At 68.8% G+C, this 55,485-nt stretch carries 56 protein-coding genes (1 of these 56 only partly in view); 38 read left to right on the forward strand and 18 right to left on the reverse strand.

Annotated elements, in window-relative coordinates:
* From AC07OH_RS26205 to AC07OH_RS26225, 5 genes are all read left to right on the forward strand, one after another.
* Positions 1-3,949, forward strand: a 3,949-nt coding sequence (locus AC07OH_RS26205; RefSeq protein WP_495302660.1) for a beta strand repeat-containing protein, incomplete at its 5' end; no start/stop codon positions are given.
* 95 nt (positions 3,950-4,044) lie between these two features.
* Positions 4,045-5,196: a DUF2827 domain-containing protein gene (locus AC07OH_RS26210; protein ID WP_492680929.1), complete on the forward strand. Its 1,152-nt coding sequence runs from the start codon at positions 4,045-4,047 to the stop codon at positions 5,194-5,196.
* The gene (locus AC07OH_RS26215) at positions 5,193-6,359 is read left to right on the forward strand and encodes a DUF2827 domain-containing protein (protein WP_495302661.1); all 1,167 of its coding nucleotides are present in this window, start codon (positions 5,193-5,195) and stop codon (positions 6,357-6,359) included. Before AC07OH_RS26210 ends, AC07OH_RS26215 begins: the two co-directional genes overlap by 4 nt.
* Positions 6,360-6,370: 11 nt before the next feature.
* A complete protein-coding gene (locus AC07OH_RS26220; RefSeq protein ID WP_495302662.1) occupies positions 6,371-6,961 on the forward strand; it encodes a hypothetical protein in 591 nt (196 codons plus the stop codon).
* 131 nt (positions 6,962-7,092) lie between these two features.
* Positions 7,093-9,339, forward strand: a complete 2,247-nt coding sequence (locus AC07OH_RS26225; RefSeq protein ID WP_495302663.1) for an acyl-CoA dehydrogenase — start codon at positions 7,093-7,095, stop codon at positions 9,337-9,339.
* Here AC07OH_RS26225 and AC07OH_RS26230 read toward each other — a convergent pair.
* Complete coding sequence (locus tag AC07OH_RS26230; RefSeq protein WP_062477152.1) at positions 9,245-10,099, reverse strand: helix-turn-helix domain-containing protein; 855 nt, start codon at positions 10,097-10,099, stop codon at positions 9,245-9,247. The genes AC07OH_RS26225 and AC07OH_RS26230 overlap by 95 nt on opposite strands.
* 132 nt (positions 10,100-10,231) lie before the next feature.
* Between AC07OH_RS26230 and AC07OH_RS26235 the strand changes: the two genes are divergently transcribed.
* The 11 genes from AC07OH_RS26235 to AC07OH_RS26285 all read left to right on the forward strand — a co-directional run bounded on the left by AC07OH_RS26235 (position 10,232) and on the right by AC07OH_RS26285 (position 22,360).
* Complete coding sequence (locus AC07OH_RS26235; protein ID WP_495302664.1) at positions 10,232-10,645, forward strand: hypothetical protein; 414 nt, start codon at positions 10,232-10,234, stop codon at positions 10,643-10,645.
* A 166-nt stretch (positions 10,646-10,811) separates the two neighbouring features.
* On the forward strand, positions 10,812-13,679 hold the full coding sequence (locus AC07OH_RS26240) for an aconitate hydratase (protein ID WP_495302665.1): 2,868 nt from the start codon (positions 10,812-10,814) through the stop codon (positions 13,677-13,679).
* 4 nt (positions 13,680-13,683) lie between these two features.
* Positions 13,684-14,145 (forward strand): metallophosphoesterase family protein, encoded by a 462-nt coding sequence (locus AC07OH_RS26245; protein WP_495266680.1) that lies wholly within the window; start codon positions 13,684-13,686, stop codon positions 14,143-14,145.
* A 121-nt stretch (positions 14,146-14,266) separates the two neighbouring features.
* A complete protein-coding gene (efeU, locus tag AC07OH_RS26250) occupies positions 14,267-15,103 on the forward strand; it encodes an iron uptake transporter permease EfeU (protein ID WP_495302666.1) in 837 nt (278 codons plus the stop codon).
* Between the two features lie 13 nt (positions 15,104-15,116).
* Positions 15,117-16,295, forward strand: coding sequence for an iron uptake system protein EfeO (efeO, locus tag AC07OH_RS26255; RefSeq protein WP_495302667.1), 1,179 nt, complete (start codon positions 15,117-15,119; stop codon positions 16,293-16,295).
* Positions 16,296-16,317: 22 nt separating this feature from the next.
* Positions 16,318-17,628 carry an iron uptake transporter deferrochelatase/peroxidase subunit gene (gene efeB / locus AC07OH_RS26260; RefSeq protein ID WP_495302668.1) on the forward strand — a complete coding sequence of 437 codons (1,311 nt, stop codon included), beginning with the start codon at positions 16,318-16,320 and terminating at the stop codon, positions 17,626-17,628.
* A 48-nt stretch (positions 17,629-17,676) separates the two neighbouring features.
* Positions 17,677-18,513, forward strand: a complete 837-nt coding sequence (efeO, locus tag AC07OH_RS26265) for an iron uptake system protein EfeO (protein ID WP_082818180.1) — start codon at positions 17,677-17,679, stop codon at positions 18,511-18,513.
* Positions 18,514-18,652: 139 nt separating this feature from the next.
* Entirely contained in the window at positions 18,653-18,952 is a 300-nt protein-coding gene (locus AC07OH_RS26270) for a FeoA family protein (RefSeq protein WP_070062301.1), read from the forward strand.
* Positions 18,945-20,840: a ferrous iron transporter B gene (feoB, locus tag AC07OH_RS26275; protein WP_495302669.1), complete on the forward strand. Its 1,896-nt coding sequence runs from the start codon at positions 18,945-18,947 to the stop codon at positions 20,838-20,840. The genes AC07OH_RS26270 and feoB overlap by 8 nt, the downstream gene beginning before the upstream one ends.
* 27 nt (positions 20,841-20,867) lie before the next feature.
* The gene (locus AC07OH_RS26280; protein WP_062477175.1) at positions 20,868-21,170 is read left to right on the forward strand and encodes a DUF6587 family protein; all 303 of its coding nucleotides are present in this window, start codon (positions 20,868-20,870) and stop codon (positions 21,168-21,170) included.
* Between the two features lie 5 nt (positions 21,171-21,175).
* Positions 21,176-22,360 (forward strand): FAD-dependent monooxygenase, encoded by a 1,185-nt coding sequence (locus AC07OH_RS26285; protein ID WP_495302670.1) that lies wholly within the window; start codon positions 21,176-21,178, stop codon positions 22,358-22,360.
* Positions 22,361-22,625: 265 nt separating this feature from the next.
* Here AC07OH_RS26285 and AC07OH_RS26290 read toward each other — a convergent pair whose 3' ends face one another.
* The 4 genes from AC07OH_RS26290 to kynB form a co-directional block, all read right to left on the reverse strand.
* Positions 22,626-23,879 carry an SMI1/KNR4 family protein gene (locus tag AC07OH_RS26290; RefSeq protein WP_495302671.1) on the reverse strand — a complete coding sequence of 418 codons (1,254 nt, stop codon included), beginning with the start codon at positions 23,877-23,879 and terminating at the stop codon, positions 22,626-22,628.
* Positions 23,880-23,973: 94 nt separating this feature from the next.
* Complete coding sequence (kynA, locus tag AC07OH_RS26295) at positions 23,974-24,834, reverse strand: tryptophan 2,3-dioxygenase (RefSeq protein WP_495302672.1); 861 nt, start codon at positions 24,832-24,834, stop codon at positions 23,974-23,976.
* Positions 24,831-26,111 carry a kynureninase gene (kynU, locus tag AC07OH_RS26300; protein WP_495302673.1) on the reverse strand — a complete coding sequence of 427 codons (1,281 nt, stop codon included), beginning with the start codon at positions 26,109-26,111 and terminating at the stop codon, positions 24,831-24,833. Before kynU ends, kynA begins: the two co-directional genes overlap by 4 nt.
* Positions 26,112-26,124: 13 nt before the next feature.
* Complete coding sequence (gene kynB, locus AC07OH_RS26305; protein ID WP_159273237.1) at positions 26,125-26,769, reverse strand: arylformamidase; 645 nt, start codon at positions 26,767-26,769, stop codon at positions 26,125-26,127.
* A 175-nt stretch (positions 26,770-26,944) separates the two neighbouring features.
* On the opposite strand from kynB, the gene AC07OH_RS26310 reads away from it, so the two are divergent.
* Positions 26,945-27,421: an Lrp/AsnC family transcriptional regulator gene (locus AC07OH_RS26310; protein WP_062477192.1), complete on the forward strand. Its 477-nt coding sequence runs from the start codon at positions 26,945-26,947 to the stop codon at positions 27,419-27,421.
* A 4-nt stretch (positions 27,422-27,425) separates the two neighbouring features.
* Here AC07OH_RS26310 and AC07OH_RS26315 read toward each other — a convergent pair whose 3' ends face one another.
* From AC07OH_RS26315 to AC07OH_RS26330, 4 genes are read right to left on the reverse strand one after another with little or no spacing between them, the layout of a single operon-like run.
* The gene (locus AC07OH_RS26315) at positions 27,426-27,743 is read right to left on the reverse strand and encodes a YkgJ family cysteine cluster protein (protein WP_369646123.1); all 318 of its coding nucleotides are present in this window, start codon (positions 27,741-27,743) and stop codon (positions 27,426-27,428) included.
* On the reverse strand, positions 27,740-28,300 hold the full coding sequence (locus AC07OH_RS26320; RefSeq protein WP_307586751.1) for a hypothetical protein: 561 nt from the start codon (positions 28,298-28,300) through the stop codon (positions 27,740-27,742). The genes AC07OH_RS26315 and AC07OH_RS26320 overlap by 4 nt, the downstream gene beginning before the upstream one ends.
* Before the next feature lie 30 nt (positions 28,301-28,330).
* Positions 28,331-29,266: an ornithine carbamoyltransferase gene (argF, locus tag AC07OH_RS26325; RefSeq protein ID WP_095746427.1), complete on the reverse strand. Its 936-nt coding sequence runs from the start codon at positions 29,264-29,266 to the stop codon at positions 28,331-28,333.
* Positions 29,263-30,474 (reverse strand): aspartate aminotransferase family protein, encoded by a 1,212-nt coding sequence (locus AC07OH_RS26330; protein WP_495302674.1) that lies wholly within the window; start codon positions 30,472-30,474, stop codon positions 29,263-29,265. Before AC07OH_RS26330 ends, argF begins: the two co-directional genes overlap by 4 nt.
* 160 nt (positions 30,475-30,634) lie before the next feature.
* On the opposite strand from AC07OH_RS26330, the gene AC07OH_RS26335 reads away from it, so the two are divergent.
* A complete protein-coding gene (locus AC07OH_RS26335) occupies positions 30,635-30,973 on the forward strand; it encodes a DUF3579 domain-containing protein (protein WP_119558463.1) in 339 nt (112 codons plus the stop codon).
* Between the two features lie 163 nt (positions 30,974-31,136).
* Here the strand turns inward: AC07OH_RS26335 and rpsT are convergent, their stop codons facing one another.
* The gene (gene rpsT / locus AC07OH_RS26340) at positions 31,137-31,451 is read right to left on the reverse strand and encodes a 30S ribosomal protein S20 (RefSeq protein WP_056571937.1); all 315 of its coding nucleotides are present in this window, start codon (positions 31,449-31,451) and stop codon (positions 31,137-31,139) included.
* A 118-nt stretch (positions 31,452-31,569) separates the two neighbouring features.
* Here rpsT and murJ point away from each other — a divergent pair, with 118 nt between their 5' ends.
* From murJ to AC07OH_RS26365, 5 genes are all read left to right on the forward strand, one after another.
* A complete protein-coding gene (gene murJ / locus AC07OH_RS26345; protein ID WP_095950565.1) occupies positions 31,570-33,123 on the forward strand; it encodes a murein biosynthesis integral membrane protein MurJ in 1,554 nt (517 codons plus the stop codon).
* Positions 33,124-33,187: 64 nt separating this feature from the next.
* A complete protein-coding gene (locus AC07OH_RS26350; RefSeq protein ID WP_489058011.1) occupies positions 33,188-34,039 on the forward strand; it encodes a SirB1 family protein in 852 nt (283 codons plus the stop codon).
* A gap of 24 nt (positions 34,040-34,063) precedes the next feature.
* The gene (locus AC07OH_RS26355; RefSeq protein WP_495302675.1) at positions 34,064-34,492 is read left to right on the forward strand and encodes a bleomycin resistance protein; all 429 of its coding nucleotides are present in this window, start codon (positions 34,064-34,066) and stop codon (positions 34,490-34,492) included.
* A gap of 123 nt (positions 34,493-34,615) precedes the next feature.
* Positions 34,616-35,038, forward strand: coding sequence for a YciI family protein (locus AC07OH_RS26360; protein ID WP_495302676.1), 423 nt, complete (start codon positions 34,616-34,618; stop codon positions 35,036-35,038).
* 31 nt (positions 35,039-35,069) lie between these two features.
* Entirely contained in the window at positions 35,070-35,489 is a 420-nt protein-coding gene (locus AC07OH_RS26365; protein WP_095950563.1) for a YciI family protein, read from the forward strand.
* A 12-nt stretch (positions 35,490-35,501) separates the two neighbouring features.
* On the opposite strand, the gene AC07OH_RS26370 is transcribed toward AC07OH_RS26365, so the two are convergent.
* A complete protein-coding gene (locus AC07OH_RS26370; RefSeq protein ID WP_495302677.1) occupies positions 35,502-36,497 on the reverse strand; it encodes a formylglycine-generating enzyme family protein in 996 nt (331 codons plus the stop codon).
* Positions 36,498-36,535: 38 nt separating this feature from the next.
* On the opposite strand from AC07OH_RS26370, the gene AC07OH_RS26375 reads away from it, so the two are divergent.
* Positions 36,536-37,828, forward strand: coding sequence for an RNA polymerase sigma factor (locus AC07OH_RS26375; RefSeq protein ID WP_495302678.1), 1,293 nt, complete (start codon positions 36,536-36,538; stop codon positions 37,826-37,828).
* A 46-nt stretch (positions 37,829-37,874) separates the two neighbouring features.
* Positions 37,875-39,482 carry a M14 family metallopeptidase gene (locus tag AC07OH_RS26380; protein ID WP_495302679.1) on the forward strand — a complete coding sequence of 536 codons (1,608 nt, stop codon included), beginning with the start codon at positions 37,875-37,877 and terminating at the stop codon, positions 39,480-39,482.
* Here the strand turns inward: AC07OH_RS26380 and AC07OH_RS26385 are convergent.
* The 5 genes from AC07OH_RS26385 to purM all read right to left on the reverse strand — a co-directional run bounded on the left by AC07OH_RS26385 (position 39,476) and on the right by purM (position 43,915).
* A complete protein-coding gene (locus AC07OH_RS26385; RefSeq protein ID WP_495302680.1) occupies positions 39,476-40,474 on the reverse strand; it encodes a GlxA family transcriptional regulator in 999 nt (332 codons plus the stop codon). The two genes, AC07OH_RS26380 and AC07OH_RS26385, sit on opposite strands and share 7 nt — an antisense overlap.
* A complete protein-coding gene (locus AC07OH_RS26390; protein ID WP_495302681.1) occupies positions 40,444-41,073 on the reverse strand; it encodes a DJ-1/PfpI family protein in 630 nt (209 codons plus the stop codon). The genes AC07OH_RS26385 and AC07OH_RS26390 overlap by 31 nt, the downstream gene beginning before the upstream one ends.
* The gene (locus AC07OH_RS26395; protein WP_495302682.1) at positions 41,070-41,642 is read right to left on the reverse strand and encodes an isochorismatase family protein; all 573 of its coding nucleotides are present in this window, start codon (positions 41,640-41,642) and stop codon (positions 41,070-41,072) included. The genes AC07OH_RS26390 and AC07OH_RS26395 overlap by 4 nt, the downstream gene beginning before the upstream one ends.
* 112 nt (positions 41,643-41,754) lie before the next feature.
* Positions 41,755-42,825, reverse strand: coding sequence for an AI-2E family transporter (locus AC07OH_RS26400; protein WP_495302683.1), 1,071 nt, complete (start codon positions 42,823-42,825; stop codon positions 41,755-41,757).
* Between the two features lie 49 nt (positions 42,826-42,874).
* Entirely contained in the window at positions 42,875-43,915 is a 1,041-nt protein-coding gene (gene purM / locus AC07OH_RS26405; protein ID WP_062475090.1) for a phosphoribosylformylglycinamidine cyclo-ligase, read from the reverse strand.
* A 152-nt stretch (positions 43,916-44,067) separates the two neighbouring features.
* Between purM and hda the strand changes: the two genes are divergently transcribed.
* From hda to AC07OH_RS26435, 6 genes are all read left to right on the forward strand, one after another.
* Positions 44,068-44,757: a DnaA regulatory inactivator Hda gene (hda, locus tag AC07OH_RS26410; protein ID WP_056571899.1), complete on the forward strand. Its 690-nt coding sequence runs from the start codon at positions 44,068-44,070 to the stop codon at positions 44,755-44,757.
* Positions 44,758-44,795: 38 nt separating this feature from the next.
* A complete protein-coding gene (gene pcnB, locus AC07OH_RS26415; protein ID WP_495302684.1) occupies positions 44,796-46,433 on the forward strand; it encodes a polynucleotide adenylyltransferase PcnB in 1,638 nt (545 codons plus the stop codon).
* Positions 46,430-47,101, forward strand: coding sequence for a 2-amino-4-hydroxy-6-hydroxymethyldihydropteridine diphosphokinase (gene folK / locus AC07OH_RS26420; protein WP_495302685.1), 672 nt, complete (start codon positions 46,430-46,432; stop codon positions 47,099-47,101). The genes pcnB and folK overlap by 4 nt, the downstream gene beginning before the upstream one ends.
* Positions 47,102-47,106: 5 nt before the next feature.
* Positions 47,107-47,718: a trimeric intracellular cation channel family protein gene (locus tag AC07OH_RS26425; RefSeq protein ID WP_495302686.1), complete on the forward strand. Its 612-nt coding sequence runs from the start codon at positions 47,107-47,109 to the stop codon at positions 47,716-47,718.
* Positions 47,719-47,843: 125 nt separating this feature from the next.
* Positions 47,844-48,488 (forward strand): DUF47 domain-containing protein, encoded by a 645-nt coding sequence (locus AC07OH_RS26430; protein WP_056571891.1) that lies wholly within the window; start codon positions 47,844-47,846, stop codon positions 48,486-48,488.
* 16 nt (positions 48,489-48,504) lie between these two features.
* Positions 48,505-49,515, forward strand: a complete 1,011-nt coding sequence (locus tag AC07OH_RS26435) for an inorganic phosphate transporter (RefSeq protein WP_153282544.1) — start codon at positions 48,505-48,507, stop codon at positions 49,513-49,515.
* A gap of 137 nt (positions 49,516-49,652) precedes the next feature.
* Here the strand turns inward: AC07OH_RS26435 and AC07OH_RS26440 are convergent, their stop codons facing one another.
* A complete protein-coding gene (locus AC07OH_RS26440; RefSeq protein WP_495302774.1) occupies positions 49,653-50,099 on the reverse strand; it encodes a TM2 domain-containing protein in 447 nt (148 codons plus the stop codon).
* Positions 50,100-50,112: 13 nt separating this feature from the next.
* On the reverse strand, positions 50,113-50,637 hold the full coding sequence (locus AC07OH_RS26445) for a GNAT family N-acetyltransferase (RefSeq protein ID WP_495302687.1): 525 nt from the start codon (positions 50,635-50,637) through the stop codon (positions 50,113-50,115).
* 179 nt (positions 50,638-50,816) lie between these two features.
* Here AC07OH_RS26445 and rpsP point away from each other — a divergent pair, with 179 nt between their 5' ends.
* The 7 genes from rpsP to hisC all read left to right on the forward strand — a co-directional run.
* Positions 50,817-51,080: a 30S ribosomal protein S16 gene (rpsP, locus tag AC07OH_RS26450; protein WP_070062321.1), complete on the forward strand. Its 264-nt coding sequence runs from the start codon at positions 50,817-50,819 to the stop codon at positions 51,078-51,080.
* A gap of 15 nt (positions 51,081-51,095) precedes the next feature.
* Positions 51,096-51,650 carry a ribosome maturation factor RimM gene (gene rimM / locus AC07OH_RS26455; RefSeq protein WP_159275690.1) on the forward strand — a complete coding sequence of 185 codons (555 nt, stop codon included), beginning with the start codon at positions 51,096-51,098 and terminating at the stop codon, positions 51,648-51,650.
* 16 nt (positions 51,651-51,666) lie between these two features.
* Complete coding sequence (gene trmD, locus AC07OH_RS26460; protein ID WP_495302688.1) at positions 51,667-52,413, forward strand: tRNA (guanosine(37)-N1)-methyltransferase TrmD; 747 nt, start codon at positions 51,667-51,669, stop codon at positions 52,411-52,413.
* Positions 52,414-52,522: 109 nt separating this feature from the next.
* Positions 52,523-52,906, forward strand: a complete 384-nt coding sequence (gene rplS / locus AC07OH_RS26465; protein WP_056572437.1) for a 50S ribosomal protein L19 — start codon at positions 52,523-52,525, stop codon at positions 52,904-52,906.
* 128 nt (positions 52,907-53,034) lie between these two features.
* Positions 53,035-53,778, forward strand: coding sequence for a CoA pyrophosphatase (locus AC07OH_RS26470; protein ID WP_495302689.1), 744 nt, complete (start codon positions 53,035-53,037; stop codon positions 53,776-53,778).
* Positions 53,779-53,836: 58 nt separating this feature from the next.
* Entirely contained in the window at positions 53,837-54,838 is a 1,002-nt protein-coding gene (locus tag AC07OH_RS26475) for a CobD/CbiB family protein (protein WP_062475069.1), read from the forward strand.
* 4 nt (positions 54,839-54,842) lie between these two features.
* On the forward strand, positions 54,843-55,485 hold the 5' portion of the coding sequence (hisC, locus tag AC07OH_RS26480) for a histidinol-phosphate transaminase (RefSeq protein WP_495302690.1). The gene runs 434 nt beyond the window's last position; only the first 643 of its 1,077 coding nucleotides appear in the window; its start codon is at positions 54,843-54,845; its stop codon lies off the right edge, out of view.

Here is a 55,485-nt window from a genome sequence, read left to right on the forward strand (position 1 = left end):
CAGCCTGTCTACCGGACTGAGCACGACGAACAGCAATGTGAGCAGCCTGTCGACCTCGACGTCGTCGGGTCTGAGCACGGCGACCAGTGGTATCTCCAGCCTGTCTACCGGACTGAGCACGACGAACAGCAATGTGAGCAGCCTGTCGACCTCGACGTCGTCGGGTCTGAGCACAGCGACCAGTGGCATCTCCAGCCTGTCCACGGGCCTGAGCACGACGAACAGCAACCTGGACAGCCTCTCGACCTCCACGTCGAGCGGTTTGAGCACAGCGACCAGCGGCATCTCCAGCCTGTCCACGGGACTGAGCACCACGAATAGCAACGTCAGCAGTCTTTCGACCTCGACGTCCTCGGGTCTGAGCACCACGAACAGCAGCGTGAGCAGTCTGTCGACTTCCACGTCGAGCGGCCTCAGCACGGCTACCAGTGGTATCTCTAGCCTGTCCACCGGCCTGAGCACGACGAACAGCAACCTGGACAGCCTGTCGACTTCCACGTCGAGCGGCCTGAGCACTGCAACCAGTGGCATCTCCAGCCTATCTACCGGACTGAGCACCACGAACAGCAACGTCAGCAGCTTGTCGACGTCTACCTCGAGCGGTCTGAGCACAGCGACCAGTGGTATCTCCAGCCTGTCCACGGGCCTGAGCACGACGAACAGCAATGTGAGCAGCCTGTCGACGTCCACGTCGTCCGGCCTGAGCACCGCCACGAGCGGCATCTCCAGCCTGTCCACGGGCTTGAGCACCACGAACAGCAACGTGAGTAGCCTGTCGACTTCAACGTCGAGCGGTCTGAGCACGGCGACGAGCAGCATCGACAGTCTGTCGACGTCCACGTCGAGCGGTTTGAGCACGGCGACCAGCGGTATCTCCAGCCTGTCCACGGGCTTGAGCACCACGAACAGCAACGTGAGCAGCCTGTCGACTTCGACGTCGAGCGGTCTGAGCACGGCGACGAGCAGCATCGACAGTCTGTCGACGGGTCTCAGCACCGCGACCAGCGGCATCTCCAGCCTGTCCACAGGCCTGAGTACCACGAACAGCAACGTGAGCAGCCTGTCGACTTCGACGTCGAGCGGTCTGAGCACCGCCACGAGCGGCATCGACAGTCTGTCGACGGGTCTCAGCACCGCGACCAGTGGCATCTCCAGTCTGTCCACGGGCTTGAGCACCACGAACAGCAACGTGAGCAGCTTGTCGACTTCGACGTCGTCGGGTCTGAGCACGGCCACGAGCAGCATCGACAGCCTGTCGACGGGTCTCAGCACCGCGACCAGTGGCATCTCCAGCTTGTCCACGGGCTTGAGCACCACGAACAGCAACGTCAGCAGCCTGTCGACCTCGACGTCGTCGGGTCTGAGCACGGCCACGAGCGGCATCGACAGTCTGTCGACGGGTCTCAGCACCGCGACCAGTGGCATCTCCAGCCTGTCTACGGGCTTGAGCACCACGAACAGCAATGTCAGCAGCCTGTCGACCTCGACGTCGTCGGGTCTGAGCACGGCGACCAGCGGCATCTCCAGCCTGTCCACGGGACTGAGCACGACGAACAGCAATGTGAGCAGCCTGTCGACGTCCACGTCGTCGGGTCTGAGCACAGCGACCAGTGGTATCTCCAGCCTGTCCACCGGCTTGAGCACCACGAACAGCAACGTGAGCAGCCTGTCGACGTCGGCGTCGAGCGGCCTGAGCACCGCGACCAGCGGCATCTCGAGCCTCTCGACCGGCCTGAGCACGACCAACAGCACCGTCGGCAGCCTCTCGACCTCCACGTCGTCGGGCCTGAGCACCGCCACGAGCAACATCGACAGCCTGTCCACAGGCCTGAGCACCACGAACAGCAACGTGGGCAGCCTGTCGACCGGTCTGAGCTCTGCAACCAGTGGCATCTCCAGCCTGTCGACGGGCCTCAGCACGGCGACCAGCGGCATCTCGAGCCTCTCGACCGGCCTGAGCACGACCAACAGCACCGTCGGCAGCCTCTCGACCTCCACGTCGTCGGGCCTGAGCACCGCCACGAGCAACATCGACAGCCTCTCGACCGGCCTGAGCACCACGAACAGCAACGTCGACAGCCTCTCGACCTCGACCTCGTCGGGCCTGAGCACCGCCACGAGCAGCATCGACAGCCTGTCCACCGGCCTGAGCACGACGAACAGCAACGTGAGCAGCCTGTCCACCTCGTTCTCGTCCGGCCTGAGCACCGCCACCAGCGGCATCTTCAGCCTGTCGACGGGTCTGAGCACGACGAACAGCAACCTGGGCAGCCTGTCGTCCTCGACCTCGACCGGCCTGAGCACGGCCAACAGCGGCATCGGCAGCCTGTCGAGCGGCCTGAGCACCGCCACCAGCGGTATCTCCAGCCTCTCGACCGGCCTGAGCACGACCAACAGCAATGTCGGCAGCCTGTCGTCGGGCCTGAGCACGGTGGCCAGCAGCGTGGGCAGCCTGTCCACCGGCCTGAGCACGACCAACAGCAACGTCGGCAGCCTGTCGACCGGTCTGAGCACGACGAACAGCAACGTGAGCAGCCTGTCCACGGGCCTGAGCACGACGAACAGCAACGTCGACAGCCTGTCGACTGGCCTGAGCTCGACGAACAGCAACGTGAGCAGCCTGTCCTCGGGCCTGAGCACGACCAACAGCAACGTCGGCAGCCTGTCGACCGGCCTGAGCACGACGAACAGCAACGTGAGCAGCCTGTCTACCGGCCTGAGCACGACCAACAGCAACGTCAGCAGCCTGTCGACCGGCCTGAGCACCACCAACAGCAACCTGGACAGCCTGTCCACCAGCGTGGGTGGCGCGGCCAGCGGCATCACCAGCCTGTCGACCTCGACGTCGACCGGCCTGAGCACGGCGATGAGCGGCATCGGCAGCCTGAGCACGACGGTCAGCTCGATCTACAACGGGGGCACGAAGTACTTCCACGCCAACTCGACCGGCGCCGACTCCGTGGCCAGCGGCAAGGACGCCGTGGCGATCGGGCCGCGTTCCGAAGCCAGCGGCGCCAACTCCTTCGCGGCCGGCAACGGCGCGAAGGCCACGGCCGACGGCGCGGTGGCGGTGGGCTTCGGGGCGCAGGCCACGGGCACCAACGCCATCGCCATCGGCACCGGGGCGCTGGCCACGGGCTCGCAGGCGATCGGCGCGAACTCCCGTGCCGGCGGCGGCGGCGTGGCCCTGGGTGACGGTGCGGACGCCGGCGGCACGCCGCTGAGCAAGGCGCAGAACATCGCGCAGGGCACGGCCATCGGCTTCGGCGCGGTGGTCCAGCAGACCGGCGGCGTGGCACTGGGTGCGAACTCGGTGGCCTCGCGGGCGGCGGGCGTGGCGGGCTACGTGCCGGGCAGCGCGAATGCGCAGCAGGAAGCGGCCATCAAGGCCACGACCAGCACGCAGGCGGCGGTGTCGGTGGGCGATGCGGCCAACAACCAGTTCCGCCAGATCACGGGCGTGGCAGCCGGCTCGGCCGACAGCGACGCGACCAACGTGGCGCAGCTGAAGGCGGTCTCGGCGGCTGCGAAGGCCAGCAGCGTGCAGTACGCCACCAACCCCGACGGATCGGTGAACTACAACCAGATCACGCTGGGCACCGAGACTTCGGGTCCCACGCGCATCAGCAACGTGGCGCCGGGCATCCTGCCGACCGACGCGGTCAACCTGGGTCAGCTGCAGCAGGTGCAAAAGCAGGTGGGCGACGTGGCGCGCATCGCCTACTCGGGCACGGCGATGGCCTTCGCGATGTCGGGCACCTACCTGCCCACGCTGTACCCGGGCGAGAAGACGGTCGGCGTCGGCCTGGGTTCGTACCAGGGCTACAGCGCCGTGGCGCTGACCTTCAAGGCCTTGTCGGACGACGGCAAGATGTCCTGGGGCGCGGGCCTGACGACCACCGGCAAGGAGTGGGGCGTGAACGCCGGCATCGGCTGGAAGTGGAAGTAAACCGCTGAGCGAGCAAGCGCCCGGCTGACGCCCGGCCCCGGTGGCTCCCGCGCCCTGCGCGCGGGAGCCATTGTTTTTTGGTACACACTTCGCCCATGCGCATCGGTATTTCAGTCCTCTCCCACGCGGGGCAGAACATCTGGGAAAACGGAATGGGACAGAACGTCCTGTTCCTGGCCCGGCTGCTGCAACGCATCGAATTCGTCGAGTCCGTCACGCTCATCGACGCGGGCGACCAGCAGGCCATGCCGCCGCAGGTCGACCTGTCGGCGATGGGCCTCACGCTGGGCCGCGCCCGCGAGCTGACCGACGCGCTCGACGTGGTCATCGAAATGGCGGGCGCCCTCGACCTGCAGTGGCTCTCGTACTTCCGCGCCTGCGGCGGTCGCGTGGCCTTCCATGGCGTGGGGCAGCCCTTCGTGGCGCTGGCCGAGCCGATCATCTTTGCCGACCAGGGGCACTTCGGCGCCACCGACCGTTGCGACGAGATCTGGCTGCTGCCCAAGGACGCGGGCTTTGCGCCCATGATGCGCACGCTGCACCGCTGCCCGGTGCACGAGGTGCCGTACCTCTGGTCGCCGCAGTTCCTGGCGCAGCGCGTCGACGAGGTGCAGGCGCAGGGCTTCCGTTTCGGCTACCAGCCGCGCACGGCGCAGCAGCCGGGTTTCCGGGTGGCGATCTTCGAGCCCAACATCTCGGTGGTGAAGTCGTGCAGCATCCCGATGCTGATCACCGACGAGGCCTACCGCGCCAACCCGGAGCACGTCGCGGCGATGCACGTGCTCAACACGCTGCACCTGAAAGACCACCCGACGATGCTCTACCTGGCGAACTCGCTGGACATCGTGCGCCAGCACAAGGCCACCTTCCACGGGCGGCACGACTTCGCAGGCTTCATGGTGCAGCACGCCGACGCGGTGGTGTCGCACCAGTGGCAGAACGACCAGAACTACAGCTACCTCGACGCGCTGTACGGCAACTACCCGCTGGTGCACAACTCGCCCTGGCTGCGCGATGCCGGCTACTACTACCCCGACTTCGACATCGCCGTCGGCGCCGAGCAGTTGGCCGCGGCCGTGCGCGGCCATGATGCACAGCTCGACGACTACCGCGCGCGCAGCCAGCGCGTGTTCGACGCGATCGATCCGATGAACACGGCCAACATCGACGGCTACGCACAGCGGCTGCTGCACCTGGTCGGTGGCGACCCGGCGTTCCGTGCCGGCAACGCGAAGGTGGCCGCATGAGCGACGTGCAGAACCCCACCGCAGGCCCGCGCGCGGCCGCCACGCCGACCCGCCTGAAGGTCGGTGTCTCCATCTTCATCCGCAAGGGCGAGCAGAGCCTGTGGGAGAACGGCGTCTACCAGAACTGCCTGTTCCTCGTGATGCTGCTGCTGCGCTCGCCCTGCGTCGAGCGCACGGTGCTGGTGGCCGGCGGCGGCGACGGCGGCCCGGCCGACGCTACCAACTTCCTGGCCGATTCGCCGGTGCCGATCATCGACATGGCCACCGCCGCGCAGGAGCTCGACCTCATGATCGAGATGAGCGCGCAGCTCGGCCGCGAGTGGTCGGTGGCGTTCCGCGAACGCGGCGGAAAAATCGTCTCGATGCGCGTGGGCAACGACTACGTGATCGACATCGAACGCATGACCTTCAACAAGCCGCACGGCATGCTGGTCAGCGGCGCGCCCTACGACGAGGTGTGGACGTTGCCCGAGTACGAAATCTCCTGCAAGCCGTACTTCGCGAGCACCTTCCGCGCACCCACCAAGCTCATGCCGCACCTGTGGAGCCCGATGGTGGTCGAGAAGGCGATGGCGCGCGGCGCCGAGGGCAAGCGCTTCGCCTACGAGCCGGGGCGCAAGCAGTGGCGCGTGGCCATCTTCGAGCCCAACATCTGCATGGTGAAGACCAGCTTCATCCCGATGCTGGGTTGCGAGTCGGCGCACCGTGCGCAGCCGCGCCTCATCGAGAAGATGTGGGTCTACAACAGCTTCCACCTGAAGGACAAGCCGAACTTCGTCGCCTTCGCCCAGAGCCTCGATCTGGTGCGGCACGGCCTGGCGACCTTCGAAGGGCGCTTTCCGCTGTACCAGGTGCTGCCGGGCGCGATCGACGCGGTCTTTGCGCACCACTGGGAGAACGCGCAGAACTACCTCTACTACGAGGCGCTGTACGGCGGCTGGCCGCTCATCCACAACTCGCACCTGATCGGCGACTGCGGCTACCGCTACCACGGCTTCGACTGCGAAGAGGGCGGGCAGGCGCTGCGGCGCGCGTTCGCCGAGCACGACGCCAACCTGCCGGCCTACCGCGAGCGCGCCCGCGCCCTCATCGCCAAGCTCGACCCGGAAGGCGAGGAGAACGTGCGCCTCTACTCGGCGGCCATCGAGAGCCTCTACGCGTGAAGGCGACACCGATGACCGCCTTGGCCCGATTCACCGCTGCCGCTTGTGTGCTTGCGATGGCCGGCAGCGCGCTTGCGCAAGGCGTTCTGGCCCCGCCCGCGCCGCCGCAGGACACGCTCACGCGCGCCGCCGCCAGCGTGGGCGTGCAGCGCTGCCTGCCCGCCATCACGCGGCTGGCGACGCTCACCGTGCAGGGCAGCCGCGCGCACGACGTGCTGCTCGACTGGGACCGCAAGCGCCCCGACGCCGGCCCGGTGTTCTCGCTGATCGGCATCCAGTTCCCGAACGCGGGCGTGGCCGCGTCGATCACCGCCATTCCCGACGACAGCGGTGCCTGCACCGTGTCGGCCGAGCGCATCTCGGTCGCGCCCTACACCTGCGCCAGCGTGGCCGAGCAGGAACTGAAGAACTACAAGCGCACGGCGCTGCTGCCGATCTACACGGTCTACACCGACGACAAAGAGCCGACCTCGTCGGTCTCGCTGATCGATTCGCCGCCGGGCTGCCTCGTGATCCGCCGCTATGTCGAGTACGGCTGGCGCGACCCGACTGCGCCCATGCCTGCCGCCGCGCCAGCGGGGCAGGCGCCCAAGCGCCGCTGATCCAGGCCGATTCAAGGGTGCGCGAGCCCGTCTCCGACACGCGCGAACGCCCTTGACCGGCCCCGGCGCGGGCCGGTGCCGTCCAAGAATGGACGCTTGCCGCGCGCTCCGGTGCGGCGCAAGGAGACCCCATGCCACTGGCGACCCTGATCGGCCGATGGGCGATGCAGCCTTTCTCCAAGGCCCTGCCGCCGCTGGGCGACACCGAACGTGCCGCGCTCGAGGCTGGCACGGTCGGGTTCGAGGGCCAGCTCTTTGCCGGGCGCCCCGATTTCGACGCGCTGACGGCCGCCGGCCCCAACCAGCTCAGCGCACGCGAAGAAGCCTTTCTGTCGAACGAGGTGCCCGCGCTGTGCCGCATGCTCGACGACCACGCCATCGACCAGGCGCACGACCTGCCGCCCGAGGTGTGGCGCTTCCTGCGCGAGAAGCGCTTCTTCGGAATGATCATTCCCGAGGCCTTCGGCGGCCTGGGCTTCGGCCATTACGCGCATGCCTCGGTGGTGGCGCGCATCGCGAGCGTCAACGTCGCCACGGCCGTCACGGTGATGGTGCCCAACTCGCTGGGGCCGGCCGAGCTGCTGCTGCGCTACGGCACCGACGCGCAGAAAGACCACTACCTGCCGCGCCTGGCCGACGGCCGCGAGCTGCCGTGCTTCGGCCTGACCTCGCCCTATGCGGGCTCCGACGCCGCCGCCATTCCTGACCGCGGCGTGCTGGTCGAGCGCGAGTTCCAGGGCCGGCGCACGCGCGGCTTCCTGGTCGATTTCGACAAGCGCTACATCACGCTCGCGCCGGTCGCCACCGTGGTCGGGCTGGCGTTTCATGCCATTGACGAGAGCCAGCGTGAGCTGGGCATCACCTGCGCGCTGATTCCCGTGCCGCACGAGGGCATGGAGATCGGCCGGCGCCACCGCCCGATGGACAGCGCCTTCATGAACGGCCCGATCCACGGCCGGCAGGTGTTCGTGCCGATGGACTGGGTCATCGGCGGCGAGCCGCAGGTGGGGCAGGGCTGGCGCATGCTGATGGAATGCCTGGCCGCGGGCCGCGCCATCTCGCTGCCCGCGCTGGGCTCGGCCATGCAGCAGACCGCGCTGTACGTGAGCAATGCCTACGGCCAGATCCGCGAGCAGTTCGGCCTGCCGGTGGGCAAGTTCCATGCGGTGGCGGGGCTGGTCGCGCAGATGTCGGCGCAGCTGTACGCGACCGATGCCGCGCGGCGCTTCACGGCGGCCGCGCTCGACAAGGGCGAGCGGCCCAGCGTGGCCAGCGCGATCCTCAAGGTGCAGCTCACCGAGGCCGGGCGCCGCGCGGTGAACCACGGCATGGACATCCTCGGCGGCAAGGGGATCATCTCGGGCCCGTCGAACCTGCTCGGCGTGGCCTACCGGCAGGCGCCGATCGCGATCACGGTGGAGGGCGCGAACATCCTCACGCGCGCGCTCATCGTGTTCGGGCAGGGCGCGGTGCGCTGCCACCCGCATGTGCTCGACGAGATGGCGGCGGTGCAGGCGAAAGATGAAGCCGCGCTCGGCCGGGCGCTCATCGCGCACGGCCGGCATGTGGCGCGCAACCTGTGGCACAGCCTGTTCGGCGCGCCGGTGCGCGGCGATCCGCCCGCGGCGCTGGCGGGCGAAGCGCGCCTCATCGCGCGCATGAGCGCCAAGTACGCGCTCACCGCCGACCTGGCCATGGGGCTGCTCGGCGGCAAGCTCAAGCGCATGGAGCTGCTGTCGGCGCGGCTGGGCGACGTGCTGGCCCACCTGTACCTGGCGAGCGCCTGCGTGTGGCGCTACCGCGTCGATGCGGCGCCCGAACTGCTGCCCTTTGCGCAGGCGGCGATCCGGCTGCAGTTGGACGAGGCCGGCAAGATCCTGCGCGACCTGTACGCCAACCTGCCGACACCGGGGCGGCGCCTGCTCGGTGCGCTGGTGCTGCGCCGCACCGCGCACCTGGCGCCGCTGCGCGACGTGCAGCTGATGGCGCTGGCCGAGCTGCTGCGCACGCGGCCGGACGTGGTCGCGCGCCTCGTGCCCGATCTGTCCGAGCCCGGCCCGGGCGGCCTGCGCGACCTGATGCAGGCGATGGCGCTCGGCGCGCGCCTGGGCGACGAGACGGCCGCACTCAACAAGGTGCTGCGCCGCACGCGCTCCCTCGACGAGGCGGCGCAATCGGCCAGCGACCCCGCGCTGGCGCTGGCCTACCTGCAGGCGGCCGACAAGGTGATCCAGGTCGACGACTTCGAGGGGCTGGCGCGCAACGCGGACGGCAGCGCCGGCCTCAGCGCGCCTGCTGCGCCGCCAGTGCCGTCAGCGCCGCTGCCGTCTGCTCGTCCGCCGGAAAGAACGACTCCACCGCGAGTTCCTGCAACGTGACGTCCACCGGCGTGCCGAAGATCGTGATGGTGCTGATGAAGCTCAGCACGCCGCTGGGCATGACCACCTGGAACGGCACGGCCACCGCCGACAGCGCGGTGTCGAGCAGCGGCGCGTCGTGGCTCACTGCGGGCGGCGGGTAGCCCTCCAGCTCGTCGTGCAGCGCCTGCAGCACGGTGTCGCCGGTGGCGGCGATCTGCTGCTGCAGCCGCTCCAGCAGGTGGGTGCGCCACTGTGCGAGGTTCGCGATGCGCGGCGCCACGCCTTCGGGGTGCAGGCTCAGGCGCAGCACGTTGATGGGCGGCTTCAGCAATTCGGCCGAGCAGCCTTCCATGAGCAGTGGCACCAGCGCGTTGTGCGCGACCAGGTTCCAGTGGCGGTCCACGGCCAGCGCGGGGAAGGGCTCGTGGCCCTTCAGCACCAGGTCGATGGCGCGGCGCGCCGAGGCCATGGCCGGGTCGTCGAGCGAGCGCTGGCGGTACATGGGCGCGAAGCCGGCGGCCACCAGCAGCGCGTTGCGCTCGCGCAGCGGCACGTCCAGGCGCTCGGCCAGGCGCAGCACCATCTCGCGGCTGGGCGCGGCGCGGCCGGTTTCCACGTAGCTCAGGTGGCGGGTCGAGACCTCGGCCTCCTGTGCCAGGTCGAGTTGGCTCAGGCGGCGGTGGGTGCGCCAGTGCCGCAGATGGGCGCCGAACGGATCGCGCGCGCCGGGCAGGCCGGCGGCGGCGGCCTTGGACGAATGGGTGCGGGGGGTGTTCATGGAGCCGCATTCTGGCGCGGCGGCGGCGCGGCGCCATGACCTCCCAGGTCATCGACGCGATCCACGCCCGGCGGAATCATCGACCCCAACGCAGCAGGACTGGCCTGCAGCGTACCCACCCAGGAGATTCACATGTCTGTTTTCGCTTCCCCCCGCTTCCTGTCGAACGTGATGTGGGCCGATGCCGCTTCGTGCGCCGCGACCGGCGCGCTGCAGGTGGCGTTCACCGACGTCCTTGCCTCCCTGACCGGCCTGCCGGCCTGGCTGCTCATGGGCACCGGCGTGTTCCTGCTGGCCTACGCAGCAGCCGCCGCCTTCATGGCCAGCCGCGCCACGCCGCCGCGCACGCTGATCGGCCTCGTGATCGTCGGCAACTTCGCCTGGGCGGTGGCCTGCGTGGCGCTGCTGGTGAGCGGCGTGTTCGCGGTCACCGCGCTCGGCATGGCCTGGGTGCTGGCGCAGGCGTTGTGCGTGGTCGTGCTGGCCGAGCTGCAATGGACCGGCCTGCGCCGCACCCGGGCCAGTGCCCACATGGCGATGGCCTGAACGCCTGACGACCGTCCGCTCCACGCCCGCCGCACCCCGTGCGGCGGGCGTTTTCGCTATGAGAACGATAGTTCCGGGAGAGCCCGACAAGGAAGACCGACTACAGCCACTGACATTGAACCTCGCTATCCTTGAGAGGCTTCCACGAACACACAGGAGTCTTCTCATGGCCAAAGCCCCGGCGCACGCGTTTGCGTCCACCCTCAAGACCTTCAAGACCGCGTCGGGCAAGTCCGGCAAGTACTGGTCGCTGAAGGAACTGGCCAAGCAGTACCCGACCGTGGAACGCCTGCCGGTGTCGATCCGCATCGTGCTGGAGTCGGTGCTGCGCAACTGCGACGGCCAGAAGGTGTCGGCCAAGCACGTCGAGGAGCTGGCCCACTGGGCGCCCAACGCCGAGCGCACCGACGAAATTCCCTTTGTCGTCACCCGCGTGGTGCTGCAGGACTTCACCGGCGTGCCGCTGCTGGCCGACCTGGCCGCCATGCGCAGCGTGGCCGCCAAGCTGAACAAGTCGCCCAAGACCATCGAGCCGCTGGTGCCCGTCGACCTGGTGGTCGACCACTCGGTGATGGTCGACTACTACGGCACGCCCAAGGCGCTCGACCTGAACATGAAGCTGGAGTTCCAGCGCAACAACGAGCGCTACCAGTTCATGAAGTGGGGCATGCAGGCCTTCGACACCTTCGGCGTCGTGCCGCCGGGCTTCGGCATCGTGCACCAGGTCAACCTCGAGTACTTTGCGCGCGGCGTCTACAAGAGCCCGGCCGACAAGAGCGACACGCCGGTGTACTACCCCGACTCGCTGGTGGGCACCGACAGCCACACCACCATGATCAACGGCATCGGCGTGGTCGGCTGGGGCGTGGGCGGCATCGAGGCCGAGGCCGCCATGCTGGGCCAGCCGGTCTACATGCTCACGCCCGACGTGGTGGGCTTCGAGCTCACCGGCAAGCTGCGCGAAGGCGTCACGGCCACCGACCTGGTGCTGTACGTCACCGCCATCCTGCGCGGTGAAAAGGTGGTGGGCAAGTTCGTCGAGTTCTTCGGCCCCGGTGCCGCATCGATCGCGGTGCCCGACCGCGCCACCATCGGCAACATGGCGCCCGAGTACGGCGCCACCATGGGCTTCTTCCCGGTCGACGAAATGACCGTGGCGTACTTCGAAGGCACGGGCCGCACCAAGGAAGAAGTGGAGCGCTTCGCCGCCTACTACAAGGCGCAGGGCCTGTTCGGCATGCCCGCCCCGGGCGACATCGACTACACCAAGATCGTCAAACTCGACCTGGGCACCGTCTCGCCCAGCCTGGCCGGCCCCAAGCGCCCGCAGGACCGCATCGACCTGGGCCACCTGTCGACCAAGTTCGCCGAGCTGTACAGCAAGCCCAACGACGCCAACGGCTTCAACCAGCCGGCCGAGAAGCTCAAGCAGCGCTACGCGCTGACGCGCGAAGGCCAGAGCGGCGACACCGAAGTGCCCCCGCCGCCGCCCGGCTCGCCGCGCCCGGTCATCGAGATGGTGGCCAACCGCTCGACCAAGGCCGCGGCCCACACCAGCGCCACGGCACCATCGGCGCCCAAGGGCGACGTCACCATCGGCAACGGCGACGTGCTCATTGCGGCCATCACCTCGTGCACCAACACCTCCAACCCGAGCGTGATGCTGGCGGCCGGCATCCTGGCCAAGAAGGCGGTGGAAGCGGGCCTGAAGGTGCAGCCGCACATCAAGACCTCGCTGGCCCCGGGCTCGCGCATCGTCACCGAATACCTGGAGAAGGCGGGCCTCTTGCCGTACCTGGAGAAGCTGGGCTTCTACCTCGCGGGCTACGGCTGCACCACCTGCATCGGCAATGCCGGCGACCTCACGCCCGAGATCAACGAAGCCATCACCAAGAACGACCTCATCGGCGCGGCCGTGCTCTCGGGCAACCGCAACTTCGAGGCGCGCATCCACCCGAACCTGAAGGCCAACTTCCTGGCCTCGCCGCCGCTGGTGGTGGCTTTTGCCATCGCGGGCAACGTGATGACCGACCTCATGACCCAGCCTGTGGGCAAGGGCAAGGGCGGCAAGGACGTGTACCTGGGCGACATCTGGCCCACGCCGAAGGAGATCGATGACAACCTGCGCTTCGCGATGAACGCCAAGTCGTTCCGCGCGAACTACGAGAAGGTCAAGAGCGATCCGGGCAAGTTCTGGACGAGCATCAAGGGCACGACCGGCCAGGTCTACGACTGGCCCACCTCGACCTACATCGCCGAGCCGCCGTTCTTCGAAGGCTTCCAGATGCAGCCGCACGCGTCGGACGCGGGCATCCAGGGCGCGCGCGTCATGGCGCTGTTCGGCGACTCGATCACCACCGACCACATCTCGCCGGCCGGCTCCATCAAGGAAAGCTCGCCCGCGGGCATCTGGCTCAAGGCGCACGGCGTGCCCAAGGCCGACTTCAACAGCTACGGCTCGCGCCGCGGCAACCACGACGTGATGGTGCGCGGCACCTTCGCCAACGTGCGCATCAAGAACCTGATGATTCCGCCGGACGCCAATGGCACGCAGGAAGAGGGCGGCGTCACGCTGTTCCAGCCGGGCGGCGAAAAGATGTTCATCTACGACGCCGCCATGAAGTACATGGCAGCGGGCACGCCGACCATCGTGTTCGGCGGCGAGGAGTACGGCACGGGCTCGTCGCGCGACTGGGCCGCCAAGGGCACGCAGCTGCTGGGCATCAAGGCCGTGGTGGCGCGCAGCTTCGAGCGCATCCACCGCGCCAACCTGGTCGGCATGGGCGTGCTGCCGCTGCAGTTCCGCGGCGCCGATTCGTGGCAGACGCTGGGCCTCACGGGCGAGGAAAAGATCGACGTCGTGATCGGCGGCGAACTCAAGCCGCAGATGGACGTGAAGCTGGTGGTGCACCGCGCCGACGGCACGCACCAGGAGGTGACGGTGCGCCTGCGCATCGACACGCCGATCGAGGTCGACTACTACAAGCACGGCGGCATCCTGCCGTTCGTGCTGCGGCAGCTGCTCGCGGCCTGATCGCTTGATCCGCGTCGGGCTCATCTCCGACACCCACGGCCTGCTGCGCCCGCAGGCCGTGGCGGCCTTGCAGGGCAGCGACTTCATCGTGCACGGCGGGGACATCGGCGACGCCGGCATCCTCGACGCCCTCGCCGCGATCGCGCCGCTGACGGTGGTGCGCGGCAACAACGACCGCGAAGCGTGGGCCGGGGCCATTCCAGAGACAGCATTCCTGAAGGTCGGCGACGTGCATGTCTACGCGATCCACGACCTTTCTCAGATCGACATCGACCCCGCCGGTGCCGGCGTGCGTGTCGTGATCTCCGGCCACTCGCACCAACCCAAGGTCGAAGAACGCGGCGGCGTGCTCTACGTCAACCCGGGCAGCGCCGGTCCGCGCCGATTCAAGCTGCCTATCGCCGTGGCCGAACTGATCGTCGACGGCGACACCGTCAGCGCGCGCATCGTCGAACTGCCCCTGTGAGCGGGGCGGGGTCGAATACCCATAATTGAGAATAAATCTTATTTGATGGGGTATCCTCGGGCCGTTCTATGAAAAATGCACCACATCGGGGCATTTTCAAAGAACGTTCTTCTGTTCCGAGATGCTCATTCCCTTTCTCATCATGCTGCGCGAAGGCATCGAAGCCGCGCTGATCGTCGGCATCGTTGCCAGTTACCTGAAACAAAGCGGTCGCAGCGTGCTGATGCCCGCGGTGTGGGTCGGCGTGCTGCTGGCCACCGCGCTGTCGCTGTTCGCCGGCGCCGGCCTGCAACTGCTGGCGGCCGAGTTTCCGCAGAAGCAGCAGGAGCTGTTCGAAGGCGTGGTGGGGCTCATCGCCGTGGTCATGCTGACCTCGATGGTGTTCTGGATGCGCAAGGCAGCCCGCTCCATCAAGGGCGAGCTGCATGCGTCGATCGACAAGGCGCTGGCGCAGCATGCCGACGGGCAGGGCTGGGCGCTGATCGGCATGGTGTTCCTGGCGGTCGCGCGCGAGGGGCTGGAGTCGGTCTTCTTCCTGCTGGCCGTGTTTCAGCAGAGCACCGGTTGGGAAGCGCCCGTGGGCGCGCTCGCGGGCATCGCCGTGTCGGTGGTGGTCGGCTGGGGCATCTACTCGGGCGGCGTGCGGCTCGACCTGCGCCGCTTCTTCCGCTTCACGGGCCTGTTCATCCTGCTGGTCGCGGCCGGGCTGCTGGCGGGTGTGCTGCGCAAGCTGCACGAGGCCGGCGTGTGGAACCAGCTGCAGACCGTGGTGTTCGACATGAGCGAAACCCTGCCGATGGACAGCCCCGTGGGCGCCGTGCTGTCGGGCCTGCTGGGCTACCAGGCCGCGCCCGTGGTGGGCGAGGTGATCGTCTACCTGGCCTTCCTGGCCGTGGCCCTGTTCTTCTTCCTGCGCCCGGCAGCTGCTGCGGCGCCGCGCACGGCCACCGCCGGCTGATCTTTCTTCCCCGATGTCTTCTTCCTCTTCTTCGTCATCGACGCTCATGCGCGTCGCCGTGGGCGCCTCGGCGCTGCTGGTGGTCGCCGGGCTCGCGGCCTTCTGGTACGCCTCGAACGAGGCGCGCAAGGCGCCGCCCAAGGCGGTCGACCATGCCGTCACCGTCACGATCCGCGGCAACGCTTGCGAGCCGAACGAGATCACCGTGCCCGCGGGGCGCACGACCTTCACCATCGTCAACCAGTCGAACCGCGCGCTGGAGTGGGAAATTCTCGACGGCGTGATGGTGGTCGAAGAGCGCGAGAACATCGCGCCCGGCTTCTCGCAGACCATGACGGTCAAGCTCTCGCCGGGCGACTTCGCCATCACCTGCGGCCTGCTGAGCAACCCGCGCGGCAAGCTGCACGTCACGCCGTCGGCGGCCTCGCTGGCCGAAGAGGCGCGGCCCTCGCTCGTCAACTACGTGGGCGCGCTGGCCGAGTACCAGGTGTTCCTGCGGCTGGAGGCCGCCACGCTTGACGACGCGGTGCGCGCGCTGGCCGATGCCGTCAAGGCCGGCGACCTGGCGCAGGCGCGCGCGCTCTACGCACCGGCCCACCAGGCCTACAAGCGCATCGAGCCGATGGCAGAGCTGTTCGCCGACCTCGACGCGCGCATCAACGCCCGCGCCGACTACTTCGAGAAGCGCGAGGCCGACCCGGGCTTCAGCGGCTTCCACCGCATCGAGTACACGCTGTACGGCCAGGGCGACCCGAAGGCGCTGGCCCCGGTCCTCGAGAAGCTGCTGGCCGACGTCGAGACGCTGCAGGCGCGCCTGCGCGAACTGAGCGTGCCGCCCGAGCGGCTTGCCAGCGCCGCCTCGAAGCTGATGCGCCGCGTGGCCGACAACCTGCCGGCCGGCGGTGAAGACCACTACGGCCATGCCGAGCTGGTGAACCTGCAGGGCAGCTACGAAGGCACGAAGAAGATCGTCGACCTGCTGCAGCCGCTGCTCGTGAAGGCCGCGCCCGCGCAGCAGAAGGCCGTCGACGAGCGCTTTGCCGCCTTCGACGCCGCACTGGCGCCGTACCGCGCCGGCGAAGGCTTCCAGCCCGCGCCGCTGGACGACGCGCAGCGCCAGGCGCTGGCCGTGCCGGTGCGTGCGCTGGCCGAGGAACTGGGCAAGGTGAACGCCGCGCTCGGTCTGGAATGAGTTGAGAGAGAACGACGACCCCATGGAACCGACGAAGAAGAACGACCCCGTCGCGGGACATCCTGCCTCGCCGCACCGCCGCCGCATGCTCGGCGCCGCGGGCGTGGCCTTTGCCGGGCTCGCCGCCAGCGCGCGCGCCGGCGCGGCCATTCCGGGCACGCCCGACACCGGCGCACAGGTCACCGACGCGCCGCAGAGCACCCACACGCAAGACCGCGTGCCCTTCCGCGGCAAGCACCAGGCGGGCGTGGTCACGCCGCGCCCGACGGCCGGCATGGTCGCCTCGTTCTACGTGCTGGCAGAGAACCGCGCCGACCTGGAGCGGCTGATGCGCACGCTCACCGAGCGCATCGCCTTCCTCACGCAGGGCGGCCCGCAGACCGACCCCGACCCCAAGCTGCCGCCCGCGGGCTCCGGCATCCTCGGCCCGGTGGTGCAGCCCGACGGGCTGACCGTGACGGTGTCGGTCGGCGCCTCGCTGTTCGACGAGCGCTTCGGCCTCGACAAGAAGAAGCCGCTGCGCCTGAAGCCGATGCAGCGCCACCCGAACGACGCGCTCGACGCCGCGCTGTGCCACGGCGACCTGTCGATCCAGTTCTGCGCCAACACGCCCGACACCAACATCCACGCGCTGCGCGACATCATCAAGAACACGCCCGACCTGCTGGTGTTGCACTGGAAGCAGGAAGGCTCCGTGCCGCCGATCCCGGCCGTGGCGGGCCAGCCCGCGGAGAGCGCGCGCAACTTCCTCGGTTTTCGCGACGGTTCGGCCAACCCCGACTCGGCCGACGACACGCTCATGAACAAGCATGTCTGGGTGCAGCCGAACGGCGACGAGCCCGCCTGGGCCGTGGGCGGCAGCTACCAGGCGGTGCGCATCATCCGCAACTTCGTCGAGCGCTGGGACCGCACGCCGCTGCAGGAGCAGGAGGCCATCATGGGTCGCCTCAAGCCCAGCGGCGCGCCGCTGGACGGCGGCAAGACCGAGCACGACGTGCCCGACTACACCAAGGACCCCGAAGGCAAGGCGACGCCGATGGACGCGCACATCCGCCTGGCGAACCCGCGCACCAAGGCCTCGGACGCCAACCTGATGCTGCGCCGGCCCTTCAACTACTCGAACGGCGTCACCAAGTCGGGCCAGCTCGAGATGGGCCTGCTGTTCATCTGCTACCAGGCCGACCTCGAGAAGGGCTTTGTCGCCGTGCAGACGCGCCTGGACGGCGAGCCGCTCGAGGAATACATCAAGCCCATCGGCGGCGGCTTCTTCTTCACGCTGCCCGGCGTGCAGGGCGCCGACGACTGGCTCGGGCGCAGCCTGCTGGCCGCCTGAGCCTTGCTTTCCCTTTTCATCACCACCGCATCGCACCCAAGGAGATCCATGACCGTGCAGTTCCGCCGCCGCTTTCTCGCCGCTTTCGTCGCAGGCTTTGCCGGGCTCTACGCCGTTGGCGCGCAGGCCGCCGTGTCGCCGCTCGAGCTGGTCGGTCCGATCTCGGACTACAAGATCTACGTGACGCAGAACGTGCGCAAGCTGGCGGCCGACGTGCGCGTGTTCACCGCCGCTGTGAAGGCCGGCGACATCGAGAAGGCCAAGAAGCTCTACGCGCCCACGCGCACCAGCTACGAACGTGTGGAGCCCGTGGCCGAGCTGTTCACCGACCTCGACCAGTCGATCGACTCGCGCGCGGACGACCACGAGAAGGCCGAGAAAGACCCGGCCTTCATCGGTTTCCACCGCATCGAGTACAGCCTGTGGACGCTCAAGAGCACCAAGGACCTGAACCCCGTGGCCGACAAGCTGCTGGCCGACGTGCTGGAGCTGCAAAAGCGCCTGGGCGCGCTGACCTTCCCGCCCGAGAAAGTCGTGGGCGGCGCCGCCGTGCTGATGGAAGAGGTGGCCGCCACCAAGATCTCCGGCGAGGAAAACCGCTACAGCCACACCGACCTGTGGGACTTCCAGTCGAACTTCGAGGGCGCCTACAAGATCGTCGAACTGCTGCGCCCGCTGGTCGTGAAGCAGGACAAGCCGTTCGCCGAGAAGGCCGACGCCAACTTCAAGGTGGTGTTCGACACGCTGGCCAAGTACCGCACGGCCGACGGCGGCTTCGAAACCTATTCGAAGCTCACCGAGCGCGACCGCAAGATGCTGGCCGGCCGGGTGAATACGCTGGCCGAAGACCTCTCGAAGCTGCGCGGGATGCTCGGATTGAACTGAATCCGGCCCTGGGGGCGCCGTTTCCTGGCCGACACCCGGTACTTTTTGGGGTTGGTCAGGTTTTCGCGAGTGAGAATTGCTAGCATCTGGCTTTTGCTTACTGGCGTGCCCCGGGGTTTCCGGGGGGCGCACCTCCACCGTGCGAAACAACGACCTCGGCGCAGCGCCGACCACCACCGCGCTGAGCCTCGACCAGCTTCCGTCCCATCAGTGGGCCACCGTGCTCGACGTGGCCCGCCCCGACAGCGCGGACGACCGCGAGCTGGTGCTGCGCCTGACCGAAATCGGCTTCGTGCCGGGCGAGGCCGTGCGCATCGTCGCCACCGGCACCCCGGGGCGTGAGCCGCTGGCCGTGCGCCTGGGCCACACCACCTTCGCGCTGCGCCGCCACGAGGCCGCGCTGATCCACGTCACGCCGGGGGCCGCGAACCATGGTTGAAGCCGTCATCCAGGGGCCGGGCCGCCTCGGCGCCACCGCACAGCCCGGGCGCATCGCGCTGCTGGGCAACCCGAACTGCGGCAAGACCGCGCTCTTCAACCTGCTGACCGGCAGCCGCCAGAAGGTCGCCAACTACGCCGGCGTGACCGTCGAGCGCAAGGAAGGCACGCTTCGCACGCCGACCGGCCGCCGCGTCTTCGTGCTCGACCTGCCGGGCGCCTACAGCCTGAACGCGCTGAGTGCCGACGAAGCCGTCACGCGCGACATCGTCACCGGCCAGAGCAACGAGGCACTGCCCGATCTGCTCGTGTGCGTGACCGACGCCACCAACCTGCGCCTGAACCTGCGGCTGGTGCTCGAAGCGCGCCAGCTGGGCCTGCCGATGGTGGTGGCGCTCAACATGACCGACATGGCCAAGAAGCAGGGCATCACGGTCGACACCGCCGTGCTCTCGCGCGAACTCGGCGTGCCGGTGATCGAGACCGTGGGTGTCCACACCGGTGGCGCGAAGAACCTGCTCCAGGCGCTCGACGCACCGGTCGCCGCCGCCGCGCCGCAGCCTTGGAAGGCACCCGGCCTGGACGACGTGCTCGCCACGCAGCGCGAGGTGCGCCGCATCCTCGGCCTGGCGGTGAAGGAGCCCGTGGGCAGCCTGGACACCAGCGACCGCATTGACCGCGTCGTGATGCACCCGGTGTGGGGCATGCTGGTGCTGGCCGTGACCATGTTCCTGATGTTCCAGGCCGTGTTCAGCTGGGCCAACGTGCCGATGGACGCCATCAAGGCCGGCACCGAAGGGCTGGGCAACCTGATCAAGGCGCACATGCCCGAAGGCATGCTGCAGAGCCTGCTGGTCGACGGCGTCATTGCGGGCGTGGGCGGCGTGATCGTGTTCCTGCCGCAGATCCTGATCCTGTTCCTGTTCATCCTCGCGCTCGAAGACTCCGGCTACCTGCCGCGCGCGGCCTTCCTGCTCGACCGCCTGATGGGCACCGTGGGCCTGTCGGGCCGCTCGTTCATTCCGCTGCTGTCGAGCTTTGCCTGCGCCATTCCGGGCGTGATGGCCACGCGCACCATCAGCAACTGGCGCGACCGCATCACGACCATCATGATCGCGCCGCTCATGACCTGCTCGGCGCGGCTGCCGGTGTATGCGCTGCTGATCGCAGCCTTCATTCCGGCGCGCACCGTCGGCGGCGTGTTCAACCTGCAGGGCGTGGTGCTGTTCGCGCTGTATGTGTTCGGCATCGTCTCGGCGATGGCCGTGGCCTGGGTCATGAAGCGCTTCCGCGACAGCACGAGGCATTCGCCGCTCTTGATGGAGCTGCCGGCCTACCGCTGGCCGAATCCGCGCAACCTGCTGCTCGGTTTGTACGAGCGGGCGTGGATCTTCATCCAGCGCGTGGGCACGATCATCCTCACGCTCACGATCCTGCTGTGGTTCCTGTCGACCTTCCCGTCGCCACCCGAGGGCGCGACCGGCCCCGCCATCCAGTACAGCCTGGCCGGCATGATCGGCCGCGGGCTGGAGCACATCTTCGCGCCCATCGGCTTCAACTGGCAGATCTCGATCGCGCTGGTGCCGGGCATGGCCGCACGCGAAGTCGCGGTGGGCGCGCTGGGCACGGTGTACGCGCTCTCGGCCACCGGCGACGACGTGGCCAGCGCGCTGGAGCCGCTCATCGCCGGCAGCTGGTCGCTGGCGACGGCGCTGTCGCTGCTGGTCTGGTACGTGTTCGCGCCGCAGTGCATCTCGACGCTGGCGGCCGTCAAGCGCGAAACCGGCTCCTGGAAATACGTGTGGATCATGGCGGGCTACTTGTTCGCCCTGGCATACGTGGCATGCTTCTTGACCTATCGCATTGCACTCGCTTTCGGCGCGGGGTAAAACCACAGGGAAAGGGTTGAAGAAGACATGACACAGCAACTGATCGTCGGATTGATCGTCGCGGCCGCCGCGCTCTACGCGGTCTGGCGCTGGATGCCTGCCGGCTGGCGCCGTGGTGCCGCGCGCAAGTTCGCGGCCGGCACGCAGCGCGCGGGCCTCATCGATCAGGCCCGCGCCGATCAACTCGCCGCCTCGCTGGCCAAGACCTCGGGCTGCGGCTCGTGCGACAGCTGCGGCAGCTGTGCCCCCAAGAAACCCGCTGGCGCCGACCCGGCCGACAGCCACAGCAGCCCCGCGCTGACCTCCACCACGCCCAGCACCGGACGCTGAGTCCGATGCCCGCGCACATCCTCGTCGCCGGGGGCGGGATCGGGGGGCTGGCCACGGCGCTGGCGCTGTCCCGCGCCCACCACCGCGCCGACGTCTTCGAACAGGCCGCCGAGTTCGGCGAAATCGGCGCCGGCGTGCAGCTCGGCCCCAACGCCACCCGCTGCCTTCACCAACTCGACCTCGGCCGCGGCCTCGCGGCCATCGCGGCGCGCCCCGAGGCGCTGGTGGTCCACAGCGCCGGCAGCGGCGCCGAACTGGCCCGCATGCCGCTGGGCGATGCCATGCAGCAGCGCTACGGCGCGCCGTACTGCTGCGTGCACCGCGCCGACCTGCACACGCTGCTGCTCGATGCCGTGCGCGCGCAGGGCACGGGCTCGCTGGTCACGGCCGCGCGCATCTGCCAGGTCGAGACCAGCGATGACCTCGTCTGCGTCTCGAGCACCGACGCGCGTGCGTGGGAGGGTGAGGCGCTGGTGGGGGCTGACGGCCTGTGGAGCCTGGTGCGCGCGCAGCTTGAATCCGAATCTGCTGAAGTGCCGCCGCGCGTGACCGGGCACACGGCCTGGCGTGCGCTGGTGCGTCAGGCCGATCTGCCTGCGGCGCTGCGTCGTTCGCGCGTCGATGTGTGGCTCGGGCCGCGTTTGCATGCGGTCGCGTACCCGGTGCGCGCGGGGGATGCGCTCAACGTCGTCGTGATTGCCGAATCTGCACCGGCTGGCGATGCGCGCGATTGGGATCAGGCCAGCAGCCTGGCTGCACTGAAACAGGCGATGGGGCGCAGCTGTGCGAGCCTTCAGTCATTGCTCGATGCGATGCCGAGTTGGCGCGCGTGGACGCTGAGCGATCGGGCGCCCGTGGCCGGTCCTGGCGACATGGCGCATGAGCGTGTCGCGCTGGTGGGTGATGCTGCGCATCCGATGGTGCCGTACCTTGCGCAAGGGGCGGGCATGGCGATCGAGGATGCGGTCGCGTTGGCGCAGGCCTTGGGCGATACCTCGGCGTTGGGTGTGCCGGCCGCGTTCGCGCGCTATGCCGAGGCGCGCTGGGAACGCAACGCGCAAGTGCAGGCGCGGGCGCGTCGCAACGGCGAGATCTTTCATGCCACGGGTGCGGTGCGCTTCGGGCGCGACATGGCGATGCGCTTGCTGGGCTCCCGGTTGCTCGATCAGCCCTGGCTGTACGGCGGTTGATCCAGGGCGCGTGCCCAGGCCACCGGGTACTTCCCTCCGCGAATGTCCCCCGGCCTGCGGCCTCCTCCTTAATTTCGCTGCGGGAAGCACCCAGTGTCCTGGGCACGAGGGGCGCGGTCGCTGTGCTGGCCGATCAACAGCTGCACTGCCCAACGCTCAGGCCGATGGGGTGCCTTGCGCAGCGAAATTAAGGAGGAGGGGCGAAGCCCCGGGGGACATTCGCGGAGCAAGGCTCCCCGTCGGCATGAGCGTCGCCCTGAAAAAATCAGAGCCGGAACGTCTGCAGATGCTCGATGCGCTCTGCCAGCCCTTCCTGCCCCAGGTAATGCCCCTGCGTCCCATCGCGCATCTGCGCCAGCGTGGTTTCCAACTCGACCAGCATCGCGTCGCGATCGGCCACGAAGGCCGGCGGCACGTCGATGCCGATCTGCGTGCAGGCGTCGGCGATCAGATGCGCGCTGGCGGGCGCACCGCAGGCCGCGCACTTCACGATGGCCGCCACGGTCGGCTCGGCGCCGTTGTCCAGCAGGGCGCGCGTGAGTTCGGGTGAGATCTGGCCGTCGATGTTGCGCAGCACGTCGGGCGCGACCGGTGCGCCCGCGCGCACCAGCGCGGCCGCGGCGGCGAAGGCGCTGTGTCCCACCGCGACGTCGGTGGCGAGTGCGCTGCCTTGCTGCGGACCTTCGAAGTTCAGGCCCGCGGCGGCGAGTTCGGCGACCAGCGCGGCGTCGTCGGTGGCGATCGCGTGGCGCAGCGCTGCGCGTGCGAGCGCCGGGTGATGGCGCAGCGTGCCGTCGGCGAGCGGGGTACGCCAGTCGACGATGGCGCGGCAATAGAAGGTGACCAGCTTGTCCATCAGGTCGAGGTCCAGCCCGTAGCCTTCATGGCGATCGTCGAGGTAGGCGAGCAGTGCCTGCCCCGAGAAGTAGTCGCCCGTCGGCGCCAGCGGGTCTTCGTCGAGGTGCAGCGCCGCGAAGGCGCCATACAGGTCAGCGGCGACGGGGCTCAGGCCGTCTTCGTGCAGCGCGTGGGTCCAGGCCGGTGGCAGGCCCTGTTTCCACGCGATGACCTGGCCGTGCGTGGCGCCGGGCTCGACCACCGCGTAGACGCGGTCGCAGTATTCGAAGCCGCCGAAGGGCAGGTGCGTGAGCTTGCCGCTCCAGGGCGTGCCGCCGTCTTCGGCCGCTTCCTCGGCGAGCTCCTGCTCGTGCTCGATCCAGCCTTGCAGGTCGCGGTAGCCATCGCTGCCATCCCAGAACAGCTCCGACCAGCTGACGCTCTCGACGTTGCCGTTCATCGGCAACGCCAGGTCGTAGTCGAGGCGCCCGCCCGCCGTATGCTGCCACAGCGCGACCAGCGCCTCGGGCAGCGGGCCGGCGCACAGCGCCTGCACCGCATCGATCTGCTGCTGCGGCATCGGCGGCTGTGCGTCGAAGATCACGCGATCGGCGAACAGCACGACGCCATGTTCGCGCAGGGTGGAGAGCTCTTCAACAGAGAACGAGGTGTTGTTGTTCATGGCAGCAGCCTCCGTGTTCTCCAAAATGTAGCGCTTTGCGCCGAGGGAGCAACCCTCGTTCGCCCGGGGCTGCTGCAAGCCCCTGCATGACGCACTACAGATCGGTGCGCAGCTTCCAGATCTCGGGGAACAGCACCACGTCGAGCATCTTGCGCAGGTAGCTCACGCCGCCCGTGCCGCCGGTGCCGCGCTTGAATCCGATCACGCGCTCCACGGTGGTCACGTGGCGGAAGCGCCAGAGGCGGAAGGCGTCTTCGAGGTCGGTGAGTTTTTCGCCGAGCTGGTACAGGTCCCAGTGGTCGTGCGGGTTGCGATACACCGTGAGCCAGGCGGCCTCGACGCCGTCGCTCGATTCGTAGGGCTGGGTCCAGTCGCGCTCCAGGCGGTCGGCGGGCACGGGCAGGCCGTGGCGTGCGAGCAGGCGCAGCGACTCGTCGTACAGCGAGGGCGTGCGGTAGGCGGCGTCCACCTGCGCGAGCAGGTCGGCGCGGTGCGCGTGGGGCTTGAGCATGGCGGCGTTCTTGTTGCCGAGCAGGAACTCGATGCAGCGGTACTGCGCGCTCTGGAAGCCGCTGGAGTTGGCGAGGTAGGGGCGCATCGCCGTGTACTCGGGCGGCGTCATGGTCGAGAGCACGGTCCATGCGCTCACCAGCTGTTCCATGATGCGGCTCACGCGCGCGAGCATCTTGAAGGCGTCGGGCAGGCGCTCTTGCGCGATGCACTGCACGGCGGCGTGCAGCTCGTGCAGCATGAGCTTCATCCAGAGCTCGCTGGTCTGGTGCTGCACGATGAACAGCATCTCGTCGTGCGCGGGCGACAGCGGGTGCTGCGCGTTGAGGATCTCGTCGAGGTGCAGGTAGTCGCCGTAGCTCATGGACTTGCTGAAGTCCAGCTGCGCCTTCTCTTCGTGGACGATGGACTCGGGGGTCTTGTTGTTGTCGTTGTCGGTGCTCATGTCACTGCGTTCTTGCGGTTGAATTCGGCGCGTCGCCACTCGCCGGTCTCGAGCACCTGCACGAGGTGTTCGACCGAGTGCCACACGTCCTCGAAGCCGAGGTACAGCGGCGTGAAGCCGAAGCGAAGGATGTCGGGCATCTGCGAATCGCCGGCGCGGTAGTCGCCGATCACGCCGCGTGCGATCAGCGCCTGCACGATGGCGTAGGCGCCTTCTTCGCGGCTGAGGCACACCTGCGAGCCGCGCAGTGCGTGGTCGCGAGGCGTGACGAGCGACAGGCCCTGGCCGGCGCAGCGTTCTTCGACGAGGCGGATGAACAGGTCGGTGAGCGCGAGCGACTTGGTGCGCAGCGCGGCCATTGCACCGCCGGTGCCGTTGAAGGCTTCGGCTGCCAGCACGGTGTCGAGCCCGCATTCGAGGCCGGCCAGCGCGATGACCGGTTGCGTGCCGCACAGGTAGCGGCCGACGCCCGGCGCGGGGCGGTAGTGCGGCGTGAACTCGAAGGGCGCCGCATGGCCCCACCAGCCGGACAGCGGCTGCTCGAACTGGCCTGCGTGCTTGGTGTTCACCCAGGCGAAGGCCGGCGCGCCGGGGCCGCCGTTGAGGTACTTGTAGCCGCAGCCGATGGCGTAGTCGGCGTTGCTGTCGTTCAGTGCCACGGGCACGGCGCCCGCGCTGTGCGCCAGGTCCCACACGGTGAGCGCGCCCGCGGCGTGCGCGGCGGCGGTGACGGCCTTCATGTCGTGCATGGCGCCGGTGCGGTAGTTGACGTGCGTGAGCATGAGCACGGCGACTTCGTCGGTCAATGCGGTGGCCAGTTCGCTCGCATCGATGAGCTTCAGCGTGAAGCCGCGCTCACGGCACAGCGATTCGGCGATGTACAGGTCGGTGGGGAAGTTGCTGCGCTCGCTCACCACCAGCTTGCGGCCGCTGGCCTTCTGCTGCGAGAGCGCCGCGAACAGCACCTTGTAGAGATTGACGGAGGTGCTGTCGGTGCACACCACTTCGCCGGGCGCGGCGCCGATCAGGCGGGCCACCTTGCCGCCCAGGCGCTGCGGCAGGTCGAACCAGCTCGCGGTGTTCCACGAGCGGATCAGGCCTTCGCCCCATTCCCTGGCCACCACGTCGGCGATGCGCGCGGGCGCGGCCTTGGGCAGCACGCCGAGCGAGTTGCCGTCGAGGTAGAGCACGCCTTCGGGCAGAGTGAATTGGTCGCGCAGGGCGCGCAGCGGGTCTTGCGCGTCGAGGGCGCGGCAGTCGGCGAGGGTCGTCGTCATGGAAAGGGTGGTTTCAGCGGGGAAGTTCGCGCAGCACGGCGCGCACGGGGGAGGCATCGGCGCTCGTCAGCTTCAGTGGCAGCGCGATGAGTTCGTAGTCGCCCTCGGGCACGTCGTCGAGCACGAGGTTCTCGAGCACGCGCAGGTCGAGGTGGCGGATGCGCTGGTGGCTGTCGAGCGTCTTGCTGTCGGCCGGGTCGATGCTGGCGGTGTCGATGCCGATGAGCTTCACGCCCATGGCCGCCAGGCGTTCGACGGTGGCGGGCGCGTAGGCCGCGAGCTGCGGGTCCCACCGGTCGACGGGCATGGCCGGGTAGGTGCGCACCAGCACGCGCGGGGGCAGCGTGTCGTTCACGGCATGGGCGATGTGCTCCCAGGTGACCAGCGGGCCGCGGCCGATCGCGTGGATCACGCGGCAGGGGCCGAGGAAGGGCGTGAGGTCGACCTGGCCGATGGTCTGGCCCTCGGGGGCGTAGTGCAGCGGCGCGTCGGCATGGGTGCCCACGTGCGGCGACAGCGTGATCGCGCTCACATTGACCGGGCAGCCGGGGCCGATGGTGGCGCACCACTGCTGCGAATACGGCGTGTCGCCCGGGAACACCGGGCTGCCGGCGTGCACGGGGGCGGAGATGTCCCAGAGTCGGAGCGGGGCGGTCATTGCGGGCGGCAGGGCGAAGGAAGAAAAGGGCAGTGTGGGCCGGTTGGTGTCGGTCCACAAGGGGCCGGCGGGTGCCGAATGCTATGCGCAGTGGCCGTCTGGAGTCGAGAAGTTATCCATCAATCATCGAAAGATTGAATAATCTATTCAATCGAAAGGAAATGGAGAACAGATCATGCAAGCCGACCTCGACCGAACCGACCTCCAGCTGCTGCGCGCGCTGCAGGACAACGCCCGCCTGACCTCGGGCGAGCTGGCGCAGATGGCGCACCTGTCGCAGTCGCCGTGCTGGCGGCGGGTGAAGAAGCTGGAGGACGATGGCGTGATCGGCGGCTACCACGCGGGCCTGAACCGGCGCGCGCTGGGCTTCGGCGTGCTGGCCTTCGTGATGGTCGGCATCGACCACCAGACCGAAATCTCGTCGCGCGCCTTCGAGGACGCGGTGTGCGCCATTCCCGAGGTGGTGATGTTCCACGGCATCTCGGGGCCGGCGGATTTCATCCTCGTGGTGGTCGCGAAGGACCTCGATGCGTACTCCGACCTGCTGCAGCGCAAGCTGCACCGCCTGCCGGGCGTGCGCCATGTGCAGACGCATTTCTCGCTGCAGGAGTTCAAGGGGCAGCTCGGCGGATTGCCAGTGCCCGTGGCCTGAGCGGTCAGTGCAGCTCGTCGGACAGCATCGGCAGCCCATGCCGCAGGCGCGCGCGCTGGCAGGCGTCGCTGCCGGCCTGCAGCTCGTGGCAGGGGTTGGGTCGCCATTCGTAGATGCCGCAGGCCACCGCCTGGCCGATCTTGCCGGTAAGCGCGGCGCAGCGCGGCGGCGTGTGGTCGGTGCCGCGCATGCGGCACAGGGCGTCGTTCACGTCGACCGCCAGGCCCGAGGGCACGCGGCCCCCGTGGTCGTCGAGCTCGTGCACGCTGAAGTCGACGCGGTAGCTGGCGCAGCAGGCGCCGCAGGTCTGGCAGGGATTCATGGGGCGAGCAGCGCGGCATCACGCACGCGCTGCAGCATGCGGCGACGGATCAGCCCGCTCGCGGGGCGGATCAGCAGCCAGTAGGCGGTGAAGCGGCGCTGCGCGGCGGCGTCGCCGCACCAGACCCGGGTGCGGGTGGTGAGGCGCGTGCCCGTGCCTTCGGGCTCGGCCGTGAAGTGGAGCACCAGCTTGGCCAGGCCCGTGGCATCGAGCGCGGCGAAGGCCGGGCCGTCGGCCAGCGGGACCAGGCCGTAGTCGAAGCGCCAGAAGCGGCCGGCCAGGCCGAAGGCCAGTTCGCGTTCGCCGTCGCGCCCCAGCGGCGTGAAGTCGGAAAAACCGAAGGCCTCGCGCTGGCGCAGCGTGGGCGCGGCCAGCCCGAGCCGGCTGGCCAGCCGGTTCGGCAGTTCGCGCAGCGCGATCAGGCTGCGCGCCACGGGGTCGTCGGTGATCTCGGGGCGGGCCGCCACGTCGAGCACGCGCGCGGGCGACGCGGGCACGTGGAGGCTGTGCGTCTCCGCGAACTGGTAGCGCGGCAGGTAGCGGTTCATCAGCTCCATGCGGCGCCCGGGTGGTTCATTGGATCGATGTCAGAGCCTGCCGAGCAGCAGGAACTCCATCAGCGCCTTCTGTGCGTGCAGGCGGTTCTCGGCCTCGTCCCACACCACCGACTGCGGGCCGTCGATGACCTCGGCCTGCACTTCCTCGCCGCGGTGCGCGGGCAGGCAGTGCATGAAGAGGGCGTCGGTCTGGGCGATGCGCATCATGTCCTCGTCGACGCACCAGTCGGCGAAGGCCTTGCGGCGTGCCTCGTTCTCGGCCTCGTAGCCCATGCTGGTCCAGACGTCGGTGGTGACCAGGTCGGCGCCGCGGCAGGCTTCCATCGGGTCCTTGAAGACCTTGTAGCTGTCGCCCGAGCGAATGCCGGCGATCGACTGGTCCACCTCGTAGCCGCTGGGCGTGCTCACGTGCACCGTGAAGCCCAGGATCTCGGCGGCCTGCAGCCAGGTGTTGGCCATGTTGTTGCCGTCGCCGACCCACGCCACCGTCTTGCCCTGGATCGAGCCGCGGTGCTCGATGTAGGTGAAGATGTCCGCCAGGATCTGGCAGGGGTGGAACTCGTTGGTCAGGCCGTTGATGACGGGCACGCGCGAGTGCGCGGCGAAGGCGTCGATCTTGGTCTGCTCGTAGGTGCGGATCATCACCAGGTCGACCATGCGGCTGATGACCTTGGCGCTGTCCTCGATGGGCTCGGCGCGGCCCAGCTGGCTGTCGCCCGTGGTCAGGTGCACCACGCTGCCGCCGAGCTGGTACATGCCGGCCTCGAAGCTCACGCGGGTGCGCGTGCTGGCCTTCTCGAAGATCATGGCCAGCGTGCGGTCGACCAGCGGCTGGTGCTTTTCATACGTCTTGAACTTCTTCTTGATGATCGCCATGCGATCGAAGAGGTAGACGTACTCGTCGGCCGTGAGGTCCGAGAACTGCAGGTAGTGGCGCAGGGCGTTCGGTGCGGCGGCGGTCGTCATTGCGCAACGGGCTCCGAGAGGAAGGTTTTGACGATCGGCGCGAGGATCGCAACGATCTCGTCGGCTTCGGCAATGCTCAGGATGAGCGGCGGCACGAGGCGGATCACCTTGTCGGCCGTCACGCTCAGCAGCAGGCCGGCGTCGCAGGCGCGGTTCAGGATCACGCCGCAGGGGCGGTCGAGCTCGATGCCCAGCATCAGGCCCTGGCCGCGGATTTCCTTCACGCCGGGCAGGCTGCCGATCTCGCGCTCCAGCGCGGCCTTCAGGTGCGCGCCCACGGTGGCTGCGTTGTCGAGCAGCTTGTGCTCTTCCATGATGCGGATGGTCTCGACACCGGCACGCATGGCGAGCGGGTTGCCGCCGAAGGTGGTGCCGTGGTTGCCCGGGCCGAAGATGTTGGCGGCCTTGGGGCCGGCCACCACGGCGCCGATCGGCACGCCCGAGCCCAGTCCCTTGGCCAGCGGCATCACGTCGGGCAAGATGTCCGCCCACTGATGGGCGAACCATTTGCCGGTGCGGCCCATGCCGCACTGCACTTCGTCGATCATCATGAGCCAGTCGCGCTCGTCGCACAGCTGGCGCACCTGCTTGAGGTAGTCGACGCGCATCGGGTTGATGCCGCCTTCGCCCTGGATGGTTTCGAAGAACACGGCGACCACGTTCGGGTTGCCTTCGGTGGCCTTCTTCAGCGCCTCGATGTCGTTCAGCGGCACGCGGATGAAGCCTTCGACCAGCGGGCCGAAGCCGGCCTGCACCTTGGGGTTGCCGGTGGCCGACAGCGTGGCGATGCTACGGCCGTGGAAGGCGGCTTCGTAGACGACGATTTCGGGGCGCTCGATGCCCTTGTCGTGGCCGAACTTGCGGGCCAGCTTCAGGGCCGCTTCGTTGGCTTCCAGGCCGGTGCAGCAGAAGAAGGCGTTGGTCAGGCCCGACAGCTCGGTGAGCTTGGTGGCGAGCTGTTCCTGGCCGGTCACGTGGTAATAGTTGGAGCTGTGGATCAGCTTGGTCAGCTGGTCCTGCAGCGCGGGCACCAGCTCGGGATGGTTGTGGCCCAGCGTGTTGACGGCGATGCCGCCCAAGCCGTCGAGGTAGGCCTTGCCCGTGGTGTCCCAGACTCGGCAGCCCTGGCCGTGCGACAGCGCGATCGGCAGGCGACCGTAGGTGTTCATGACGTGGGGCGAGGTGGGTTGCTGGGCGGTGGCGCTCATTCGGTACTCCAGATAGGGAACACGAATTCTAGGCGTGCGATTTGACGGCTTCGTTGAGGATTCCGCATCACAGCAATGCCCTCTATTCAGGATGCAAAAAGGGCCCCGGATACAATCGCTTGCTGCACCGCAGCACCTGTTCCGGTCGCCTCACTTCACGATGATTTCCCCCAACGCCAAAGAAATCTTCATCCAGGGCATCACCCACGATGGCCGCACTTTTCGCCCCAGCGACTGGGCCGAACGCCTCGCCGGCGTCATGTGCTCCTTCCGCCCCGGCGGCGCCTACCCGGGCAGCCACCTGAGCTACTCGCCCTGGTGCATTCCCACGACCATCAACGGCGTGAAATGCGTGGTGGTGAACCGTGCCCTGCGCGACGCCGAGCCCATGGCCTGGGACTTCTGCGTGAACTTCGCGAAAGACAACAACCTCCAGGTGGCCGAGGCCTGCCTGGTGCCCGACCCGGCGGACACGCCGCCCCCTCCCAAAAAGGCCTGACTTCCAGGCCTTTTTCTTTTCTGCACGGGCCGTTCTGGCCTGGGCACTTTTCGAGCGCCCATGAAAAAACCGCCCGAAGGCGGTTTTTCACTTTTGCTTGCTGCAGCGCACCCCGATCAAACGGCGGACCGGAGGATTCCGATCCGGGCTTGCCTGACAGGTGTCAGGCGGCGGCCTTTTCAGGCGCCAGGGCGAGGGCCTTGACCTTGGCCGACAGGCGGCTCTTGTCGCGGGCGGCCTTGTTCTTGTGGAAGATGCCCTTGTCGGCGACGGTGTCGACGATGCTCTGGGCCTTCGCGAACAGTTCGCTTGCCTTGGTCTTGTCGCCAGCCAGAACAGCCTTTTCGACGTTCTTGACAGCGGTACGGTATTTGGAGCGCAGCGAGGTGTTCGCAGCGTTGAGCTTGACGTCCTGGCGGACGCGCTTGCGGCCCGACGCGAGGCGCGGGTTCTTCTTCTTGGGCTTGGCGGATGCCATATTTAGTGTTCCTTAGGTGTCTGAGGATGATGCAGCAAAGCCCTCCATTATAGGCCGGGTTCCGGTTTTTGCCGAATTGCCTGCTTTTGCTACCTTTCGCAGCCCTACACTCGCCCCCGTGTCCCTGTTCAAATCCGCCTCCACCGTCTCCCTGCTGACCCTCGCTTCGCGGATCACGGGCCTCGTGCGCGACGTGCTGTTTGCCTCGGTGTTCGGCGTCAGCGCGCTCACCGACGCCTTCAACGTCGCCTTTCGCATCCCCAACCTGTTCCGCCGCGTGTTCGGCGAGGGCGCCTTCAGCCAGGCCTTCGTGCCGGTGCTGGCCGCGCGCAAGACCGAGGCGGGGCAGGAGGGCGCCCGGGAGCTGGTCGACCACGTCGCCACGCTGCTGACCTGGGCCCTGGTGGTGCTGTGCGTGGCCGGCGTGGCCGGTGCGCCACTGCTGGTCTGGGCCATGGCCAGCGGCCTGCAGGGCTTCGACGCCGCCGTGGTCATGACGCGCTGGATGTTCCCCTACATCGGCTTCATGTCGCTGGTGGCGCTGGCGGGCGGCATTCTCAACACCTGGCGCAAGTTCGCGGTGCCGGCGGCGTCGCCGGTGCTGCTCAACATCGCGCTGATCCTGTCGATCTCCATCGGCGCGCCGCTGTTCCGCCGCTACGGCATCGAACCGATCTATGCCCAGTGCGTGGGCGTGATGGTTGGCGGTGTGCTGCAGCTGGCCCTGCAGATCCCGGCGCTGCGCGCGCTGGGGCTCATGCCGCGCATCGGCGCCAGCTTCAAGGCGCTGCGCGCCGCGTGGACCGATCCGACCACCCGCAAGGTCATGAAACTCATGCTGCCGGCGCTGCTGGGCGTGAGCGTGGCGCAGATCTCGCTGCTCATCAACACGCAGATCGCCTCGCACCTGGCCACCGGCAGCGTGACCTGGGTCACCAACGCCGACCGGCTGATGGAATTCCCCACCGCCATGCTCGGCGTGGCGCTGGGGGTGGTGCTGATGCCGCAGCTCGCGGGCGCCCGCGCCGCCAAGGACGACGCGCGCTATTCGTCGCTGCTCGACTGGGGCCTGCGCCTCGTGGTGCTGCTGGCGGCGCCGTGCGCCGTGGCGCTGCTGCTGTTCGCCAAGCCGCTGGTGGCCGTGCTGTTCCATAACGGCGCCTACACCGGCGAAGACGTGGGCCGCACCACCGTGGCGCTCATGGGCTACGGCGTCGGGCTGGTCGGCCTCGTGGCCGTGAAGGTGCTCGCGCCCGGCTACTACGCCAAGCACGACACGCGCACCCCCATGCTGATCGCCGTCACCGTGCTGGTGCTCACGCAGGTGCTCAACTTCTTCCTGGTGCCGCTGCTGCAGCACGCGGCGCTGACGCTGACGATCGGCATCGGCGCGCTGGTCAACGCACTGTGGCTGCTGATCGGCCTGATCCGCCGCGGCAGCTACACCCCCGAGCCCGGCTGGGGCAAGTTCGCGCTGCAGGTGCTGCTGGGCACCGTGGTGCTGGCGGTCTTGCTGGCCTGGGGCGCGCACTACTTCGACTGGGTCGGCCTGCGCGCGCAGCGCCTGCACCGCATCGGCCTTCTGGCCGCGCTCATCGCCGGCGCCGCGCTGCTCTATTTCGCCGTGCTCACCGCCGCAGGCGTGCGCCTGCGCAGTTTCATGCGCCGCTGAAGCGCCGTTGGCGAGCCGGAAAACACTGCCTTGACGCTCCCCGCGGGCTCCTCTACAAAGCCATATGACGTTCAGCTACCAGGTTCCCACGGCACTGGAATATTTCGAGTCGCTGGTCGGCAGCGATGACCACTTTCCGCTGCTCGAAGCGGCCGCCAGCATCGCGCAGGACGAATACCCCGAACTCGACGTGCAGCAGGTGCTGGGCGACGTCGACCAGCTGCTCGCGCGCCTCAAGCGCCGCCTGCCGGCCGATGCCGCGCCGCTGGCGCGGCTGCGCGCGCTGAACCAGTTCTTCTTCAGCGACCTGAATTTCGGCGGCAACGTCAACGACTACTACGACCCCGACAACAGCTACCTGAACGCCGTGCTGCGCACCCGCCGCGGCATTCCGATCTCGCTGGCCGTGCTGTGGATGGAGCTGGCGCAGGGCCTGGGCCTGCAGACGCGCGGCATCGGCTTTCCGGGGCATTTCATGATCAAGGTGACGCTGCCCAAGGGGCAGGTCGTGATCGACCCGTTCACCGGCAAGTCGCTCTCGCGCGAGGATCTGAGCGAGCGGCTCGAACCCTACAAGCGCGGCAACGGGCTGGTCGGCGACTTCGACGTGCCGCTGGGCCTGTACCTGGAACCCGCGAGCCCGCGCGAGATCATTGCGCGCATGCTGCGCAACCTGAAGGAAGTGCACCACGCGCAGGAAGACTGGCCGCGCTACATCGCGGTGCAGAACCGCCTCATTGCGCTGCTGCCCAGCGCCTGGGGCGAGCACCGCGACCGCGGCGTGGCGCATGCCGAGCAGGGCCATGCGGCGCTGGCGGTGCTCGACCTCGAAACCTACCTCGCCAACGCCGAAGACGCGCTCGACATCGACGCGATCGCCGAGCGCGTGGCGCTGCTGCGGCGCCTGGCCAACTGACCAGCCACGACAGCCACAACGCCCATGACCGACGCCCGCACCGGTGTGAGCGCGGCGCCCGACCTGGGCACGCTGCATGAATTCCACGGCGTGCAGCCGGTGCTGCCGGTGTCCGACGTCTCGCGCGCCGCGCGCTGGTTTTCCGAGGTGCTGGGTTTCGAGATCGACTTCATCGCCGGCGAGCCGCCCAGCTATGCGCGCGTGAAGAAGGGCGACCGCAGCTACGGCGACCCGGTGTACCTGCGCCTGTGGCAATGCGGCAGCCGCGAGGCCCGGCCCTGGCGCGGCGAAATCGTGATCCACGTCGGCAAGGACATCGACGGCCTGCATGCCGCCTACGTGAAGCGCGGCGTGACCATTATCGAACCGCCTGTCTCCCAGCCCTGGGGCCTGCGCGAATTCGCGATCCGCGAACCCGACGGCCACGTGCTGCGGTTCTGCGGCTATCTCTGAAACACAAAATTACAAACAGATCGATGCGGTCGTGTCGATCCGTTGTCCGCTCGTGCGACGTGTGAACAGGAGCGCGCAGATTCCGGCGCCTCCCGACCCTCATCAACCCACAGGAGAAACGACATGCGATTCATGGTTCTGGTCAAGGCGAGCCCCGATTCCGAAGCCGGCGTGATGCCGAGCACCGAGATACTGACCGAGATGGGCCGGTTCAACGAAGAACTGGTCAAGGCCGGCGTGCTGCTGGCGGGCGAAGGACTGCACCCGTCGGCCAAGGGCGCCCGCGTGCGCTGCGAAGGCAAGAAGCGCACCGTCATCGACGGCCCCTTCACCGAGACGAAGGAACTGCTCGCGGGCTTCTGGCTGCTGCAGGTCAAGTCGAAGGAAGAGGCCATCGAGTGGATCAAGCGCAGCCCGTTCCAGGAAGGCGAGATCGAGATCCGCCAGGTCTTCGAGGCCACCGATTTCGGCGAGGCCATGACGCCCGAGCTGCTGGCCCAGGAAGACCGCCTGCGCACCGAGTCCGCTGCCAAGGCCGGCCGCTGAAACCCGTCCATTCTTCGAAGGAGAAACGACCATGCGATTCATGCTGCTGATGATTCCCCACGGCTACGAAAGCGCGGCGCCCGGCACCGTGCCCGACGACGTCGAACGCGTGGGTTCGATGATGGCCTTCAACGAGTCTCTGCAGAAGGCCGGCGTGCTGATCGGCTGCGAGGGCCTGCACCCGCCGTCGATGGGCGCGCGCGTGAGCTTTCCGGGCGGCAAGCCGAAGGTGGTCGACGGCCCCTTCGCCGAGGCCAAGGAAGTGCTGGGCGGTTACTGGCTGATCGATGTCGCCTCGCGCGCCGAGGCCATCGAATGGGCGAGCCGCTGCCCGGGCAGCGAGAACGAGGTCATCGAGATCCGCCAGGTGCAGGAACTCGAGGATTTCTCGCCCGAGGTGCAGGACGTGGCGAGCGAGTTCACGTCGATGCAGCAGACGCTCAAGAAGTGAAGTGAGCGGGGCCTAGTCGTCCCGCACCAGCCGGATGCCCACCAGTGTGTAGCGGGTGCCCGGCGCATTCCAGTTGCGGTAGGACGAGCGGGCATAGAAAGCCCAGGTGTGCCAGGAGCCGCCGCGGCGCACCCGCACGGTGCCCGTGGCGGGGCCCTGGGGGTCGTCGGCCGGTGAGCGCGCGTAGTATTCGTCGCCATGCCAGTCGGCCACCCACTCCCACGCATTGCCGTGCATGTCATAGAGGCCCCAGGCGTTCGGCGCGAAGCTGCCGACCGGGGCGGTGAAGGCAAAACCGTCGTCGCCCGCGAGCGCCATCGCGCGCCAGCGCGGCCAATGCGCGGCGCTGCGCGTGTCGAACACATTGGCCCCGCGCAGCAGCGTGGCCGGATCGTCTCCCGTGCTGTAGCGGGTGCGCGTGCCGGCGCGGCAGGCGTACTCCCACTCGGCCTCGGTCGGCAGGCGGTAGCGCCGGCCCTCCGTCTTGCTCAGCCATGCGGCCAGCGCCTGCGCGTCGTTCCAGCTCACGTTGACGACCGGGTGGTCGTCACCCTGCGCGAAGCCCGGGTTGCGCCACGAGTAGCGCGGGTCGCGGCCTTCAAAAGCGTCGCCGCGCCGCGTGGTGGCGGGGTCGTAGTCGGCGCGCCAGCCGTAGCCGCCGGTGCCGTCGGCCACCGATTCGGGCACATGGCCCGAAGCTTCCAGAAAGCGCCGGAACTGGCCCACCGTCACCTCGTGCTGTCCCATCCAGAACGCCCGCGTGATGCGCACCTTGTGCACCGGCCCTTCGTCGGCCAGCTGGGTGAAGCGCTCCTTCGGCAACTCGGGGTAGTCGCGTGCCAGCGCCTCGGGCGCCTCGTCGCTGCCCATGAGGAATTCGCCGGCCGGCAATCGCACGAAGGCCATGCCGAGGCTGTTGCGTTCCACGGCGAGGTTGTCCGCCCGGACGCCGCCGGACGCGAGGCCAAATGCAATGCCCAGGCTCAACAAGACGAGGCGTGGTGTCATGGCTGCATGCTATCCGGCGCATCGACCGGAGGGGTCGCATGAGCGACGGCCAGAACGCCGCCGCCATTCACCGCGCCATCGAGGCGGTCTGGCGCATCGAGTCCGCGAAGATCATCGCCGCGCTCGCGCGCAAGGTGCGCGACGTGGGCCTGGCCGAAGAGCTGGCGCAGGACGCGCTGGTGGCCGCGCTCGAGCAGTGGCCCGTCGACGGCGTGCCCGACAACCCGGCCGCCTGGCTCACGCAGGTGGCCAAGCACCGCGCCCTCGATCGCCTGCGCCACGTGCAGCTGGCCGAGCGCAAGGCACCCGAGATCGGCCGCGAACTCGACGCGCTGCACGCCATGGCGCAGGCCGACTTCGCGCAGGCGGTGGATGCGGCGCTCGACGACGACATCGGCGACGACCTGCTGCGCCTGGTGTTCACCGCCTGCCACCCCGTGCTCTCGACCGAGGCGCGCGTGGCGCTCACGCTGCGGCTGATGGGCGGCCTCACGACCGACGAGATCGCGCGCGCCTTTCTCGTGCCCGAGGCCACCGTGGCGCAGCGCATCGTGCGTGCCAAGCGCACGCTGGCCGAGGCGCGCGTGCCCTTCGAGGTGCCGCGCCGCCACGAGCTCGAAGCCCGGCTGGCCTCGGTGCTCGAGGTGCTCTACCTGATCTTCAACGAAGGCTATTCGGCCACCGCCGGCGACGACTGGATGCGCCCCGCGCTGTGCGACGAGGCGCTGCGCCTGGGCCGCATCGTGGCCGAGTTGGTGCCCGGCGAAGCCGAGGTGCACGGGCTGGTCGCGCTGATGGAAATCCAGGCCTCGCGCACCGCCGCGCGCGTGGGCGCCTCGGGCGAGCCGGTGCTGCTGCTCGACCAGAACCGCGCGCGCTGGGACCCGATGCTGATCCGCCGCGGCCTGGCGGCGCTGGCGCGTGCCGAAGCGCTGGGTGGCGCGCTCGGCCCCTACGCGCTGCAGGCCGCCATCGCCGCCTGCCACGCCCGTGCGCGCACCGCGGGCGAGACCGACTGGGCCCGCATTGCGGCGCTGTACGACGCGCTGGCCGCGCTGTCGCCGTCGCCCATCGTCGAGCTGAACCGCGCGGTCGCGCTGTCGATGGCCTTCGGGCCGGCGGCCGGGCTGGAGGTGGTCGATGCGCTGCAGGACGAGCCCGCGCTGAAGGGCTACCACCTGCTGCCCACCGTGCGCGGCGACCTGCTCTTCAAGCTGGGCCGCCACGACGAGGCGCGCCGGGAGTTCCAGCGTGCCGCCTCGCTCACGCGCAACACGCGCGAACAGGCGCTGCTGCGGGCGCGCGCCGAGGCCTGCCGGGTCGAAGGCTGAACCGGCACTGAAGGCAACGGCGCTGCACGCAAGGAGAATGCGCGCCATGCGTCGTCTTCCTTTGTTCCGTTCCTCGTGCGCCCTCGGCCTGGCCCTGCTGGCCGCATGGCCGGCCCAGGCCCAGTTCGATCCCGCCAAGGTGTGGGTCGAGCCGCCCGCCATCGCGGCGCGCTTTCCCGACCCTGGCGTGAGCTACGCCACGCCGGGCCTGCGTGCCGGCCGCACCGACTTTCCCTCGCACGCCGAAGTGCTCGCCTTCCTGGACGACCTCGCGCGCCAGTCGCCGCATGTGCGCGTCGAGCGGCTGGGCGTGTCGCAGCAGGGGCGCGAGATGCCGCTGGTGTTGCTCGCCGACCAGGGCCGCTTCGATCCGTCGCGGCCCACGGTGATGGTGATCGGCCAGCAGCACGGCAACGAGCCCGCGGGCGGCGAGGCCGTGCTGGCGCTCGCGCAGAAATTTGCCAGCGGACCCGACGCCGCGCTGCTGCAGAAAGTGAACCTCGTGCTGCTGCCGCGCGGCAACCCCGACGGCGCCGAGCACTTCACACGCGTCACGGCCAACGGCATCGACGTGAACCGCGACCACCTGCTGCTGCGCACGCCCGAGGCGCGCCTGCTCGCGGGCGCCATGCTGCGCTACGCACCGCAGGTGGTGCTCGACCTGCACGAGTTCACGGTCGGTGGCCGGTGGATCGACAAGTTCGGTGCCGTCATGCGCTATGACGGCCTGCTGCAGCCCGCGACCGTGGGCAACCTCGACGCCGCCATCGCCGGGAGCGCGCAGCGCGACTACGTGGAGGCGATCCAGGCCGCCTTCGCACGAGAGGGCCTGCAGGGCTTCAAGTACCACACCACCGCCGCGGGCAAGGCCAGCGATCTCTCGGTGTCGATGGGCGGCGTGCAGCCCGACACCGGCCGCAATGTGAGCGGGCTGCGCCAGGCCGTGAGCCTGCTGCTCGAGGTGCGCGGCGTGGGGCTCGGCCGCGCGCATTTCGCGCGCCGCGTTCACACCCAGGTGCTGGCGGCCGCCACGGTCATCGAAACGGCGGCGCGCCAGGGGCCGGCGCTGAAGCAGCTCACCGCGCAGGCTGGCCAGCGTGCCAGGGCCGAGGCTTGCCGCGGCGATGTGGTGGTCGAGGCGTGGCAGACGACGACGCGGCAGCGCCTCGACTTTCTCGATGCGAAGAGCGCCGAAGACAAGGCCATCGAGGTCGAATGGCGCGCGGCCGATCCGCTGAAGGTCGTCAATGCCCGCCCGCGTCCATGCGGCTACCTGCTGGCGTCCAGCGAGGCGACGACGGTGCAGCGCCTGCAGATGCTGGGCGTGCATGTGGCGCGCATCGACAACGCGGCGCCCTGGCAGGTGGAGCGCTATGAAATCCTGTCGCAGACCGACGGCCAGCGCCAGGACGCGCGCGGCGCCATCGAAGACGGCGAGGCGATCCGCACCTTCCGCGTGCGTCTGCGCACCGGCCGCGCGGTGGTGCCGCCGGGCAGCTTCTACGTGTCGCTGGCGCAGCCGCTGTCGCCGCTGGTCAGTGCGGCGCTGGAGCCCGATTCGCAGAACAGCTACGCGGCGAACCGGCTGCTCGAGATCGGGAACGACAGGCTGCTGCGCGTGCCGGGGCCGGCGCCCGCGGGCGTGCTTCACTGAGCGCGCTGCAGCGACGTTCCTTCGGAAGGCGAGCCCGGCAACCCGAACTGGTGCCACGCCCGGCGCAGCTGCGTGTCCGAGCCGAAGCCCGACAGCTCGGCCGCCCGCGTCACGCTGGCGCCCGAGGCCAGCGCCAGTTGCGCGGCGGCCAGCCGCAGCCGGCGCAGGTAGGCCAGCGGCGCCACGCCCGCATGCTCGACGAACAGCCGCGTCAGGTGCCGCGCCGAGGTGTGGGCGACCTCGGCCATGCGTGGCACGCTCCAGTCGGCCTGCGGTTGTTCGCTGACCGCGTCCTGCACCCGGTGCAGCGCCGCGTGCAGGTGGTTGCGGTAGGCGAGAAAGGGCGACAGCTCCGGGTCGTGCGGGCCGCGCCGCAGCGCCACCACCATCGCCTGCGCCACCTGGGCCGCCAGCGCCTCGCCGCAGGTGTCGGCGATGCGGTGCAGCATCAGGTCGATGCCCGTCGTGACGCCTGCGCTGCTGTAGACCGGCGGGTCGATCACGAACACGCGGTTGCTCACCACCTCGCAGCGCGGCTCCACGGCGCGCAGCTCGTCCAGGTGATGGTGGTGCGTGGTGACGCGCCGGCCCGCGAGCGCGCCCGCGTGCGCCGCGAGCAGGGCGCCCGCGCAGACCGTGACCAGTTCGACGCCGCCACGCGTGAAGCGCTGGCCGCGCAGCCAGTGCAGCAGGTCCTGCGCCTCCGGGGTGTCGGTCGCGATGGTGTCGCCCGGCAGGCCGACCAACACCACCCAGCCCGGGCCGTCCCACTGGGTCGGCAGCGGCGACAGCCCTGAAAGCGCAACGCCGACTGAGCCCATGACGGTCGGGCGCGGTCCCGCGAATTCGATGACGAAGCGCTCGGGCTGGCCCGCCGCGCGCAGCCGCTGGTTGGCGATGCGCAGCGCCTCGGCCGGCCCGGCCCAGTCGAGCACCAGGCTGTCGGGCAGGAGCACGAAGACTACGCGGAGGGGTGCTCGTTGCGGGTCCATGTGTAGTCCATCTGGCGCGCGGTTCGCTCGGCCAGGTCGCGTCCGGCCAGGCGTTCGACCAGGTGCAGGCTCATGTCGATGCCCGCGCTGATGCCCGCCGAGCTGACGATGCGGCCGGTGTCGACCCAGCGCACGCCCTCGCGCACGTCGAGCTGCGGGAATTGGGCGCGCAGGTCGGCGAGGTCTTCCCAGTGCGTGGTGACCGCCTCGCGCGTCACGACGCCGCTTTGCGCCAGCAGGAAGACGCCGGTGCAGACCGAGGCGACGAGTTGTGCACCAGCCGCGCACTGCGCGATCCATCGCAGGGTGTCGGGGCTGGCCATCGGCGCATCGACCACGCCGCCGGGGACGACCAGCACGTCGGCGATGGCTGCGGCATCGGCCAGCGTGTGGTCGGCGAGCAGCCGCAGGCCGGCGCGCGCCTGCACGGCTTCCCCTGCGCGGGTGTGGGCGACCGAGGCCACCTCGAACGGTGCGGGCGCACCCGGGTGCAGGCGCTGGTGGACGCGGGCGGCGGTGGTGAAGACCTCGAAGGGGCCGGCGAAATCGAGCGCCTCGACGCCGTCGTAGGCCAGGATGCGCACGCGCAGCGGGGTCATGTCGTCGCGCCTTCCGTGGCGCGCTCAAGCGCCTGTGCCACGCTGCAGACCGTAGCGAAGCGCCCGTCCAGCACGGTCGCGGTGCGCGCCTTGATGTCGGCGGCCGACAGCGGCCGACCATCGGGCTGCACCATGTCGAAGGTGAGGGTGGCGTCGGTCACGTAGTCGACTTCCCAGCCCAGGTCCGAGGCGTGGCGCGTGGTGGTTTCGCAGCATTGCTCGGTGCGGATGCCGCTCACGATCAGGCGGCGGATGCCGTGCTGCGTGAGCCACACATCGAGCCCGCTGTTGACCAGCGCGCTGTGGCGGTGCTTGGTGAAGGTGGCGGCCGCCTCGAAAGGCGCGAGGCCCTCGATCGGGCGCACATGGCCCGATTCGACCGCGAAGGGGTTGGACGGGGATGGCGGCGCGTCGACGTGGAAGACGCGCACCACCGGCAGGCCGGCCGCCACGGCGCCGGCGATCAGCGCGTTCTGGGCCTCGAGGTAGGGCGCGAGCAGGGCGGCGTTCCAGTACGGGCGGTGGCGGAACGACTCCTGGGCGTCGATCACAATCAGACAGGTGGTCATGGCGGCAGCGGGCAAGGCAAAGTAGATGATGCCGCCTATTCTTGGTCGCCGCCAGCGCTTCGTCCGCGCCGATGCGGACTGGAACCGATCAGATCAGGACATCACCCGTCCGTTAGACCAGGCCGCCTGCGTGCAGTTCTTTTTTCAGGTACGCGTAGTACAGCGGCGCCGCCACCAGCCCGGCCGGGCCGAACACCGCCTCGGCCACGAACATCACCGACAGCAGCTCCCACACGCGCATCTGCGTGCGCGCGCCGACCACCTTGGCGTTGATCACGTACTCGGCCTTGTGGATCAGGATCAGGAAGCCCAGGCAGGCCGCGGCCGTGACCGGCGACACCGACAGCGCCACCAGCGTGATCACCGAGTTGCAGACCAGGTTGCCCACGATCGGCACCAGCCCGGCCACGAAGGTCAGGGTGATGAGGGCGGGCGTGTAGGGCAGCTCGAGGCCCCACAGTGGCATCAGGAACAGCAGGAAGATCGCGGTCAGCAGCGTGTTGAAGGCGGCGATCCAGAACTGCGCCGCCACGATCTGGCCGAAGGCCTCGCCGAAGGTGGTGATGCGCTGGAACATCTGCTGCGCGAGCGGCCGGCGCTGGGCCGGCGCCGGCGCCACGGCGGCCAGCGCGCCGATGATCAGGCCCACGTAAGCGAACAGCAGCCCGCCCAGCCAGGCGCGCCCGGCCATCGCGAGCGAGCCGGCCTGCGTGCGCAGGTAGTTGGCGACGATGCGCTGCACCTCGGCCGCGCCCTCGGGCAGGTAGACGGCGATGTCGGCCGGCAGCTTGGAGCGCAGTTCGAGCACCGTGCGGGCCGTGTAGTCGAGCAGTTCGCGGTACTGGTCGGGCGCATCGAGCACGTATTCACGCGCCTGCGAGAACCCCAGCGTGACCAGGCCGATGGGGCCCAGCAGCACCAGCGTGACCGCCACCACCCGCGCCAGCCCATCGGCGCCGGAACGCAGGGGCTTCAGGCGCGACAGCCAGCCGCCCAGCAGCCGGGCGAACCAGCGCGCGACGAGGAAGCCGATGCACACGCACAGCAGCCCCGGCAGCAGGTGCTGCCACATCACGAGCATCAGCCCCGCGAGCATCAGCAGGTAGCTGGCCAGCGTCACGTGGCGGGAAGTTGCGGCCTGGGGCGGGGCGGCGAGGGTGGCGTCGGGCAGCGGCGTGGCCATCCGGGGAGCGGGGCGTGCGGTGAGGAAAGAAAAAAGAAAGGGCGCGCGATCAGGCGACGACCACGGCCGCGCCGTCGCCGCGCTCGGCGATCACGCCGATCTCGTGCACCGATTCACCGGCAGCGCGCAGCGTGGCGGCGCAGGCGGCGGCTTCGGCCGCGTCGATCACCACGACCATGCCGATGCCGTTGTTGAAGGTGCGGTTCATCTCGATGTCGTCGATGCCGGCCACCTTCTGCAGCCAGGCGAACAGCTCGGTCTGGGGCCAGCTGCCCTTCTTCAGGTGGGCGGCGGTGCCTTCGGGCAGCACGCGCGGGATGTTCTCGAGCAGGCCGCCGCCGGTGATGTGGGCCAGCGCCTTGATCGGGTGCTTGCCCAGCGCTTCGAGCACGGGCTTCACGTACAGGTGGGTGGGTTCCATCACGGCTTCGCGGAAGGGCTTGCCGTCGAGGGTGGCGGGCAGGTCGGCGCCGGCGCGCTCGATCACCTTGCGCACGAGGCTGAAACCGTTGGAATGCACGCCGGCCGAGGCCAGGCCCAGCACCACGTCACCGGGCTTGACGTTCTGGCCGGTGAGGATCTTCGACTTTTCGACCGCGCCGACCGCAAAACCGGCCAGGTCGTACTCGCCGGCCGGGTACATGCCGGGCATTTCGGCGGTTTCGCCGCCGATGAGGGCGCAGCCGGAGATTTCGCAGCCGCGGGCGATGCCGCCGACCACGGCCGCGGCCGTGTCCACGTCGAGCTTGCCGCAGGCGAAGTAGTCTAGGAAGAACAGGGGCTCGGCGCCTTGCACCAACACGTCGTTGACGCTCATGGCCACGAGGTCGATGCCGACCGTGTCGTGCATGTTCCATTCGAAGGCCAGCTTGAGCTTGGTGCCCACGCCGTCGGTGCCGCTCACCAGCACGGGTTCCTTGTAGCGCTTGGGCACTTCGAACAGGGCGCCGAAGCCGCCGATGCCGGCCAGCACGCCTTCGCGCATGGTTTTCTTCGCCAGCGGCTTGATGCGGTCGACCAGGGCGTCGCCTGCGTCGATATCGACACCGGCGTCCTTGTAGCTGAGCGGGGTGGGCGTGGAGGAGGTCATGGGCGGGCGGTGTCGAGAAGAAGGAGCGAAAAGGTTCGCGAAGCGGCGAGGAAGGGCGGGTAGGGGAGGCGCCGGCGACCGAGGCGGCCGGGCCGATAGAATTCCTCACGATTTTAAGGGCCCTCCGGGCCCCCTCCATGAACCTTCCCGGGATGAAACAGCTCGCGCTCGATATCGGCATTGCGACGGGCCCCAGCTTCGACGCCTTTTTTGCCGGCCCCAACGAGGCGGCGCTGCGACACCTGCAAGTGTGGGTGGGCGGCGCCGACGGCAGCCCTGCGCTGCACTCGCCGGTGCCGACCTACCTCTGGGGCGACAGCGGCAGCGGCAAGACCCACCTGCTCGAATCCGTGCGTGTCGCACTGGCCGAGCAGGGCGCCAGCGTGGGCTGGCTGCACGCCGGCCTGCTGGAGCCGCCCGAATTCGACGAGCGCTGGGGCGCCGTCCTGCTCGACGACGTCCACCTCTACACCGCGGTGCAGCAGCACGCGGCCTTCAACTGGTTTGTCAACGCCCAGACCCTGCAGCGCGGCGTGGTCGCCGCCGGCGCCTTGCCGCCGGCCGACCTGCCGCTGCGCGAAGACCTGCGCACCCGCCTCGGCTGGGGCCATGTGTTCCACCTGCAGGTGCTCAGCGAAAGCGAACGCCGCGCGGTGCTGCGTCAGGCGGCCGACGCGCGCGGCGTGATGCTGTCCGACGACGTGCTCGACTTCATGCTGCACCGTTTCAGCCGCGACCTGGGCAGCCTGATGGAGCTGCTCTCGCAGCTCGACGGCTACGCCCTGCAGACCCAACGCGCGATCACCATTCCGCTGATCCGCTCCATGCTCGAAAACGAATAAATAAGAAGAAGCGTCTGCTCCTCCTCGAAAAACAACCAATGATCAAGAAATTCATCGACAAGCTGCTCGGCAAGTCCGCCGGCAGCGCACAGGGCAAGAGCCGCTTCGGCAAGCGCCAGGAGGTGCCGGCAGAGGTTCACAAGATTGATCCTGCCCTGGTCGACGAACGCGCGAAGAACGTGGTCACCACGCTGCAGCAGGCCGGCTACGAGGCCTACGTGGTGGGCGGCGCGGTGCGCGACCTGCTGCTGGGCCTGCGGCCGAAAGATTTCGACGTGGCCACCAATGCCACGCCCGAGCAGGTCAAGTCGCTGTTCCGCCGCGCCTTCATCATCGGCCGGCGCTTTCGCATCGTGCACGTGGTGTACGGCCGGGGCCGCGAGCACGAGGTGATCGAGGTCTCGACCTTCCGTGCCTACATGGACAACGCCGCCGCCGAGCAGGTGGCCGGCAACGAACGCACCAGCAAGGGCGAGCTCGCGAGCATGAAGCACGCCGTGGACGCCAGCGGCCGCGTGCTGCGCGACAACGTCTGGGGCCCGCAGGAAGAAGACGCGGCGCGCCGCGACTTCACCGTCAACGCCATGTACTACGACCCGGCCAACCAGGTCGTGGTCGACTATCACAACGGCATCAAGGACGCCCAGAAGCTCACGCTGCGCATGATCGGCGACCCGGTCACGCGCTACCGCGAAGACCCGGTGCGCATCATTCGCGCGATCCGCTTCTCGGCCAAGCTGGCCGCGCTCGGTTTCAAGATGGAAGCCAAGACCGCCGCGCCGCTGATCGAGTCGAGCAAGCTGCTGGCCGACGTGCCGCAAAGCCGCATGTTCGACGAGATGCTCAAGCTGCTGCAGACCGGCCATGCCATCGCCACGGTCGAGCAGCTGCGCAAGCTGGGGCTCGCCACCGGCATCTATCCGCTGCTTGACGTGGTGGTGGAGCGCGCCGACCAGCCCTTCGTGAAGGCCGCCCTGCAGGACACCGACCGCCGTGTGGGCGAAGGCAAGCCCGTGGCGCCCAGCTTCCTGCTGGCCTGCGTGCTGTGGGCCGACGTGCGCGACGGCTGGGCCCAGCGCCAGGAAGGCCGCCATGGCCAGCGCCCGCAGCCGCCGTTCCCGGCGCTGCAGGACGCCATCGATGATGTGTTCAATTCGCGCATCGGCGACGTGTCGGGCCGCGGCAAGCTGGCCGCCGACATGCGCGAGATCTGGATGATGCAGCCGCGCTTCGACAAGCGCACCGGCTCCACGCCCTACAGCCTGGTCGAGCAGGCGCGCTTCCGCGCCGCCTTCGACTTCATGCGCCTGCGTGCCGACGTGGGCGAGGTCGGCGAGGCCATCGCCGAGTGGTGGCAAGAGTTCAGCACCGCTGACGACCTGCGCCGCCAGGACCTGCTCGAACAGGTCCGCGAAGAACAGAAGGTGCGCCAGCGCGTGCGCCTGCGCGACCCGGCCGCTGCGCCCAAGCCGCGCAGCGAACAACCGGCGCGCCAGAAGCAGACCGCAGCCGAGTCGGACGACGGAGACGGCCCCGACATCGAGGCCGATGCCGTGCCGCCGGATGGCGAAGCAGCGGCTCCGCGCAAGCGCAAGCGCCGGCGCAAGCCGCGCCCGGTGGGCGGCGGTAGCGGTGGTGGCGGCAGCGAGGGCGGCGGGAGCGTCGCAGGCGAATGAGCGCAACCGACCGGCCGAAGGACGGCAAGAAGAGCCCCGCAGCCAAGGCGGTGGGCAAGCCCGCGGGCAAGAAGCCCGCACCGCCGCGTGCGGGCGGTGCCAAGCCGTCGTCGTCCTCATCGGCCGGCGCCAGGAGCGGTCCACCCGCGCGCCGCGTCCCCGCCGGAGCCCCCGTGCGTCGTCCGCGCGGTCCGCGCGAGGACTACCCGACCGTGCAGGCCTTCGTTGCCATCGGCGCCAACCTGGGCGATGCCGAGGCCGCCGTGAAGGCCGCCATGGCCGCGATCGGCGCGCTGCAGCGCACCCAGGTCACGGCCCGTTCGTCGCTGTATCGCAGCGAGCCGGTGGATGCCGAAGGCCCCGATTACATCAACGCCGTGGTCGCCGTGCGCACCGGCCTCGATGCCGAGCAGTTCCTGGTGGCATTGCAACGCCTCGAGACACTGGCCGGCCGTGAGCGGCCCTTTCCCAATGCGCCCCGCACGCTCGACCTCGATCTGCTGATGCACGGCAATTCGGTGATCGACACCCCGGCGCTGACCCTGCCGCACCCCCGCATGCGCGAGCGCGCCTTCGTGTTGAAGCCGCTCGCCGAAATCGCACCCGACAAGGTGCCGCGTGCCGCGCTGGCGCGTGTCACGGGCCAGGTGGTCAAGCGCATCGTCTGACGGTCGTGCCGCTGCTCTACGTCCTCGATCTCGCCGGTGTGGCGGTCTTCGCGGTCAGTGGGGCACTGGCGGCCGGCCATGCGGGCCTCGACTGGCTGGGGGTGCTGGTGATCGCCTCGGTCACCGCGGTTGGTGGCGGCACGCTGCGCGATCTGCTGCTCGGCCGTCACCCGGTGTTCTGGATCCACGACACTCGCTATGTGTACGTGATCCTGGCGTCGGCGGTGTTCACCATCGCATGGGTCCACCTGATGCCGCTGCCCGAGCACGCGCTGGCCGTGGCCGATGCGCTGGGGCTCGGCCTGTTCGCCATCACCGGCGCGCAGGTGGCCGAGGAGCGGCGGCTGCCGGCTCCCATCGTCATGCTCGTCGGCACCATGACCGGCGCGGCCGGCGGCCTGCTGCGCGACGTGTTCACCGCCCGCATTCCGCTGCTGCTGAGCAGCGGCATCTACGGCTCGGCCGCCATCGCAGGCATTGCGGCCTACCTGCTGCTGCAGGTTGCGGGCACGCCGCGCCGCTGGGCGTTCCATGTGGGCGTGCTGCTGATCGTGGCGCTGCGGCTGGGCGGCATCTACGGCGGCTGGCACCTGCCTGTGCTGCGGTTGCCGGCCTGAGTGGGCCTGCAGAGCGGGGGTTCGAAGCTCGGCCCGACCGGTCGTTCCGGTCGCGCCCGTTAAACTCGGGAAGTTTTCACGAAGGCGTCATGAAATTGTGATTGGCGCGTCCCAGGAGTTTTTCCATGTTCGGCAAGCTGCTGCCCCGAGAGGGCAATTTTTTTGAAATGTTCAACCAGCATGCCGAGCGCATCGTGGAGGCGGCGCGTGCGTTCGAGCAGCTCGTCACCCACTATGCGGACGTGCATCTGCGCGAACAGTACAACCGCGACGTCGACAACGCCGAGCGCGCCGCCGACCGCGTGACGCACGACGTCAACCGCCTGATCCACAAGACCTTCATCACGCCCATCGACCGCGAGCAGATCCACAAGCTCATCAACACGATGGACGACGTGGCCGACCTGATCCAGGACTCGGCAGAGACCATGGCGCTGTACGACGTGCGCCACATGACCGACGAGATCGTGCGCCTCACGGCCCTGAGCGTGAAGTGCTGCGACCGCCTCAAGGACGCCGTGAAGTACCTCGGCAAGATCGCCGACCCGGCCGTGGCCGAGGCCACGCTCAAGACCTGCGAGGAAATCGACCGCCTCGAATCCGACGCCGACCGCGTGATGCGCAGCGCCATGAGCAAGTTGTTCCGCGAGGAGCCGGACGTGCGCGAGGTCATCAAGCTCAAGGCGATCTACGAACTGCTCGAGACGATCACCGACAAGTGCGAGGACGTGGCCAACGTGATCGAGGGCATCGTCCTCGAGAATTCCTGAAAACGGGTAGCAACCGATGACAACGGTGCAGGTCGCCCTCTGGGTGGTGGTGGTGCTGGTCGCGCTCGCGATCCTGTTCGACTTCATGAACGGCTTCCACGATGCCGCCAATTCGATCGCGACGGTGGTCTCCACCGGCGTGCTGAAGCCGGGGCAGGCCGTGGTGTTCGCGGCTTTCTTCAACCTGATCGCGATCTTCGTCTTCCACCTGAGCGTGGCGGCCACGGTGGGCAAGGGCATCGCCCAGCCCGGGGTGGTCGACGTGCACGTGGTGTTCGGGGCGCTCATCGGCGCCATCAGCTGGAACCTCGTCACCTGGTACTACGGCATCCCGAGCAGCTCGTCGCACGCACTGATCGGCGGCATCGTGGGCGCGGTGATCGCCAAGACCGGCACCAGCGGCCTCGTGGCTTCCGGCATCTGGAAGACCGTGGCCTTCATCTTCGTGTCGCCGCTGCTGGGCTTCCTGCTGGGCTCGCTGATGATGATCGTGGTGGCCTGGGGCTTCCGGCGCGCCACGCCGTCGCGCGTGGACCGGTGGTTCCGGCGATTGCAACTGGTGTCTGCCGGTGCCTACAGCCTGGGCCACGGCGGCAATGACGCACAGAAGACCATCGGCATCATCTGGATGCTGCTGATCGCCACCGGCTATGCCTCGACCAGCGACGCGGTGCCGCCGACCTGGGTCATCGTGAGTTGTTACGCGGCCATTGCGCTGGGCACCATGTTCGGCGGCTGGCGCATCGTGAAGACCATGGGCCAGAAGATCACCAAGCTCAAGCCCGTGGGCGGCTTCTGCGCCGAGACCGGCGGGGCGCTGACCCTGTTCCTGGCCACCGCGCTGGGCATTCCGGTGTCGACCACCCACACGATCACGGGCGCCATCGTCGGCGTCGGTGCCACGCAGCGCGCCAGCGCGGTGCGCTGGGGCGTGGCGGGGAACATCGTCTGGGCCTGGGTCCTGACCATTCCCGCCTCGGCCTTCGTTGCGGCGATGGCTTACTGGTTCAGCTGGCAGATTTTCTAAGGCGCTGAAGCAGCGCGCGCTGTCTCTTCTTCATTCGTGGGGGCCGCCGCGCACGGCCGCCCGAAGCGGCCGGCCCGCCCCCGGTAGGGGGTTGGCGAAGCGACACGAAGTGCGCGCAGCCTGGGGGTGGGCAACAGTTACTGTGAAATCTTGCGGCCCTCTTCGATCTGGTGCTCGAAGTAGTGCTGGAAGCTGTACACGATGCTCGCCATCAGGATCGAGCTGCCGAAGAACAAAGACGCCACCACGGCACCGATCGTGAGCCAGTTGGTCTGGCCCGGTGCGGCGTCGGGCGCTGCGCCGGCGTTGAAGCGGGCATTCCATTTCTCGGGCGTCATCAGGCCGTAGATGATCGCCATCAAGGCGCAGCCTGCGATCGTGAAGCCGAGCAGCGGAATCAGCGCCCAGCTCACGCCGTCGTCCACGCCGTACATGTGCAGGCGCTCGATGCCGTAGATGCCCAGCGCGGTGGGGATGGGCAACAGCCAGCCGAGCCAGTCGCCCATGCCGCGCAGGTAGAAGCGGTGCAGGCCCAGCGGGCCGCCGAGGAAGGAGAGCCAGGCGGCCACGGTCTTGCTTTTCATTTTCTTCATCACATCATTCGGGTTTGGTGCGGCTGCCTTCGCCGAGTACTTTTTCCATCAGGACCACGTCGCGCCAGGCGTCGAATTTCCAGCCGCAGTCTTTCAGCACGCCCACGTGCGTGAAGCCCTGGCTGCGGTGCACGCCGACCGAACCGACGTTGGCCGAATCGCCGATCACCGCGATCAGCTTGCGCACGCCGACCGCTTCGGCCGCCTGCGAGAGCGCCGCCAGCAGCTGCGAGCCCAGGCCCTTGCCGCGTGCGGCGTCGGACATGTAGATCGAGTCTTCGGCCGAAAACCGGTAGGCCGGACGCGGCTTGAACCAGTTGCAGTAGGCAAAACCCAACACTTCGCCGTTTTCTTCGGCCACGAGGTAGGGCAGGTTCTTGCCTTGCACATCGGCCCGCCGGGAGGCCATGTCGGCCTCCGACGGAGGCTCGGTTTCGAAGGTGCCGGTGCCGTGCAGCACGTGGTGGGCATAGATGGCCGTGATGGCTGCGATGTCTTCGTCGCGGCTGGGGCGGATGGTGAGGGTCATGCGGGTGGGGCAGGCGGCGCGGGGCCGGAATTCGGAGAAAAACCCGGGTCGGGCTATAATCGTGGGCTTTTCAGCGTGCGCTGGCCGGGTGGCCATGTCGCGTGTCTCGACGCTGGAAGAACATCGTGAGCGGGCCTCTTTCTATTTGAACTGGCTCGCTGACCACCCAAGGATAAATCATGGTCGTCATTCGACTCTCCCGCGGCGGCTCCAAAGGCCGTCCGTTCTTCAACATCGTCGTGTCGGACAAGCGCGTTCGCCGCGATGGTCGCTTCATCGAGCGTCTGGGTTTCTACAACCCGACCGCCAAGGAAAACGAAGAAAGCATCCGCATCGCCCAGGACCGCCTCGCGTACTGGAAGAGCGTCGGTGCCCAGGCTTCGCCCACGGTGCTGCGCCTGATCAAGCAAGCCGCTGCTGCGGCTCCCGCGGCGGCCGCCTAAGCCGCCCGCACGGCGATGTTGCCCACACTCGAAGCCGCCGAACTGCCGGCGGATGCGATCGAGGTCGGACGCATCGCCGATGCCTGGGGCATCAAGGGCTGGTTCAAGGTCCTGCCCCACAGCGCCCAACCTGAGGCGCTTTTTTCTTCCAAGCGCTGGTTCCTGCAGGCTCCCGGAGCCTCCACACCTGCCGCTTTCCGGCTCGCGGTTCGCGAAGCCAAAGAACATTCCGACTGCATCGTCGCCTCGTCCGAGGACGTGCCCGACCGCAATGCGGCCGAGGCGCTGCGCGGCGCGCGCGTGTTCGTGCCGCGTTCGAGCTTCCCGACCGCCGGCGACGACGAGTATTACTGGGTCGACCTGATCGGCCTGTCGGTCGTCAACCGCGAAGGTGTCGTGCTTGGTGCGGTGCGCGAACTGCTCGCCACCGGCCCGCAGACCACGCTGGTGCTGACGGCCGAAGAAGACGGCAAGACCATCGAGCGCATGGTGCCGTTCGTCTCGGTCTTCGTCGACAAGGTCGACCTGCCCGGCCGCCTCATCACGGTCGACTGGCAACCCGAGTTCTGACCCGGGCCGCGCGCGCATGCGCTTCGACGTCCTCACGCTTTTTCCCGAACTGTTCGCGCCCTTCATGGCCAGCGGCGTGACGCGTCGCGCCTACGAATCGAAGCAGGTCGAGGTCGTGCTGTGGAACCCGCGCGATTTCGCGCAGGGCAACTACAAGCGCGTGGACGACCGCCCCTTCGGCGGCGGACCCGGCATGGTGATGATGGCGGAGCCGCTGACGGCCTGTCTCGATGCCGCGCTGGCCGCTCGCGGCACGCCGGCGCCGGTGGTGCTGTTCTCGCCCATCGGCGAGGCGCTGCGCCACGAGGCCGTCGAGCGCTGGTCGGCGAGCGAGGGCGCGGTGCTGGTCTGCGGACGCTATGAAGGCATCGACCAGCGTTTCATCGACGCGCGCGTCACGCACCAGATCAGCCTTGGCGACTTCGTGCTGTCGGGTGGCGAGATCGCGGCCATGGCCTTGCTCGACGCCGTGGCCCGCCTGCAGCCCGGCGTGCTGGGCGACGAGGCCAGCCACGTACAGGACAGCTTCAACCCGGCGCTCGACGGCCTGCTCGATTGCCCGCACTACACGCGGCCCGAGCAGTGGAACGGGCAGGGCGTTCCGGCGCCGCTGCTGTCGGGCCACCATGCGCAGATCGAGCGCTGGCGGCGCGACCAGCGCCTGGCCATCACGGCCGCGCGGCGCCCCGAACTGATCGATGCCGCCCGGGCAGCCGGCAAGCTGAACAAGGCCGATGAGGCCGCACTGAAAAAAAAGCTATAATCCGCGGTTCCCCGATCCTCTGTCCGGCCGCGCCCGGTTTTCTGGCGGTTCTCCCGTCAAAGCCACGGCGCCTTTAGTGCAGCCCGAAACGATCGATATCCAGGAAATCATGAACCTCATCCAGACCCTCGAGCAGGAAGAAATTTCCCGTCTCGGCAAGACCATCCCCGATTTCATGCCCGGTGACACGGTCATCGTCAGCGTGAACGTCGTCGAAGGCAGCCGCAAGCGCGTGCAGGCCTACGAAGGCGTCGTGATCGCCAAGCGCAACCGTGGCCTCAACAGCGGCTTCACCGTGCGCAAGATCTCCAGCGGCGAAGGCGTGGAACGTACGTTCCAGACCTACAGCCCGCTGATCGCCGGCATCGAAGTCAAGCGCCGCGGCGACGTGCGCCGTGCCAAGCTGTACTACCTGCGCGAGCGCAGCGGTCGTTCGGCACGCATCAAGGAAAAGCTGCCGGGCAAGTCGCAGAAGGCTGCGTCGGCCGCTTAATCAGCCGCCGTCCTTTCTGCTCAAAAAGCCGCCGCTCTGGCGGCTTTTTGCGTTGGCGCCGCGCATTCAAGACAGCTTTTCATTTTTACGCTCTACTCCCCTCATCCCATCACAGGCCGCACCTTCTCTTGACTTCCACTTCCTCCGCCCCCCCGCCCTCCGCCGTCGTCGAACCCGTCAATGCCGTGGTGCCGCCCACGCTGCTGCAGATCGACCCGCGCCAGGTGCCTTTCGTGGACGGAAGCGATGGTCTGCCGGCCGTGGCGCCGGTGCAGCTGACGGCAAAGGCCCTGCGGGCGCGCTTTGCCTCGCCGCCCGTGTGGACGCCCGAGCTGCGCCGCGAGCCCCGCATGAGCGACCGGGTGCCGGCTCAGGCTGCCGTGCTGGTGCCGATCGTGCAGCGCCTCCAAGGCGCGACCGTGCTGCTCACCGAGCGCACCACGCACCTGTCGACCCATTCGGGTCAGGTCGCGTTTCCAGGCGGGCGTGTCGACCCTGAAGACGCCAACATCCAGGCCGCCGCGCTGCGCGAAGCCTGGGAAGAGGTGGGCCTGTCGGCGCAGTTCATCGAAGTGCTCGGCACCTTGCCGACCTACACGACCGTCACGTCCTTCGTCGTGACCCCGGTGGTCGCGCTGGTGCAGCCCGACTTCGTGCTGGACATCAATCCCTTCGAAGTGGCCGAGGCCTTCGAGGTGCCGCTCGCCTGGCTCATGGACCCGGTCAACCACCGCCGCCATGCCATCAGCGCCACCGATGGTGTCCGTCGCGAGTGGTACTCGATGCCGTATGTCGATGGCCCCCACGAGCGCTTCGTCTGGGGCGCCACGGCGGGCATGCTGCGCAACCTCTACCGCTTCCTCGTCGCCTGAAGCTGATCGGGCGCCACCTGGGGCCAAAACCTTCAGGTGCTCTCGCTATCATCGAAGGATGAGCTTCTTTGCCATCCTGTGCGCGTTGCTGATCGAGCAGGTGCGGCCCTTGGGCCCGCACAACCCCGTGTACGGCGGCGTTCTGGCGTGGACGCGCTGGACCAGCCGCAATTTCGATGCGGGCAAGCCGCACCATGGATGGATCGCCTGGGGGCTCGCGGTGTTCGTGCCCACGCTGCTGTCGCTGGGCGTGCACTGGCTGCTGGTGCTCACGCTGGGCCTGCCGTTCGCCGTGCTGTGGAGCGTCGCGGTGCTCTACATGACGCTCGGCTTTCGCCAGTTCAGCCACCACTTCACCGACATCCGCGACGCGCTCGACGAGGGCGACGAGCCGCTCGCGCGCTCGCTGCTGGCGCACTGGCAGGGCGTTGATGCCGCCGAGCTGCCGCGCAGTGAAATCGTGCGCCACGTGATCGAGCATTCGGTCATTGCGGCGCACCGCCATGTCTTCGGCGTGCTGGCCTGGTTCTCGGTGCTCGCCGCCCTGGGCCTGGGGCCGGCGGGCGCGGTGTTCTATCGCATGAGCGAGTTCGTCGCGCGCTACTGGGCCCACAAGAACGGCGCGCCGGTGCAGCCTTCGAGCGTGGCGGTGCAGGACGCGGCCGAGCGGGCCTGGCATGCCGTCGACTGGCTGCCCGCGCGCATCACGGCGCTCGGCTTCGCCGTGGTCGGCAGCTTCGAAGAGGCCATCGACTGCTGGCGCAACGATGCGCGGCGCTTCCCCAACGAGAACGATGGCGTGATCCTCGCGGCCACGTCCGGCGCGGTGAACGTGCGTCTGGGCGGCGGCTCGCTGAGCCCGATCCCGGTGGCCGATCCGCTGCCGCGCGCGCAGGCCGGCGAATCGCCGAGCGTCGGCCGGCGCCTGGACAGCGGCAGCACGCCGGGTCGCGAGCCTGAGCCCGGCCACCTTCGCAGCGTGGTCGGCTTGGTCTGGCGATCGGTCGTGATGTGGATGGTGCTGCTGGCCTTGCTCACGCTCGCGCGCTTGCTCGGCTGACCCCATGACCACTCTGCCCTTCTGGAGCCCGCGCATCGGCGCGCTCGAGCCCTATGTGCCCGGCGAGCAGCCGCGCATCGCCAACCTCGTCAAGCTCAACACCAACGAGAACCCGTACCCGCCGTCGCCGGAGGCCATCGCGGCGATCCAGCGCGCGGCGGCCGACGGGCTGGAGCGCTACCCCGACCCCACGTCGCTCGCGCTGCGCGAAGCCGTGGCGCGCCGCCACGGCCTGCAGGTGGGCGAAGTATTCGCGGGCAACGGCTCGGACGAAGTGCTCGCGCACGCCTTCTTCGCCTTCTTCCAGCAGGCGCAGCCGCTGTTGATGCCCGACGTGAGCTACAGCTTCTACAAGGTCTATGCCCAGCTCTACGGCATCGCCTGCGAGCAGCTGCCGGTCGACGAGGGCCTGCGCATCGAGATCGATGCGTTCGCGGCGCGCGCCCGCCAGGGCTGCGGCGGCATCGTCATCGCCAACCCGAATGCGCCGACCGGCATTGGCCAGCCGCTGGCGCGCATCGAGCAGCTGCTTGCGGCGTGCCCGGATCGCGTGGTGCTGGTCGACGAGGCGTATGTCGATTTCGGCGGCGAGAGTGCACTGTCGCTGATCAGTCGGTATCCGAACCTGCTCGTGGTGCAGACCCTGT

Source organism: Variovorax sp. GW821-FHT10C12, from assembly GCF_059415405.1.

Excerpts from the sequence above, each read along its gene's own strand:
- AC07OH_RS26210 (WP_492680929.1), top strand. The coding sequence starts at position 4,045 with ATGCGCATCGGTATTTCAGTCCTCTCCCACGCGGGGCAGAACATCTGG.
- AC07OH_RS26215 (WP_495302661.1), top strand. The coding sequence starts at position 5,193 with ATGAGCGACGTGCAGAACCCCACCGCAGGCCCGCGCGCGGCCGCCACG.
- AC07OH_RS26220 (WP_495302662.1), top strand. The coding sequence starts at position 6,371 with ATGACCGCCTTGGCCCGATTCACCGCTGCCGCTTGTGTGCTTGCGATG.
- AC07OH_RS26225 (WP_495302663.1), top strand. The coding sequence starts at position 7,093 with ATGCCACTGGCGACCCTGATCGGCCGATGGGCGATGCAGCCTTTCTCC.
- AC07OH_RS26230 (WP_062477152.1), bottom strand. The coding sequence starts at position 10,099 with ATGAACACCCCCCGCACCCATTCGTCCAAGGCCGCCGCCGCCGGCCTG.
- AC07OH_RS26235 (WP_495302664.1), top strand. The coding sequence starts at position 10,232 with ATGTCTGTTTTCGCTTCCCCCCGCTTCCTGTCGAACGTGATGTGGGCC.
- AC07OH_RS26240 (WP_495302665.1), top strand. The coding sequence starts at position 10,812 with ATGGCCAAAGCCCCGGCGCACGCGTTTGCGTCCACCCTCAAGACCTTC.
- efeU (WP_495302666.1), top strand. The coding sequence starts at position 14,267 with ATGCTCATTCCCTTTCTCATCATGCTGCGCGAAGGCATCGAAGCCGCG.
- efeO (WP_495302667.1), top strand. The coding sequence starts at position 15,117 with ATGTCTTCTTCCTCTTCTTCGTCATCGACGCTCATGCGCGTCGCCGTG.
- efeB (WP_495302668.1), top strand. The coding sequence starts at position 16,318 with ATGGAACCGACGAAGAAGAACGACCCCGTCGCGGGACATCCTGCCTCG.
- efeO (WP_082818180.1), top strand. The coding sequence starts at position 17,677 with ATGACCGTGCAGTTCCGCCGCCGCTTTCTCGCCGCTTTCGTCGCAGGC.
- feoB (WP_495302669.1), top strand. The coding sequence starts at position 18,945 with ATGGTTGAAGCCGTCATCCAGGGGCCGGGCCGCCTCGGCGCCACCGCA.
- AC07OH_RS26280 (WP_062477175.1), top strand. The coding sequence starts at position 20,868 with ATGACACAGCAACTGATCGTCGGATTGATCGTCGCGGCCGCCGCGCTC.
- AC07OH_RS26285 (WP_495302670.1), top strand. The coding sequence starts at position 21,176 with ATGCCCGCGCACATCCTCGTCGCCGGGGGCGGGATCGGGGGGCTGGCC.
- AC07OH_RS26290 (WP_495302671.1), bottom strand. The coding sequence starts at position 23,879 with ATGAACAACAACACCTCGTTCTCTGTTGAAGAGCTCTCCACCCTGCGC.
- kynA (WP_495302672.1), bottom strand. The coding sequence starts at position 24,834 with ATGAGCACCGACAACGACAACAACAAGACCCCCGAGTCCATCGTCCAC.
- kynU (WP_495302673.1), bottom strand. The coding sequence starts at position 26,111 with ATGACGACGACCCTCGCCGACTGCCGCGCCCTCGACGCGCAAGACCCG.
- kynB (WP_159273237.1), bottom strand. The coding sequence starts at position 26,769 with ATGACCGCCCCGCTCCGACTCTGGGACATCTCCGCCCCCGTGCACGCC.
- AC07OH_RS26310 (WP_062477192.1), top strand. The coding sequence starts at position 26,945 with ATGCAAGCCGACCTCGACCGAACCGACCTCCAGCTGCTGCGCGCGCTG.
- AC07OH_RS26315 (WP_369646123.1), bottom strand. The coding sequence starts at position 27,743 with ATGAATCCCTGCCAGACCTGCGGCGCCTGCTGCGCCAGCTACCGCGTC.
- AC07OH_RS26320 (WP_307586751.1), bottom strand. The coding sequence starts at position 28,300 with ATGGAGCTGATGAACCGCTACCTGCCGCGCTACCAGTTCGCGGAGACG.
- argF (WP_095746427.1), bottom strand. The coding sequence starts at position 29,266 with ATGACGACCGCCGCCGCACCGAACGCCCTGCGCCACTACCTGCAGTTC.
- AC07OH_RS26330 (WP_495302674.1), bottom strand. The coding sequence starts at position 30,474 with ATGAGCGCCACCGCCCAGCAACCCACCTCGCCCCACGTCATGAACACC.
- AC07OH_RS26335 (WP_119558463.1), top strand. The coding sequence starts at position 30,635 with ATGATTTCCCCCAACGCCAAAGAAATCTTCATCCAGGGCATCACCCAC.
- rpsT (WP_056571937.1), bottom strand. The coding sequence starts at position 31,451 with ATGGCATCCGCCAAGCCCAAGAAGAAGAACCCGCGCCTCGCGTCGGGC.
- AC07OH_RS26350 (WP_489058011.1), top strand. The coding sequence starts at position 33,188 with ATGACGTTCAGCTACCAGGTTCCCACGGCACTGGAATATTTCGAGTCG.
- AC07OH_RS26355 (WP_495302675.1), top strand. The coding sequence starts at position 34,064 with ATGACCGACGCCCGCACCGGTGTGAGCGCGGCGCCCGACCTGGGCACG.
- AC07OH_RS26360 (WP_495302676.1), top strand. The coding sequence starts at position 34,616 with ATGCGATTCATGGTTCTGGTCAAGGCGAGCCCCGATTCCGAAGCCGGC.
- AC07OH_RS26365 (WP_095950563.1), top strand. The coding sequence starts at position 35,070 with ATGCGATTCATGCTGCTGATGATTCCCCACGGCTACGAAAGCGCGGCG.
- AC07OH_RS26370 (WP_495302677.1), bottom strand. The coding sequence starts at position 36,497 with ATGACACCACGCCTCGTCTTGTTGAGCCTGGGCATTGCATTTGGCCTC.
- AC07OH_RS26375 (WP_495302678.1), top strand. The coding sequence starts at position 36,536 with ATGAGCGACGGCCAGAACGCCGCCGCCATTCACCGCGCCATCGAGGCG.
- AC07OH_RS26380 (WP_495302679.1), top strand. The coding sequence starts at position 37,875 with ATGCGTCGTCTTCCTTTGTTCCGTTCCTCGTGCGCCCTCGGCCTGGCC.
- AC07OH_RS26385 (WP_495302680.1), bottom strand. The coding sequence starts at position 40,474 with ATGGACCCGCAACGAGCACCCCTCCGCGTAGTCTTCGTGCTCCTGCCC.
- AC07OH_RS26390 (WP_495302681.1), bottom strand. The coding sequence starts at position 41,073 with ATGACCCCGCTGCGCGTGCGCATCCTGGCCTACGACGGCGTCGAGGCG.
- AC07OH_RS26395 (WP_495302682.1), bottom strand. The coding sequence starts at position 41,642 with ATGACCACCTGTCTGATTGTGATCGACGCCCAGGAGTCGTTCCGCCAC.
- AC07OH_RS26400 (WP_495302683.1), bottom strand. The coding sequence starts at position 42,825 with ATGGCCACGCCGCTGCCCGACGCCACCCTCGCCGCCCCGCCCCAGGCC.
- purM (WP_062475090.1), bottom strand. The coding sequence starts at position 43,915 with ATGACCTCCTCCACGCCCACCCCGCTCAGCTACAAGGACGCCGGTGTC.
- hda (WP_056571899.1), top strand. The coding sequence starts at position 44,068 with ATGAAACAGCTCGCGCTCGATATCGGCATTGCGACGGGCCCCAGCTTC.
- pcnB (WP_495302684.1), top strand. The coding sequence starts at position 44,796 with ATGATCAAGAAATTCATCGACAAGCTGCTCGGCAAGTCCGCCGGCAGC.
- folK (WP_495302685.1), top strand. The coding sequence starts at position 46,430 with ATGAGCGCAACCGACCGGCCGAAGGACGGCAAGAAGAGCCCCGCAGCC.
- AC07OH_RS26430 (WP_056571891.1), top strand. The coding sequence starts at position 47,844 with ATGTTCGGCAAGCTGCTGCCCCGAGAGGGCAATTTTTTTGAAATGTTC.
- AC07OH_RS26435 (WP_153282544.1), top strand. The coding sequence starts at position 48,505 with ATGACAACGGTGCAGGTCGCCCTCTGGGTGGTGGTGGTGCTGGTCGCG.
- AC07OH_RS26440 (WP_495302774.1), bottom strand. The coding sequence starts at position 50,099 with ATGAAAAGCAAGACCGTGGCCGCCTGGCTCTCCTTCCTCGGCGGCCCG.
- AC07OH_RS26445 (WP_495302687.1), bottom strand. The coding sequence starts at position 50,637 with ATGACCCTCACCATCCGCCCCAGCCGCGACGAAGACATCGCAGCCATC.
- rpsP (WP_070062321.1), top strand. The coding sequence starts at position 50,817 with ATGGTCGTCATTCGACTCTCCCGCGGCGGCTCCAAAGGCCGTCCGTTC.
- rimM (WP_159275690.1), top strand. The coding sequence starts at position 51,096 with ATGTTGCCCACACTCGAAGCCGCCGAACTGCCGGCGGATGCGATCGAG.
- trmD (WP_495302688.1), top strand. The coding sequence starts at position 51,667 with ATGCGCTTCGACGTCCTCACGCTTTTTCCCGAACTGTTCGCGCCCTTC.
- rplS (WP_056572437.1), top strand. The coding sequence starts at position 52,523 with ATGAACCTCATCCAGACCCTCGAGCAGGAAGAAATTTCCCGTCTCGGC.
- AC07OH_RS26475 (WP_062475069.1), top strand. The coding sequence starts at position 53,837 with ATGAGCTTCTTTGCCATCCTGTGCGCGTTGCTGATCGAGCAGGTGCGG.